Raw genomic sequence first — 56,232 nt, 5'->3', positions numbered from 1 at the left:
GCCTTCGGTCAGCACCATGACCGAGAGATTTTGTGGAATTTCTGGCATCGCCCAGTTCTTTCCCGTTTCCGGATTGATCTGCCGATCGGGGCTGGTGGTGTTGTACTTGTTGTAAAACAAGACAACTGTTCGAAGGTCTTCAAACACGCCGTTGTGCATATACGGCCCCGTCACCGCGACGTTGCGCAGTGTGGGCACTTTGTACCGCCCTGCGGCTTTTGGGCTGTCTACGCTTGGGTTTGCCTGCAGCCCAAGATCCGGACTTTTGACACCGTTTGCTTCGCGGACGACCAAATTCTTTGGAACACCGATGTTGTGATATTCGTAGTTTGTAAATGTCTCGTCCTGCGCAATCGGTGACGTGCGCAGCTGGTGGCACAAATTACAGTTGGTGAATTGCTGTGACGTGAACAAAACCCGGCCGAGCTCTTCCTCCGCCGTCAGCCGAACTTCCCCCCGTAAGAAGCGATCATATTTGCTGTCGAAAGGCGCGAAAAGAGACGTGCTTTCAAACGCCGCAATCGCTTGGGTCATTGCGTCATAGGCTGCGTCGTCCGAGGCCCAGATGTCGTCCCCGAATTGCGTGCTAAACGCATCCACATAATCTTGGTTTTCCTTCAGCCGAACGACAACAGACGCTTTGTCTGGCATACCCATCTCGATCGGGTTCAAGGGCGGGCCACCCGCCTGCCCTGCCAAGCCAGCAGACCGACCATCCCAGAACATGCCCCCGCGCCATGCAGCTTCGTCCAGCTGCTCAAACCCCGGTGTGAACATTGCATAGGCTGCTGTGGGGGCTGATCGATCCCCAAGGCTTTCTCCGTCATCACCCAACGACACGGCGGATCCAACTTCAGTTTCTCGTGGATCGACGAAGGCGAAATCCGGATCGTGGCAGGTTGCGCAGGACTGTGTGCGGTTCTTTGACAAATTAACATCAAAGAACAGTGCTTCGCCCAACTGCTCCAAGCTATCAAAAGCCATTGCGGGAGAGGACATAGCCAGAAGGGCAACTATCGAAATGAATGGGCGCACGTCTGATTTCCTTTTTTCGGCACTCATAGCGCGTTTTTGTGGTCACGCAATTTGATTCCGATCAAATTAGTCAGATTTATTGCATTTCCGAGAATACACCGCAAATGCAACAGTCACGTGACGTAGCTATCCACCAGCACGACCCGTTTCTGTCAGATCGTAAACACCACGCTCGACCCGCTTGAACCAGCCATAGTGATTGATCGCCATGATATTGGTCGCGCGTGTCACTCCGGTGGTCTTCGCAACTTCAGCCCCCTTACAGGGACCATGCTGCGCCAGATGATTCCTAAGCTTCTCGGCGTCCTGTCGATAGGCTGTCACAAGCTTGCCCCGGGTTCCCCCGGTATTCGGATCCCCCTCGCGTCGAGCAAATTCGGAAAGCAACCGGCGGGATTTGACCTTAGATTTTCTTGGCCGAAATGGGATCGGATCAGAGTGAACTTGCACAAACCCATCTTTTAGCCGCACAGACACTACGCCCAAGCCCAAACGCTTGCACAATCCGACATTTCCCTTGAACGCTCGCCAACCGGGTTTGCCCTTCCAACGCGGTACAGCCACATAGACCAGATCGGTAATGGATTGTCGCGCCACCGCCTGCTGCAACAGCGTCAGCGAAAACCCCGCCTTCAGCTCGACAATCACAGGCTCTTCATCATTCCGAAGCGCAACAACATCAGCCGGTCCGATCTCGGACTTCACTTCGTAGCCCAAATCTTCAAGCCACGATTTGACAGGCGCATACAGCTCGGTTTCGGCGGGTTTGCTCACTTAGTGGCTTTCCTGAACAGATTTCCCTCAGTTTCGCGTCCGGACCAGCGATCCGCAAGGGGTCGCGCCTTACCCCAAACGCATAGCGGGGTTTCTGCATCTGCACAAATGTTGGCCCTATCAGGGATGACAAGGCGCAAGCGCCTACTTATAAGGCGCGTAACCTCGATCACACAAAGACGGATGATGCTTATGACAACCCTCGTATTTGGCCACAAATCGCCTGACACCGACTCGACCGGTTCGCCCATCATTTGGGCCTGGTACCTCAACGAAGTGAAGGGCGGTAATGCCGAAGCTGTTTTGTTGGGCGAACCCAATACCGAAGCTGCTTGGATGCTCGAACGCTGGGACCTGCCCAAACCGCGCATCATCGACGATGTAGCCGACGACCAAACCTGCGTGATCGTTGACACCAACAATCCCGCCGAGCTGCCAGCCAACATCAATGGCGCCGACGTTCAGGCCATCATCGACCACCACAAACTGGTCGGCGGTCTGGAAACCAAAGGGCCCATCGACATCACAATTCGTCCGCTGGCCTGCACCGCGACCATCATGTACGACCTGATGGGTGACGATGTTGCAAAGATGCCCGATTGGGTCAAAGGCGCGGCCCTGACCTGTATCCTGTCGGACACGCTGGAATTCCGCTCGCCCACCACCACCGACCGCGACCGCGAAGTCGTGGCCGCGCTGGCCGCTGATCTGGGCATCAATGTCACCGAATACGCAGCCGAGATGTTCGCCGCCAAGTCGGATGTGTCCGAGTTCTCGGACGCCGAACTGATCCGCATGGATTCGAAAGAGTACGAAGTGTCGGGCACCAAATTCCGCGTTTCGGTTCTTGAAACCACCGCACCGGAAATCCCACTAGGCCGTAAAGCAAGCCTGATGGAAACCTTCAAAACCGTTGCAGCCGAAGACGGTGTGGATCAGGTTCTGCTCTTCGTCGTGGACATCCTGAAGGAAGAAGCCACCCTGCTGATCCCGAACGACGTGGTCAAAAGCGTAGCTGAAAAGAGCTTTGGCGCCACTGTCGAGGGCGACGCCGTTGTCCTGCCCGGCATCATGAGCCGCAAAAAACAGATCATTCCGAACTTGGCTGTGTAAGCCAGTTTGGCCAATAGAACCGAAGAAGCCCGCATGTACATGCGGGCTTTTTTTGTTGTGTGGCTCTTCACAGGAAGTTCATTCATTCGACATTCCGAATGTGATAAATGATCCTGCATACATCACTGAAAGAACTTAGATGCGTCACCCCTCAACCAATTTCCCCTTTTCCTCAAAAATGAAATCAATCGTGCTAAGCGCATTGGTCTGCGTGGCAACCGGTTTTGGCGCCAATGCCCAAATGAGCCACGGTCATGGTCATGGCGCAGATGGCACCGGACATGACGAAATGCGCATGCCGGGGTTGCGCGGCGAAAATGCAACGCCAGAGGAAAGCCAGGAATTGGCGATCCTGTTTCGCAACTTCACTACACTTGAACGGACGGTTGAAAATCTACCAAACGGCATTCGCACGGTGACACTATCAAGCGACCCCGCGGTTATGGAGGTGCTTGTCAGTCATGTCGTCGGCATGATCGATCGGGTGGAGCGTCAGGACGATCCGAAAATCATCATTCAAAGCCCGACATTGGACATCTTCTTTGACCGCGCCGAGACGATTTCAAACACCATCGAGGTGACGGACGAGGGCATTGTGGTGACCCAGACGTCAGACGATCCAGAGGTCGTTGCCGCCTTGCAGCTTCATGCGCAGGAAGTTTCAGCCATGGCGTCCCAAGGGATGCATGCGGTGCACATGATGATGATGCAACGCTCTGGGAACTGAAGCGGTACTTCGTGAGCCGCAAAACGCAGGTCAATACGTACTTAGCTGTGCCCGCCACATCGGACATGCGTACACGATTACCGGGGAAAGTGCCTGTAATGCCTATTTGAAAGTTACCAAATACACGCCGGCAATAACGAGCAACGCCCCTAAAACCTTTCCCGTTGTCATTGCGCTTGCGGGCACGCCGAACATGCCGAAATAGCCGAACACCATTCCTGCCAAAACCTGACCAGAAACCAGAAGCACAAAAAACGCGCCGATGCCGATTCTTGGGATGAGATAGCTTGATCCGATGATCATTCCTGCACTCATCACACCCGCGGTTAGGAGCCCAAGTGGCAAAGCGCCAATTTTCTGGAACTCTCCTCCCCGACTTCCCGTGCTGATCGCAATAACAATCGACGAAACCAGAGCGACTGCGAAAAAGGGTATGTTGGCCATCGGCCCCGAACCCAGAATTTTAGCGGTTTGCGAAATCATCGGAAGATAAATAGAAATTATTGCGCCCATTAGCAGCGCCAAACCGATCAAGTGAATTGCCATGGTTCCCTCCCACACCATCAAATAACCGCCACACTAGCACTAATCTTGATGAACAACGAACGACGAGCCCGTCCCAATGGCTTCCAAACCTTCGAACTCCCCCTAGTCACCCCGCCTCCCCTCTGCCATATCTCCCATGACACCCAAGGAGACCGCGCCATGACCCGTATCATCACCAGCCTGTCTGAGATTTCCGCGAACTACGGCGCGCTGTTCGTCGACCTCTGGGGCTGTGTGCACAACGGGATCACAGCGTTTGACGAGGCTGTGGCAGCCCTGCAAGCCTACCGCGCAAATGGAGGCTATGTCGTGCTGGTCACGAATTCTCCCAAACCCCGCGCGGGTGTGGTGGAGCAGTTGCCGGACTTCGGTGTGCCCTCGGATTGCTATGACACCATCGCAACCTCGGGCGACAGCGCCCGCGCAGCGATGTTCACCGGAGCCATTGGCAACAAGGTCTATTTCATGGGTGAATGGGAACGTGACGAGGGGTTCTTTGAGCCTTTGCACGTCATCGACAATCCGGTCGAAATCACCCGCGTTCCCGTCGATCAGGCCGAAGGCATCGCCTGTTGCGGCCCCTTCGATCCTATGGCTGATCTGGAAGAGCTGCGCCCTGCCCTGCTGATGGCCAAACAGATGGGGCAAAAGCTTCTTTGCGCCAACCCGGACATCATCGTTGACCGAGGTGAAGAGCGGGAATGGTGCGCCGGCGCGATCGCCAAGATGTATACCGAAATGGGGGGCGAGAGCCTGTATTTCGGCAAACCGCACCCCCCGATCTATGATCTGGCGCGACGTCGGATGATTGCGGACGGACGCGCCACCCAAGACAACCGGATCCTCGCCATTGGTGACGGGATCGCCACGGACATCAAAGGCGCATTGGGCGAGGATATCGATTCCCTCTTCATCACTGGCGGCTTGGCCCGGGAAGAGACAAATACCCGCACGCAGCCGGATCCAGACGCGCTGGATCAGTATATCCAGTCGCAGATGATCACTCCGACCTTTGCAATCGGCTATCTGCGTTAGCGCATCCCTTTGATAATAAATTATCTTTTAGATCACCGTGCCGACACGAGCAGGGTTTGATGCGGCCTTGTTTCGCACGCTTGCTGCCATCAACTGCACCAATTTCCCCTTGATTTTCTGCGGTTGCAAAGTAATGTTATTACCGATACGAACGGCTAAGTAATCCATTTGTTACCCGGAGGACAAAATGTTGGACAACTTCCCACGCGGAACGATCTGCATTGAAGAGCTGGAAATCGGCATGTCACGGCACGTCATCAAAGAGGTGACAGACCGCGATATCGAGCTGTTCGCCGAGGTCTCGACCGACCGCAATCCGGTGCATTTGGATGATGACTACGCGAAAGACACGATTTTTCAGGGCCGCATTGCCCATGGCATGCTGACCGCCGGGTTGATCTCAGCCGTGATTGGCGAGCAGCTTCCGGGTCACGGCACCATCTATATGGGTCAGCAACTGACGTTTCTTGCCCCTGTGCGCCCCGGCGATGTCGTGCGTGCAGAAGTGACCGTGCTGGACATTGACCATTCCAAACGCCGCGTGACCCTGAAAACCGAGTGTCTGGTGGATGGAAAACCCGTTTTGAAGGGTGAAGCGAAGGTTCTGGCACCGTCCGCGAAATTGGACTGATCACGCCGTTTTCTGTTGCGATCGAAGCCTGTTCCAAAGCGCAGACTTGCACCCTGTTGCCCCGCACGATAATGCCAGCATATGCGGATTATTCGTGACTATCAGTTTGTTGATCCATCCGACCGGGGCGCCACAGCCGTCATCGGTAATTTCGATGGTGTGCATCTGGGCCATCAATATGTGATCGACATTGCCCGTGCAAAAGCAAGCGAGCTTGGCGCGCCTTTGGGCATCATGACGTTTGAGCCGCATCCACGCGAATACTTCGCCCCGAAGGCCCCGCCTTTTCGCCTGATGAACACCGACACCCGTGCGCACCGGCTAGAGAAGCTGGGGATCGAAGCACTGTTCGAGCTGAGCTTTAACGATACGCTGTCTGCATTGACCCCAGAGGAATTTGCCCGAGAAGTTATCGTGGACGGCCTCGGCCTGACCCATGTTTTCATCGGCGCTGATTTTCATTTCGGCAAAGGTCGTGCTGGAACGCCCGCCGACCTAGAGGCACTTGGCAAGAAGCTGGGATTTGGCGTCACCGTCGCACCCCTTATGTCTGACGACGTGGGCGAAGTGAGCTCAACCGCCATTCGCACTGCTTTGACTGAAGGCCGCCCGCGCGACGCTGCCCGCATGTTGGGCCACTGGCACCGCATCGACGGTGAAGTGATCCGGGGTGACCAGCGTGGGCGCGATCTGGGCTATCCCACCGCCAATATGTCCATCGCTGGGCTACACCCGCCGAAATTCGGTGTCTACGTGGTGGAAGTCGACATACTGACCGGCCCGCACAAAGGCAGCTACGGCGGTGCAGCTTCGATGGGCACGCGCCCGATGTTTGGCGAAAACCTTCCGAACCTCGAAAGCTTCATTTTTGATTTCAAGGGCGACATTTATGGCGAACAGATCTCGGTCGCATTGATCGACTATCTGCGCCCGGAAGAGGTCTTTGACGGTCTAGACGCGCTGATCAACCAGATGGACGCAGACTGCGCCCGCGCCCGTGACATCCTATCAAACCTAAAGAGCGCCCCATGATCCGTCACATCGTCTTTTTCACTGCGAAGAACCCGAATGACCGCAGCGCTGTCCGCGAAGGATTGGAGCTTCTGAAAGGTATCCCTGATTGCATCCGACTTGAGATTGCAGAAAACCGGTTCGAAGACCCGATCCCCGGCCCCTCGCCTGACGTCATTGTCTATGGTGAGTTCGAGGACGAAGCGCAGCTCGCCGCCTACAAAGCACATCCGCTTTACCAGCAATCCATCACCCGCGTGCGGCCCTTGCGTGAGATGCGCATTGCAGCAGATTTCGAAGCCGACTGATGGCCGCCGCTCTGCGCAAACGCTTTTGGGAACGTCCTTTGGGCGAACTAACCCCGGCTGAGTGGGAAGCGCTGTGTGATGGCTGTGGGAAATGCTGTCTGAACAAGCTTGAAGATGAAGACACTGGTGATGTGGTCTTTACCCGCGTGGCCTGCCGTCTTCTGGATGGCGACACGTGCCAGTGTTCGCAATATGATATCCGGCTACAATTCGTTCCCGAATGCATCCACCTGACGCCAGAAAACATCGGCGAGACCGCATATTTCATGCCAGCCTCTTGCGCCTATCGACTGCGCCACGAAGGCAAGCCGCTTCATGACTGGCATCCGCTGGTGTCGGGTGATCCCGACAGCGTACACAAAGCCGGGCGCAGCGTGCAGGGGTGGACCGTGCCAGAATTTGAAGTCCCAGAAGACGAATGGGAAGACCACCTGATCGAGGAGCCTCACTAATGTATCTTGCCTCTGACAATACTGGCCCCGTGCACCCCAAGATCATGGACGCGCTTATGCGTGAGAATGAGGGCTATGCCATGCCCTATGGTGCAGACAGTGTGATGGAGCAGGTCACAGCCAGCATTCGTGAAATTTTTGAAACGCCTGAAGCCGCGGTTTATCTTGTGGCCACCGGCACGGCAGCGAACTCGATTTCACTGGCGACGCTGACGCAGCCCTTTGACACCATCTTCTGCTCACCCGAGGCGCATATCCACGAAGACGAATGCAATGCGCCAGAGTTCTATACGGGCGGCGCCAAGCTGACGCTGGTGCCTGCGGTGGACGCGAAGATATCGGCAGAAGCTTTGGCGGCCAGCATCGGCGGGGAAGAGTCCCGTGGCGTGCATGGACCTCAACGCGGGGCAGTTTCGATCACCAATGTGACCGAGCGCGGCACGGTTTACTCCGTCGCTGAACTGAAAACGCTTTGCGACGTGGCAAAAGGGTTCAACCTTCCCGTTCACCTGGATGGTGCACGTTTTGCAAATGCTTTGGTTTCGCTTGGCTGCACTCCGGCCGAGATGACGTGGAAAGCTGGCGTGGATGTGGTCAGTTTTGGTGGCACAAAGAACGGCTGTATGGGTGTTGAGGCAGTTATTTTCTTTGACCCGAAACACGCATGGGAATTCGAACTGCGTCGCAAACGGGGCGGGCACCTCTTTTCGAAGAACCGCTACCTAGCCGCGCAGATGCTGGCCTATCTGGAAGGCAATCTTTGGCTGGACCTCGCCGCCCGCGCCAATAATGCCAATGCGCGCCTTGTCCGCGGATTGAAGCAGATTGAGGGCATCACCTTCCTGTATGAGCCGCAGGCCAATATCAGCTTTGCCGGGTGGTCCCGCGCGGGTCACCGACGCCTGCACGACGCTGGGGCCGCATACTACGTTTGGGATGACAACCTTGAAGGGGATGACCCGAACGAGATTCTGACCGCGCGCATGGTTGCAGATTGGTCGATGACCGACGAGAATATCGACCAGTTTATCGCATTGATCCGCGGCTGATCATCGGTGCTTGTCTAGAAATGCACGGATCCTTTCGGCCACCACTTTCGAGTGGCTGATAGGGCCCATATGACCAGCGCCGGCAATGATACTGCGGCTGACATTTGGAAAGCGTGCCTGCATCCGGTCATGTACGGCACGCACCAAATCGGGTGAGTGTTCCCCTTCCATGAGCAGCACCGGTATCTGCACCTTCTCCAAGGCCCTCGGTGCCACTTGCCCATGCACATCCTCATGCGTGACGCTTCGGCCTGCGGGGATCAGGTGAATGCGGTCCGCCATGTCTGCTTTTAATCGATCTGGCAGGGCTTCCCACGCAGTGTCGCTTCCCCACTGACAATTGAACAACCGCGCAGCCTCCATCCGGTCGCCCGCACGCATTGCATCAGCAAAGACACCGTTCATGTAGCGGTGGTTTTCTTCATACGAGGGATCGGATTTTGCTGTCGTGAACAATACCGGCTCATAAAGGGTCAGGCTGCGCACCAAATCAGGCGCGATCTGCGCCACGCGCAACGCAATTGTTCCCCCAAAGCTGTGACCGATCAGGTCAGCTTGGCCGGACGCGAAGCGCTTCATGAGATCCAGCGCCACTTGCGTCGCGGCGTCTTGATAGTCGCCCTGCCCGTCCCAATCTGCGCTGCGACCATGTCCCGGCAGATCAAAAGCGAGCGACGATAGGACATCCTCAAGCTCTTTGCGCACACCGCGCCACGCACCTGAATGGGCCAAAGAGCAATGAATGAACAGCGTATCGCGCGTGCCTTGTCCCAAGCGATCCCAGTAGGTCGCATGCCCTGCGAAGTCTTCCAACATACTTACCCTTACGCAGACAAATGCGCGTCGAGCAGATCAAGCCGATCCTGCCCCCAGAATTTCTCGCCATCATCGCAAACATAGAATGGCGATCCAAAGACGCCCGCATTGACGGCATCATCTGTGTTGGTGGCGTAGGTTTCCGCCCCCATCAACAGCCCACTGTCCGCCAGCGATGGATCAAATCCAGCCTCACTTAGACACGCCTTGATCACCGCATCATCTGCGATGTCCTTTTCATCAACCCAGATCGAGCGCATCAGCGCGTTCACCAGCGCGCCGACATCTCCTGTCCCTGCACTTTGTGCTGCGATGACGGCATAAGATGCGGGCGCACCGTTCGTCGGCCAATGCGCCGGGGTGAAGTTGATCGGCATATCCAACGCCTTCGACCAGCGCTTCAGCTCCTGCATGCGGTATTCCATGCGGGATGGGTGGCGATCTTTCGGCAATTGACCACCCGTGCGGCCAAACAACTGCCCGATATCAACAGGCTTGTAGGTGACTGAAACGCCGTGCTTACCAGCAATTTCCGTAAAACGGTGCCCACCAAAGTAGGCCCATGGCGACAGCACTGTGAAATAATAGTCGATATGGCTCATTTTTCTTCCCTGTGACACCTGAACTGTTTCAAGGAATCTATCCCGATGCTATGGGGTGTCAACGTCACGATTCTGTCATACAGAGCAACTCTGGGGTCTGCTGCCATGCCTTCCATCACCGAACCGAAACTTATCTCGGGCAATGCCAACCGTCCGTTGGCCGAAGCCGTCGCAAAACGCATGTCTATGCATCGCGGCTCTAACGTCGGGCTGGTAGATGCCCGGGTCGAGCGCTTCAACGACCAAGAGGTCTTTGTCGAGATCTACGAGAACGTGCGCGGCGAGGATATGTTCATCATCCAGCCCACCTCGAACCCGGCTAATGACAACCTGATGGAACTGCTGATCATGGCCGACACCTTGCGCCGTTCGTCGGCGCGCACAACCACCGCAGTAATCCCATACTTCGGCTATGCCCGACAGGATCGTCGCACCAAGGCCCGAACGCCGATCTCGGCCAAACTGGTGGCCAACTTGATTGCACAATCCGGCATCGAGCGCGTTCTGACCATGGACCTTCACGCCGCCCAGATTCAGGGCTTTTTCGATATGCCCGTGGACAACCTGTATGCCAGCCCCATCTTCGCACTGGACCTGAAACATCACTTTAAAGATTGCATGGACGAAGTGATGGTGATTTCGCCTGACGTTGGCGGGGTTGCGCGAGCCCGTGAGCTTGCAAAGCGGATTAATGCACCGCTGGCCATCGTCGACAAACGCCGCGAAAAGCCGGGCGAGATTGCCGAAATGACCGTGATCGGGAATGTTGAAGGCAAACGCTGCATCATCATCGACGACATCTGCGACACAGCCGGCACACTTTGCAAAGCCGCCGAGGTGCTGATGGAGAATGGTGCGCAGGAAGTGCATTCCTATATCACCCACGGCGTCATGTCTGGCCCTGCGGTTGAGCGTGTCCAGAACTCGGTCATGAAATCTCTGGTTATCACGGATTCGATTGAACCAACCCAGCCCGTACTCGACGCCAAGAACATTCGCGTGGTTCCCACCGCCCCCATGTTCGCACAAGCGATCCTGAACATCTGGGGCGGCACTTCTGTCTCGTCCCTGTTTGATCACGACACGCTCGAGCCCTTGTACGAAGGCATGTATTCTTAATCACTGCTTTCAAACACACGAAAGGGCCCCGCGGGGCCCTTTTTTAGTTGCGCAGATCGAGATCTAGACGTCCCAGATTTCATCATCTGCGACTTCGCCCATCGCAAACCAATCTGTGCGCACGCGGGCAACCCGGGTATCGCCCCAGGTTCGAAACACGATGTCAAATCCTTCGATCGTCACGTTGTCGGTGGTCACATCTGCCCGTTGATTGCTTTCCCCTGCAATGTCCCACATGGACATCGACACGGTTACGATGGGTGGGGACAGAAAAGGTTCTGAGAATTTGATTGGGCAGCGCAGCTTGCGCGGGCCGGTTCCGGTCCACATTTCTCCGTCGTGCTCAAAATCCGAAAACAGCACTTTGCTGCCGCGGTCTACACCCAGCATTTGGGGTCGAATTCGTCTCATAACTTATCTTATTCTAAAAAATTCAATCAGTTAATGCCCAACAATTATGGCCAAATCAAGTTAGGGTTGCGTCTTCAGTCTCAAAAAAAGTGGTAGTAGTGCCAATATGATAACGCCTGAAATCAGGAATGGCGCGCCAGGAAGGTAAAAACTCGCGTCAGAATCGGCAAAAACTTGGAAGATCCCAGTGACAGCCATCGGCGCAATAACCGCAGCAATTGAACCAAGGCTGGCGATCACGCCTTGTAGCAATCCCTGACGATCTTCAGACACCATATTTGCCATCATGGCAGTCATTGTCGGGGGCGCCATGTCTGCCAATGCCGCCACAGCGATCCCAATAAACAAAACATAGACGCTTGCTGTAACTCCAAAGGCAATCAGCGCCGCGATTGCGCATATGACCGAGAAGATGAGGGTTTTATACTCACCCCAATTCGGGATCAGAAAACGCATAACCACGCCTTGCGTGAAAGCGACCCCAATACCATAGGAGGCGAGTGTTAAGCCGATCAGAGCCGTCCCCCAGCCAAAGACCTCGCGTGTCCAGAAGGCCCAAAGGGTTGGATAAACCATGTTCGCGAATTCAAAGGCGAAGATCAGAAGCAATGGCAGCCCCAACCCTGGCAGGCGGAATGCGTCCAGGATGGAGCCAAAAGGGTTCAGATCGCGACGCGAAAAACGCCTGCGTTTTTCCGCGGAAAGGCTTTCTGGCAGCAGGAATAGGCCAAACGCGACATTTGCTGCGGCCAGTCCTGCGGCAAGCCAGAAGGGTGCCGTGATATGCACACTGGCGATCAACCCGCCGATTGCAGGTCCCATAACAAAACCGATGCCGAAGGTGGCCCCGATTAGGCCGAAATTGGTTGCCCGGTCCTCGGGCTTCGAGATGTCAGCCAGGTAAGCAGTCGCCGTGATATAGGTCGCCCCAGCTATCCCAGCGAGCACGCGTCCCAGCAACAACCACCAGAAAGTCGTGGCCAGTGCCATGATCACGTAATCCACCGCAAGGGTAACCAATGCCAAAAGCAACACCGGTCGACGCCCAAGGCTGTCCGAGATCCCGCCGATGATAGGAGCAAACAGGAACTGCATCGCAGCATAGGAGGCCATCAAAATACCGCCCCAGAACGCACCGTCAGCCGTGTTGGCCGCGCCCACGCGCTCCATCAGGTCTGGCATGATCGGGAAGACAATGCCGATCCCCACTGCATCCAGAAGGATGGTGGCCAAGATGAACCAGATCGCTCCGCGCTTTTGCATGTTTTGCTCCTCTGCTCACATCTGTGACCTGTGGCGGACCAAAGCGCAAATGCAAAAAGCCCCGCCGATTGGGCGGGGCTTTCTAATTCTCATGTACCGTGGGCTTAGCCCTTCACGGACAGACCCAGTTCGCTTGCCATGGCAGCGATATCCACCGTGCGTTTGGCCAGCTCGTCCAGATTTTCAGCGGTTGCGTTTTCGGATGCGGCAGCCGCATCGGAAACGAACCCGTCCAGAACGTCCTGTGTCACTTCCGAAACAGGCAGGGCACGTTCAGCCAGAACCGAGGTGCCAGCCGCGGTCACTTCGGCGAAACCGCCAGTGACTGCAAATTCGGCGTTGCCTTCCGGAGACTCGACGCGAACGATACCGGGGCGCAACGTCGTGATCGTCGGTGCGTGGTTCGGCATCGCCGTCAGGTCGCCATCGGCACCCGGCAGCTGGACCGCGGTCGCTTGAAGCGAAGCCAAGCTCCGTTCCGGCGACACCAGGTCGAATTGCATCGTATCAGCCATCAGAGGCCCTCCTTCAGCGGTTCAGCTTAAGCAGCGTCTGCCGCCATCTTTTCGGCTTTGGCGATCACTTCGTCGATGCCGCCAACCATGTAGAAGGCGCCTTCGGGCAGGTGGTCGTATTCGCCGGCCACAACTGCTTTGAACGAAGCAATGGTGTCTTCCAGCGGAACCTGAACACCGTCCGAGCCGGTGAACACTTTTGCCACGTCGAAGGGCTGCGACAGGAAGCGTTCGATCTTACGAGCGCGCGCAACAGTCAGCTTATCTTCTTCCGACAGTTCGTCCATGCCAAGGATGGCGATGATGTCCTGCAGCGACTTGTAGCGCTGAAGGATTTCTTGAACGTCGGTCGCAACTTTGTAGTGCTCTTCACCGATGACCAGCGGGTCAAGCAGACGCGAGGTCGAACCAAGCGGATCCACAGCCGGGTAGATGCCTTTTTCCGAGATCGCACGATCCAGAACGGTCGTAGCGTCAAGGTGAGCAAACGAGGTTGCAGGTGCAGGGTCGGTCAAGTCATCTGCGGGAACGTATACGGCCTGAACCGAAGTAATCGAACCCGATTTGGTCGATGAGATGCGTTCCTGCATGGCACCCATGTCGGTCGCCAGTGTCGGCTGATAACCAACCGCCGAAGGAATACGGCCCAGCAGAGCCGAAACTTCCGAACCAGCTTGGGTAAAGCGGAAGATGTTGTCGACGAAGAACAGAACGTCAGAACCGGTGTCATCACGGAACTGTTCCGCCAGGGTCAGACCCGACAGAGCAACTCGCATACGTGCTCCGGGAGGCTCGTTCATCTGGCCGTAAACCAGAGCAATTTTCGACTCTTCCAGGTTATCGGGAACAATAACGCCGGATTCGATCATCTCGTGGTACAGGTCGTTGCCTTCACGGGTCCGCTCACCAACACCAGCGAACACGGACACACCCGAGTGCACTTTTGCGATGTTGTTGATCAGCTCCATGATCAGAACGGTTTTACCCACGCCGGCACCGCCGAACAGACCAATTTTACCACCCTTGGTGTAGGGGGCCAGCAGGTCGATAACCTTAATACCCGTGGTCAGGATTTCGGTTTCAGTCGACTGGTCTTCGAACGCAGGCGCATCGCCGTGGATGGGGCGAGTTGCTTTCGATTTCACGGGGCCTTTTTCGTCAACGGGTTCGCCGATGACGTTCAGGATACGGCCCAGAGTTGCGTTGCCGATCGGAACAGCGATCGGAGCACCGGTGTCGGTGACTTCCTGGCCGCGGACCAGACCTTCGGATGCGTCCATAGCGATACAGCGAACGGTGTTTTCACCAAGGTGCTGTGCCACTTCGAGGACAAGTTTGTTGCCATTGTTGTCGGTGTTGAGCGCGTTCAGAATTTCGGGAAGGGCATCCTCGAATTGAACGTCGACAACGGCGCCAATCACCTGGGTGATCTTACCTTTAGCGTTAGCCATTGTTGTTTCTCCGGTTCCTTAGAGCGCCTCGGCGCCCGAAATGATTTCGATAAGTTCGTTGGTGATCACGGCCTGACGCGAACGGTTGAACTGAATGGTCAGTTTGTCGATCATGTCGCCTGCGTTGCGGGTTGCGTTGTCCATGGCGGACATCCGCGCGCCCTGCTCTGAGGCACCGTTTTCCAACAGCGCTGTGAAGACCTGCGTGGCCACACCCGAAGGCAGCAGCGTTGCAAGAATGCCTTCTTCCGACGGCTCATAGTCATAAACGGTCGAAGCTTCTTCAGCACCCTCTTCGGGGGCTTCAAAGCTGGCCGGGATGACCTGCTGTGCAGTCGGGATCTGGCTGATCACGCTTTCGAACTTGTTGTAGAAGATCGTCGCGACGTCGAACTCACCCTCGTTAAAACGATGGATAAGGTCGCTGGCGATGGACTGAGCGTTGTCGTAACCAACATTGCGCACGCCCGACAGATCAACATGATTAATCATCTGATCTTCGAATTCACGCTTCAGTTGCTCGCGACCCTTCTTGCCTACGGTCAGCATTTTGACCGTTTTGCCAGAAGCTGTCAGCTCTTCCGCTTTCGCACGCGCCAGTTTGGCGATCGACGAGTTGAAGCCACCGCACAGGCCGCGCTCGGCAGTCATGACCACAAGCAAGTGGACCTGATCCGAACCCGTACCCGAAAGCAGTTTCGGAGCGCTGTCGCCCCCCGACGAAGCTGCCAGCCCACCCAGAACGGCGTTGAACCGTTCTGCATAGGGACGACCTGCTTCGGCCGCTTCCTGTGCCCGCCGCAATTTTGCGGCGGCCACCATCTGCATGGCCTTCGTGATCTTCCGCGTCGACTTGACGCTTTCGATCCGATTTTTGAGGTCCTTAAGGTTGGGCATCTGTCTGAGCCCCCTTAAGCGAAGTCAGCGGCGAACGCGTCCAGCGCTGCTTTGACCTTGTCCTCAAGCTCACCTTTAACCTTGCGGTCATTGTCGGTGATATCGGCAAGAAGATCGGCGTGTTTCTGACGCAGGTGGTTCAGAAGACCAGCTTCAAAGCGGCCAACCTCGGATACGTCGATCTTGTCGAGATAGCCGTTGGTACCAGCGTAGATCACGCAGACGATTTCAGCATTGGTCAGCGGCGAATACTGTGCCTGCTTCATCAGTTCCGTCAGACGCGCACCACGGTTCAGCAGCTGCTGGGTCGAGGCGTCGAGGTCGGAACCAAACTGGGCGAATGCAGCCATCTCACGATACTGAGCCAGCGACAATTTAACCGGGCCAGCAACCGACGACATTGCTTTCGTCTGAGCGCTTGAGCCAACACGCGATACCGACAGACCGGTGTTCACAGCAGGGCGGATACCCTGATAGAACAGTTCGGTTTCCAGAAAGATCTGGCCGTCGGTGATCGAGATCACGTTGGTCGGAATAAACGCGGAAACGTCGCCACCTTGGGTTTCAATAACCGGCAGAGCAGTCAGCGAACCTGCACCATAGTCTTCGTTCAGCTTGGCCGAACGTTCCAGCAGGCGCGAGTGTAGATAGAAAACGTCACCCGGATAAGCTTCACGGCCCGGCGGGCGGCGCAGCAGAAGCGACATCTGACGATAGGACACAGCCTGTTTCGACAGGTCATCATAGATGATCAGGGCGTGGCGGCCGTTGTCACGGAAGTGCTCGGCCATCGCGGTTGCTGCATAGGGTGCCAGGAACTGCATCGGAGCGGGGTCCGAAGCGGTTGCAGCAACAACGATCGAGTATTCAATCGCGCCGGTTTCTTCCAGCTTTTTCACCAGCTGCGCAACAGTCGAGCGCTTCTGGCCAACAGCTACGTAGACGCAGTAGAGCTTCTTGCTCTCGTCGTCGCCAGCGGCTTCGTTGTAGGACTTCTGGTTCAGGATCGCGTCCAGAGCAACGGCAGTTTTACCGGTCTGACGGTCACCAATGATCAGCTCACGCTGGCCACGGCCAATTGGAATCATCGCATCAACCGACTTCAGGCCGGTTGCCATCGGTTCGTGAACCGATTTACGCGGGATGATGCCCGGTGCTTTAACGTCAGCAACGTTGCGCTTTTTGGTTTTGATCGGGCCTTTGCCGTCGATCGGGTTACCCAGACCGTCAACAACGCGACCAAGCAGTTCGTCACCAGCAGGAACGTCCACAATGGAGTTCGTACGCTTAACAGTGTCGCCTTCTTTAATGTCGCGGTCCGAACCGAAGATAACAACACCAACGTTGTCGGCTTCAAGGTTCAGAGCCATCCCGCGGATACCACCGGGGAATTCAACCATCTCACCTGCCTGAACATTGTCCAGACCGTATACACGGGCGATACCGTCACCGACCGACAGAACGCGGCCAACTTCGGCCACTTCGGCATCTTGGCCGAAGTTCTTGATCTGGTCTTTCAGTATCGCAGAAATTTCTGCTGCTTGGATACCCATTATCCGACCTCTTTCATGGAATTCTGAAGTGCATCGAGCTTGGCTTTGACCGACGTATCGATCATCCGCGAGCCCACTTTGACCACCAAGCCACCGATGAGCGATTCATCGACAGCCAGGTTGATGTTCACATCCTTGCCAATCGAGGCTTTCAAAGCCTTGGCAAGTTTGTCTTGCTGTGCCTTGGTCATGGCTTTGGCTGCGGTGACATCTGCTGTCACCTCACCTTTGTCCTCGGCGATCAAGGCGCGCATAGCACCCAGAAGCTGAGGCAGTACGAACAAGCGACGTTTCTGGGCCATCAGCCCCAACGCGTTCGCGACCATTGGCGAAAGTTTCATTTTCTTGGCGACAGCTGCGATCACGGCGGCCTGTTCATCGCGGGTGTGAACCGGCGAATTGATCAGGTCAACAAGATCAGAGCTATCGGCGAGAGCAGCGTCAAGAGCGGTAACATCCGCCTCAACTGCTTTCAGTTTCTTACCCTCTTTGGCCAACTCAAAGATGGCCGTGGCATAACGTTGGGCAATGCCAGTTGAGATCGAGACTGGTTCGGACACGTCCACCCTTCCGATGTACTAAGCCCCATTATGGTCTGCTGGACAAACCGGGGCGGCCTACAGAAGCCGCGTTTTCGCGCGTGCTATCTAAATCGTCGTCGCATGTAGCAGGGAATACCCCACCCCGCAACAGGCTTGAGTGGGTTTAACGCCAACATTCTGGACGTAGGTTTCGTAAGATTCCAGCCTCATTTCGTCCATACCCCTTAACCCTAGGGACAAATTCGTGATCGAGGTGTGAATTTCCGGGCTCTCAATTCGGAATACCATCGCATACCGAATTGCCCATCAATCGCGATTCCTTTGTGCCAGTAACGTTTTTGGCGCTGAACGGTCCCTGACAAACACAACTGATTCTGTTGGTTACAACCCACCATGTCGTGGCGTGCTTGGCTCCGGCACAGCCAATCCCTCCAGCACTTTCAGAGGGCGGCGAACGGCTTGTGCCAGACCCGGTCGTTTGGGTGCAGGAACCTGCTTGGTGACCTCCACCATCAACACCCCCCCAGCAAGGATCACCGGCACTTGATGCCCTGCCCTTTCCCAAAACGCTCCGGTCTTGCGCCAGAAGCGTTTTGCCGATGGGGGTTGATAGAGCGACGACAGATGCCGTTCGACTTGGAAGCCATGCTCACGCAATTGCGCCTCGAGCTGTCCAAGGGAATACGGACGGCCATATCCAAACGGTGTCGCATCTGAACGCGCCCACAATCCCGCCCGGTTAGGTGCGATGAACAAAGCGCTCCCCCCGGGACCAAGCACGCGATAGCATTCATCAAGCAGCTGGCTGGGCGTCTCGGATGTCTCGAGCCCATGCATCACAACCAGCCGGTCCACGATTCCGGTATCCAGAGGCCAAAGCGTGTCTTCAACCAGCACCGAGACATTCGGAAGCCCCGCGGGCCAAGGCATTACCCCTTGCGGGGCGGGCATCAACCCAACGACACGGCGCGCTGTTTTTAGATAGGGGCGCAACAGGGGGACGGCGAAGCCAAATCCAGCGACGGTTTGCCCCTTGCACTGAGTTTCAGGCCACAACGCAACGACTTTGTCGCGGATCGCCTTTTGGGCCGCACGCCCCAGCATGCTGCGGTAATAGAAATTTCTGAGATCTTGCACATCAAGATGCATGAAACGTCACTCGACCCAGGTCTGTTGAGGGCCGAGACTACCTGAACACCTGCAAATTGGAATGCCCGATCTGCATGCCAAGTGTCCTATGAGTCGCCCCCGGTTTTACGCAACACGATCGCCAAGTTATTGGCGGGCATTTCGATCAAATCAGCCTGACGCAAACCAACTTCTGCACTCCACGCTTCAATTTTCTCGAGATCCTTATAGCCGATCTGCGCATCATGAGCTGTAAGGGATGCGTGAAACGCCTCGTCCCCTTCGCTGCGAAAGGCTCCACCCGTCCGAAACGGGCCGTATAGGAACCAACTGGCACCGGGGGCAAGATTGCGCGACACGCCAGCAATCACGGCGCGTGCCGTCTGTGTATCAATCAAATGCATCAAATTTACGGTCACGATCATCGACATCGGTCCCGTACGCCATGACGGTGCACTTGCATCCAGAAACTGCGCCATCCGCATATTTTGGACACCTTTCTCAGCCCTCCAAGCATCAATGCTGTTTAAACGGGTCGGTTCGATGTCTGTTGGTTGCCAAATCACATCTGGAAAAGCGCGGGCATATTCCACGATATGCTCACCCGTTCCCGAAGCCAGCTCTAACGCAACACCCTGTTTGGGAACAAACGGCCCCATGGCTTCAAGGATCGGTGATAGGTTGCGCGCGGCAGAGGGCGCAGACAAGCGGCTATCAGAATGCTGATGCGCTGTTGAATGGGGCTTCTCTCCTGCCATTTTTATCCCTCGGGCGCATAACCAGTATTGAGGCTCGGGATAGTTTGAGCAAGACTGATTAACCAATACGGAGGACCAGAATGCTCGAACTCGTCACAATTCCCTGCCTTTCGGATAATTATGCATTTTTACTGCACGACGCCAAGACAGGAAAAACGGCGCTTATCGACACCCCAGACCCACTGCCGATTGAGGATGAACTTGAAACGCGCGGTTGGACCTTGTCGGAAATCTGGTTAACGCACCATCACTGGGACCATATTGATGGGGTTGCAGATCTGGTCGCCTCGACCGGGGCGCGCGTCGTCGGGGCGGAAGTGGATCAGCATCGCCTGCCGCCGCTTGATCAAGCTGTCACGGCTGGGCAGAGCTTCGGTTTTTCAGGTCACGATGTACTGGTCTCGGACGTATCAGGTCATACCATCGGGCACATCGCGTACTACGTGCCAGATGCAAAAGCCGCCTTCACCGGCGATAGCTTGATGGCTATGGGATGCGGTCGTCTGTTCGAAGGCCGCCCAGAGCAGATGTGGGACAGTTTGCAGCGCCTTTCTAAGTTGCCACCAGATACGCAAATCTGTTCGGGCCACGAATACACCGGCGGAAATGCATCCTTCGCGATCACCATTGAACCGGACAATCAGGCCCTGCGCGCCCGTCGGGAACGCATTGAAGCTGCCCGCGCGCAGGGATTGCCAACCGTCCCGTCTTTGCTATCGGAAGAGCTGGAAACCAATCCTTTTTTGCGGGCGCACTTGCCCTCGGTCAAAGCATCCCTACATATGGAAACCGCAACAGACGCTGAAGTCTTTGCCGAAATTCGGGCTCGGAAAGACAATTTCTAAGCAAAAATCCGCAAAATCACGCTTGTGCGAGCAAAAATTGACCAAAAGGGTCTTGATAGCGACGCAAGGACAACCGAACCTTAACACTATGAGGCAACGGTAAAAGGCGAAGCAATCGCCGGCGGGAAATCCGCAGAACTTACGAGGAGTGCGCAACATGCCATCTTTTTCAAAACCCCTCGAAGAAGCCATTCATCAGGCTTTGGCGATAGCCAATGACCGCAAGCACGAACTGGCAACGCTTGAACATCTGCTTCTGGCGCTTCTGGACGAACCTGATGCGGCGCGCGTGATGAAAGCGTGTTCCGTTGATGTTGAGGTGTTGCGCAAAGTTCTGATCGAATTCATCGATGAAGAACTGACAACGCTGATCACCGACATCGAAGGCAATGAAGCGGTGCCAACTGCCGCCTTTCAGCGCGTGATTCAACGTGCAGCAATCCATGTTCAAAGCTCAGGCCGGACCGAAGTCACTGGCGCCAATGTGCTTGTCGCAATCTTTGCCGAACGCGAATCGAACGCGGCCTTCTTCCTGCAAGAACAGGATATGACCCGCTATGATGCCGTGAACTACATTGCCCATGGCGTGGCGAAAGAACCCGGCTTTGGCGAAGCTCGGCAGGTTTCCGGTTCTCCTGAATTTGACGATGAGGATGTTCAAGACGCCCAGCCCGCTGAAGAAAATGACAGCGCGCTCGCAAAATACTGTGTCGACCTGAACGCAAAAGCTCGCGAAGGGGATATCGACCCGCTGATCGGGCGCGCCCACGAGGTTGAGCGCTGCATTCAGGTGCTGTGCCGCCGCCGCAAGAACAATCCCCTACTGGTGGGCGATCCCGGCGTTGGTAAAACCGCAATCGCGGAAGGTCTGGCAACGAAGATCGTTGCTGGCGATACACCTGATATCCTTTCAGAAACCACAATTTACTCGCTCGACATGGGCGCCCTTCTGGCTGGCACACGCTATCGCGGTGACTTCGAAGAGCGTCTGAAAGCCGTCATGAAAGAGCTTGAGGATCACCCGGACGCCGTCTTGTTCATCGACGAAATCCACACGGTCATCGGCGCTGGTGCGACATCTGGTGGGGCGATGGACGCCTCGAACTTGCTGAAGCCTGCCCTTCAAGGCGGCAAACTGCGCTGCATGGGGTCGACCACCTATAAAGAGTTCCGCCAGCATTTCGAAAAAGACCGTGCGCTCAGCCGCCGGTTCCAAAAAATCGACGTGAATGAGCCGACAGTCGATGACGCGGTGAAGATCCTTCAGGGACTGAAACCGTATTTCGAAGAGCATCACGGCGTAAAGTACACGGCCGATGCCATCAAATCAGCCGTTGAACTGTCTGATCGCTACGTGAATGACCGCAAACTGCCAGACAAGGCGATCGACGTGATCGATGAGGCGGGCGCAGCCCAACATCTGCTGATTGCTTCGAAACGACGCAAAACCATCGGCACGAAAGAAATCGAGGCCGTGGTTGCCAAGATCGCTCGCATTCCGCCAAAGAGCGTTTCGAAGGACGATGCAGAAACCCTGCGTGATCTGGAGAAATCCCTGAAGCGCGTCGTGTTCGGTCAGGACAATGCGATCGACGCATTGTCATCAGCCATCAAACTGGCGCGCGCAGGTCTGCGCGAACCCGAAAAACCCATCGGCAACTATCTGTTCGCCGGGCCGACAGGTGTGGGTAAAACCGAGGTCGCCAAACAACTGGCCGACAATCTTGGTGTAGAGCTTTTGCGTTTCGACATGTCCGAATACATGGAAAAACACGCCGTTTCGCGCCTGATCGGGGCCCCTCCGGGCTATGTTGGATTTGATCAGGGTGGGCTTCTGACCGATGGCGTCGATCAGCATCCGCATTGCGTGTTGCTGCTGGACGAGATCGAAAAAGCACATCCGGATGTCTACAACATCCTGCTGCAGGTCATGGATAATGGCGAGCTGACGGACCACAACGGTCGCACAGTAAGCTTCCGCAACGTGGTCTTGATCATGACCTCAAACGCGGGTGCCGCTGAGCAAGCTAAATCTGCCATCGGCTTTGGTCGTGACCGTCGCGAAGGCGAAGACACTGCCGCCATCGAACGCACCTTTACGCCGGAATTCCGCAACCGCTTGGATGCGGTGATCAGTTTCGCGCCTCTTGGCAAAGAAGTAATCCTGCAAGTGGTCGAGAAGTTTGTGTTGCAGCTGGAAGCTCAGCTGATGGACCGTGGCGTTCACATTGAACTGACACGCGCTGCAGCCGAATGGATTGCAGACAAGGGCTATGATGATCGCATGGGGGCACGTCCGCTGGGTCGTGTCATTCAAGAGCACATCAAGAAACCATTGGCCGAAGAACTGTTGTTCGGCAAGCTGGCCAAGGGCGGACTGGTTCAGGTGGGTGTCAAAGCAGGCAAGCTGGACATCCGTTACGAAGAGCCGAAAACCCCGCGTATTGGTCGCCGCAAGAAGCCCCCGCTTCTGCCTGCAGATTGATGCGCGCCCTTTGGGCGGCAATCACATTGATCAGCGCCGCAACCCAGGTTGCGGCGCGCGATCCAATCTTAAGCTTTCCGGTTGACTGCAAACTGGGCGACGACTGCTTCATTCAGAACTATGTAGATGCTGACCCAAGCGCAGGGGCTTCGGATTTTACCTGCGGATCACTTAGCTATGACGGCCATGACGGCACGGACATTGCGCTAATCTCGGACATGGCAGCCAAGGGCGGGGTAAACATTACACCCGTCGCACCCGGAGTTGTTCGGCACATCCGAAACGACGCTGACGATCATTTCTTCTCTGCCCCTTTGGACTATCCCGATGGCCAGGAATGCGGAAACGGTTTGATCGTGGATCATGGGGGTGGTTGGGAAAGCCAGTATTGCCACCTACGCAAAGGCAGCGTGCCGGTGTCCATCGGCCAGAAAGTCGGGCTTCAGTCGGCGTTAGGACAAATCGGCATGTCGGGACTGACCGAGTTCCCCCACCTTCATCTAACACTGCGCAAAAACGGCCGCGTGGTTGATCCGTTTAATGCGGACGCTTTGATCTATTGCGGTGACGATCAGACGACATCTCTCTGGGCCACAGAACCAGAATATCAGCCCAGCGGTTTCGTGAATGCGGGATTTCGTTTCAACGTCCCGGATTTCGAAGTCATCAAATGGGGGCAGGCGCATCGGCCGACAATCGAAATCTCGGAAGGTGGGCTGGTGTTTTGGGCACACCTGTTTGGGGCACAAGCAGGCGACATAATGCATCTTCTCATTCGCGGCCCGAATGGCGTTTTCGTTGATCACACCGAAACGCTGACATCCACACAAGCCCGCGCGATGCGCGCAGTTGGGCGAAAGCTGCACCAAGCAAACTCAACTCCCGGTTCCTATCACGGGACGGCCACGTTGCTACGCAACGGGAAAGTTGTCGATCGCGCCGCGTCCTCAACCACTCTGAAAAGCGCGCCTTAGCGTTCGGTCAATTTCAATTCGATCCGGCGGTTTTGCGCGCGGGCTTCAATGGTGTTGGCGGGATTGACCGGACGGTATTCCCCAAACCCGGTGGCGGCCAACCGTTCTGGTGGGAAGCCCAATTCGTCGATCATGTACTCCACAACCGACAATGCACGGGCTTGACTGAGCGCCCAGTTGTTGCGGAATTCACCCGTGCCGGACAATGGAACGTTGTCAGTGTGCCCATCAACGCGGATTACCCAATCCACTTCGTTTGGGATTTCACCAGCGACCTCTGACAAAAGCGTGGCAACCCGTGCGACTTGCGCTTTACCTTCTGGCTGCAGCTCCGCCCGGGCGCTGGCGAACAACACTTCCGACGAGAACACAAATCGGTCTCCGACAATCTGAACGCCTTCGCGATTTCCAAGAACAGAACGGAGCTTTCCAAAAAATTCAGACCGATAGGCCGAAAGCTCTTTGGCTTCTTCTTCCAGCCGTTTGCGTTCAGCCTCTTCCAGTTCGGCGCGTTTGCGTTCCTCGGCAGCGACACGCGCCAATGCGGCATTCAGCTCGGACCCGAGTTTCTGAATTTGCACCTGAGCTTGCTGATCGCGTGTTGAACCTTCGTCCAGAATGGCTTGCAGGCTGCCAAGTTGGGTCCGCAATGCCGCGACCTGTTCGTTTAACAGTGCGATCTTGCGCTGGCTTTCAGCGCTTTGCGCCTCTTCCTCGGCAAGTGCCAGGTTTGCGGCTGCCAACAAGCGTGCACGCTCCTCGGATTCGCTCAAGGCATCTGCTGAAATGCGTTCCGCTTCCAACCGTGCAGCCAATTCGTCTTCCAAACGGTCGCGCAAATTGGCCGTGTCCGCACCCGCTTCCGCCTGTTCTTCCAGTTGCAACAAGGCCACCGCCAACCGCTTGTCCATATCGACACCCGCAGCCTTTGCTGCTGCCAACAAAGTAAGCGTTTCTTCCGCCCGCTTGCGCTCTTCTTCCAGCGCAAGCGTCATGGCCGTCAGCTCTGTATCAGCGTTCTTCAATCGCTCACGCAACGCCTCGGCAGCTGCTGCTTCGGCGAGCTTTCCAGCCTCTTCATCGCTGAGGGCTTTCTGGCCATCTTCAACTTTGACTTCCAGATCTGCGACCAGCGCTTCCAACGCCTCGCGCTTCGCGGCGGCCAATCGTGCGGCCTCGGTGCCCGCATCGATCTCATCACGCGCTTTCGCAAGTGCCAGATTCAGCGCTTCCTGTTCCGTAATTAGCTTCGTACGGGCTTCCTCAAGCTCTGCAACTGAGGCACTTAGAGCTTCACCCTCTGCTAGGGCCCGATCACGTTCCGACAACAAGGTCGCAACCTGCGCCTCAAAGCTTGTGATCCGTGCTGCCTGTGCGGTCAGCTCTGCAGCCTGATCTTCCGTCTGCGTAGTCAGTTGCGCAATAAGCGCGGCCTGTGCATCCGAGATCGATCGCGCCTCGCTCAGCGTTGCATTCAACGTCCCAACTTCGCCCTGAAGCGCTTCGGTCCGGTTGCGCTCAAGCCCCAAGGCATCCGCAAGTTCGGACACCTGAGCGGAAAGTGAATCAAGTTCATCCGCCTGACCGGAAATGGTTTCACGCAAGATAAACTGAACGATCATGAAGATGGTCAGAACGAACATCAGCACCAACAGCAATGCCGTCATGGCATCCACAAAGCCGGGCCAGATTGACCCGCTTATGCGTTGGGTAGATCGGCGGCTCAACGCCATGGCTTAGTCCTGCTCCTGACCCGAAGCGACACGGATCGCGTGGGTCAAGGTTGCCAAATCGCCACGAAGATCGGACAGACTTTCCTGCCGTCCGGCCTGCATCTCTTCCAGGATGCGCAAAAGCTGCACATCGATCGAGCGCAGGCGCATTCGACTTTCCGCATCCACCTGCGTTTCTTCATCTTCTTGCGCATTCGCTTCAAGGATCCCGCGCACGGCCTCTTGGCTTTCGGCAATCTGCATCAGCGCCTGCGTCTGCCCATCATCCTGCGCAAGCTGTGTGGTCAAAGCTTCGATATTGGTCGCAAGCGACCGCAAACGTTCGTCCATCATCGTGCGCTGCGCGTCTGACTGGACGAACATGGTTTGCATGGTTTCAATCTGCTCAGCCAGAATGCCCAGATAGGCGCCAGCTTCGGCCGCGTCATCTCCATCTCCGCCCGCGTAACTTAGCTTGGTGATGGTCGACAGCCATTCTTCCAATTCGCGATAGAAGCGATTCTGGCCGTGTCCTGCGAAAAGCTCCATCAGCCCAACGACCAACGATCCTGCAAGCCCAAGAAGCGAAGACGAGAACGCCGTGCCCATGCCGCCAAGCTGTTCTTCCAATCCGGTCATCAGACGGTTGAACACCTCGACCCCGCCTTCCCCTTCGCCCGGAGCGAGGGATCGGATGGTTTCGACCACGGCTGGAACCGTGGTGGCCAGTCCAAAGAACGTGCCCAACAGGCCAAGGAAAATCAAAAGGTTGACGATATAGCGCGTGATGTCGCGCGCTTCATCAATTCGCGTGGCGATACTGTCCAAGATCGAGCGTGACGACGCGGAGCCGATCTGAAGCTGTGATCCGCGATTTGAACGCAGCAGCGCTGCCAAAGATGCCAGAAGGCGCGGTGCGCGTTCCGGATCGTGATGTTCGCGCTTTTGCACAAAGCCTTCGATCCAACCGACCGAAGCAAACACCTGCCAAACTTGCCAAAAACAAGCCAAAAGCCCGATCACGAAGACAAACAGGATAAACCCGTTCAGATAGAGATTTGCCATGAAGACAGGCAAAACATGCGGCAAGGCAACAAACGTGCCAAAGCCCACAAGCCCCAATGCAACCAGCATCAAGAAGATCTGGCGTACGGGATGAGTGAAAGACGGCTCGATGCCTTTTCTTTTGGGCGCAGTCAGCGTCCCGCGATCCGGTTGATCCATGCGGGGAAGGTCCTTGTCGCCATTGTTATTGGCGACAGGATAGGCAGGTTTTCAGCCCCTGCCAAGCTTTCTGTCTGCAGATATCAATTGCCCGTTAGCGCCCGGACCTTACGTGACAGCCAAGACAAATCTTCATCCTCGATACCAAGTTCGGTCAAGTGGCTGGCTGTGTTGTACAGATACTCTGTGTTTGGCCCTCGTCCACCAATAGCAGAGGCAATAATTCGGGCCTGCTCCACCAACTCAATCTGGCAGTATTGGACGTGATCTGGATCAATAACATAAGTCACTGCTTGCACCCGTCGCCCGTCTTGCAAATTAATCGTCAATTGCTTCTCAAGATAGGCAGACGAGACAAGCTCGCGTTCGCGCAGGTCCGCCATGGTCTTATCGTAGGTGCCGGCACGCGCCCGAAAAGCCAAGCCTTGGCAATGCGCACCAGCAAGCTCATCCAAGGCCAGAACCAGCCCCGGGTGTTCTTCCGTTCCCCGATGATGGATCGAGCGCATGCAAAAGCTTCGATGATATTCAGGCAATGTCGCGACAACAGCTTCGTCGTGATCGAAGCCGGGATTCCACATCAAGGAACCGTATCCGAACACCCACAAGTCATCATTGCTCATTTTGCTCGCCCTTCTGTTTCACGCAGATTAAACACGCCTATAAACACGTGTTGTGCAAAAGGGAAAGTGTCATGCGCAAGTTGGTTGTGATTGCGGTTGTTCTGGCCGGTCTTTGGGCTGGCTATTGGTCTATCGGTGCCAAGGGGGTCGAAACTGCATTCAACACATGGATCGACGATCGCCGCAGTGAAGGCTGGGTATCACAAACACAAGATATCTCGACCCAAGGATTCCCCAATCGCTTTGATACGATCTTCACGGGGCTAGAGCTTGCCGATCCCGAAACCGGTCTGGCGTGGCGCGCGGACGAGTTTCAGATCCTCGCGCTTTCCTATCAACCCAATCATGTGATTGCGGTGTGGCCGGGACAGCAAGTGCTGTCATCCCCTGAACAAAATATCACCTTCGAAGCAGACGAGTTCAAAGGCTCGTTGGTATTTGATGCCCATCCGGACCTTCCTTTGGATCGCAGCTCGATTGTGATTGAGAACCTGTCGATGCAATCCAGTGCGGGTTGGACCTCGGGACTTATGAGCGGGCAGATCGCCACGCGAAAGTCCTCGGTAGCTCCCAATCGGTATGACATTCATTTCGAAGCCTCCGACCTATTGCCCGCTTCTTCGTTCATCCAAAGTTTTGCGGATGGAGAGCTGCTGCCCCCGGTTTTTGAGAACGCGTTGCTGAAAGCCAGCGTTGATTTTACCAGCCCTTGGAATCGGCACGCAGTTGAAGATGCGCGGCCGCAGATCACACGGATTGATCTGCAAGAACTAGATGCAAAATGGGGAGAGCTAGGGCTGAAAGCCGTGGGAACGGTTGATGTTGATGAACGCGGCATCCCAACCGGCGAAGTTGCAATCAAAGCCAAGAATTGGCGCACGATGGTGCAAATCGCCGAAGCCTCGGGCAGCCTTGCACCTGAACTGGTCAGCACCGTGACGGGAGCGCTTCAGTTTGTGGCAGGACTATCAGGCAACTCGGAAACGCTGGACGTGACGCTGCGCCTGTCCGGCGGGGCCGTGTTCCTTGGGCCAATCCCCATCGGGACAGCTCCGATTATCAAAATTCGCTAAGGCACAACCTCAACGGCAATATGAACCACTGCGATAGCGGGCCGTATCAAAATGGAAATGGTCCTGATGATACCGGTCTGCATTGGGGCCCAATACGGTTCCAAATGGTCCGCATGCGGCTTTGTGCATCTTCTTCAGAACTTTGCTATGCACCGGATCGCGCCACCCGCGCAGAACAGATAACTCGGTGCCATTCTTCAGACGGATCCCCGCGATATCCACCGCGCGACCCTTGCCGTGTTCACTGATCCTCGCCCCGCGCTTGTTGTTGCGCGTGCGGCAGGCGTAATGCGCCACGACGCGAAGCGACGACGGCCCGCCCCCCAAACGACCAACCGACGGAAACACGCCATTGCGCACCCAGTTGTTCAACGCTTTGGCCGTCGTGCAGTCCATCAACGCTGCCTGACTTAGCTTCACGCCTGAGACCTCGGTCACGCGGACGGGGGAAGCAATGCCACAACCCTTGATCTTTCCCGGAACCGACGAAACCGCCTGCCCCTTGATTTCGTTCACACCACAAATTCTGCCACGCTTGCCTGAGGTTGCGGGTTTGGGCGTTGAAGATGCGATTTTCCGTGCAAAACCCTTGGGGCGTTTGGCTGGCCGCAACGAACGTGCGACGGCAAGTTTCGTTGGCGCAATAGACACCACGGGCACGATCACAGCGTCAGCTTGGGTTGGGCGCGCTTGCGGGCGTTGAAGCGTTAACGCCTCGGGTTCTTCCTGCGTTTCCGGGCGCGGCTCAGGCCGCGTGGTCTCGGCTGCTGCGACACCAGCGTTGAACACCATCCAAAACGCAATCGCCCCGATCCGCATGGGATACTTGCAGCCAATCAAACTCGTCATCATACCCTCGTGTATGGCTTAGTCGTGTTTTGCAGAGCGCCCAAAATCTGGTGCATCCGTGTCCTGTCCGGCTTCAATGATACCACGCCGGATCGCGCGGGTTCGAGTGAAATAGTCAAACAGGTGGTCACCATCCCCCTGGCGAATGGCGCGTTGCAAGGCAAACAGCTCTTCTGTGAAGCGGCCAAGGATCTCTAAGGTTGCGTCTTTGTTGGACAAAAACACATCTCGCCACATGGTAGGGTCCGATGCGGCGATGCGCGTAAAGTCGCGGAAACCCGCCGCTGAATAGTTGATCACTTCGGTATCGGTCACACGACCAAGATCGTCTGCGACCCCGACCATCGTGTAGGCAATCAGGTGCGGCGCGTGGCTGGTTACGGCAAGAACGAGGTCGTGATGGTCCGCATCCATCATTTCGACATTTGCGCCCATGCCGCGCCACAAATCTGAAAGTCGCTGAGTTGCTGTTTCATCAGCACCGTTGGGCACAAGAATGCACCAGCGATTGTCATAAAGCTCGGCAAAGCCAGATCGCGGTCCGCTATGCTCGGTCCCTGCAAGGGGGTGGCCCGGGATGAAATGAACACCTTCGGGCAGATGCGGGGATACGGCGTCAATGACGGCACCCTTCACAGATCCCACATCCGTCACGGTCGCGCCTTTGGCGAGAACCGGACCTATTTCCTGCGCAACAGCCCCCATCGCACCGACGGGAACCGCCAGGACGACAAGGTCAGCACCTTCGGCGGCTTCGGCAGCCGTATCCACAATGCGGTCACAGAACCCCAGCTCTTTGGCCGTTTCGCGCGTTTCCGCAGATCGCGCGGTCCCTACGATTTCGCCAGCCAAACCGCCACGGCGCATAGCATGTGCCATCGACGAGGCGATCAGACCCAGCCCAATCAAGGCCACACGTTGATATATCACACTCATAATGCGCCCCCGTTCTTTGGGTTGCCCTCGGCTTTCGGAGGTACGCCCTTGAACCGCCCAATCATATGCGCCACCCGGCGGCAGGAGGCCTCATCGCCAACCGTGATGCGCAAGCAGTTCGGTAAACCATAGCCCGCAACCCGGCGCACGATAATGCCTTCACTTTGAAGAAACTCATCACAAGCGTTTGCTTCATCCTCATCCGCGAAGCGTGCGAGTATAAAGTTGGCACATGACGTGTCCGACGGAACGCCCAGTTCCGCCAACGATTCAGCCAGCCAAGCCCTGAGACGAGTGTTTTCTTGCAGGCAACGTGCAACATGTTCGCGGTCGCCCAGCGCAGTTTCTGCGGCATCGAGCTGAGGCATCGACAAATTGAACGGTCCCCTCACGCGGTTCAGAACTCCGATTATCTCGGCCGAACCATAGCCCCAACCAATGCGCAGACCGCCCAACCCATACATCTTCGAGAACGTGCGCGTCATGACCACATTTTGATGCTTTTCAACAAGCGAAGCGCCGCCATCAAACCCATCAACATATTCAGCATAAGCGCCATCAATGACCAACAGAACGTCATCTGGCAGCTCGCGGGCAAGGCGTGAAAGATCAGCGCGGCTGACCATAGTGCCCGTTGGGTTGCCCGGGTTCGTGACAAAAACCAGCGACGTCTTAGGGGTCACGGCCTGCAAGATCTCATTCACATCGACCATACGTTCACGTTCGGGCACTTTGACAGGGGTCGCACCCGCCGCTAAAGCCGAAATCTTGTACATCGAAAACCCGTGCTCGGTGTAAATCACTTCCGTTTCCGGACCGCTGTAGCACTGACACAGAAACGTAATGATCTCGTCCGAACCGACGCCACAGATGATGCGTTCAGGATCAAGTCCGTGCAGCGACCCGATGGCCGCACGAAGGCTGGCGTGATCCGTGTTCGGATAGCGATGCAACTCATGACCGGCTTTTTGGAACGCCTCGACAGCCAGCGGGCTTGGCCCGAATGGGTTTTCGTTCGAGCTGAGCTTGATGACGTTCGTCACCCCCTCGATCCCCGAGGCACCACCTACATAGGGCTTGATCTTCATGATCCCCGGCTGGGGCACAGGTTTTGTCATGACGTCGCCTTTCCTTCGTAAGCGCGGTTTTAGACCTACTCCAAATTCAAGACCAGCGATGTTTGGGCCGTTCCGAGATTTTGAAGCAGGATTGTATTTTGGCCGCATATCCAAAGTCGCAGTGACCCAGAAAAGCAGAAAGGGCCGCGACTGGCGCGACCCTTTCCAAATTCGAATGATCCGTAAAGATCAGTTCTTGGCGTAGAATTCGACGACCAGGTTGGGTTCCATCATCACCGGATAAGGCACGTCCGACAGGCCGGGAGTGCGGGTGAATGTGGCGGTCATTTTCGAATGGTCAGCTTCGATATAGTCAGGAACATCACGTTCAGCCAGACCAACAGCTTCCAGAACCAAGGCCATCTGCTTGGACTTGTCACGCACTTCGATCACGTCGCCTTCTTGGACGCGGTACGAAGGAATGTTCACTTTCTTGCCGTTCACTTTCACGTGGCCGTGGTTCACGAACTGACGCGCAGCAAACACGGTCGGAACGAACTTGGCACGGTAAACAACAGCGTCCAGACGGCGCTCCAGCAGACCGATCAGGTTTTCACCGGTATCGCCTTTAACACGCTCGGCTTCGCCATAGATGCGACGGAACTGTTTCTCGGTCAGGTCGCCGTAGTAGCCTTTCAGCTTTTGCTTGGCGCGCAGCTGCAGACCGAAGTCCGACAGTTTGCCCTTGCGGCGCTGGCCGTGCTGGCCGGGGCCGTATTCACGACGGTTAACTGGCGACTTCGGACGTCCCCAGATGTTTTCGCCCATACGGCGGTCAATTTTGTACTTGGCAGCAGTTCTTTTGGTCATCTGCTGATCTCCTTCTAAAAGTTTCGAAGGGCGTTGTCCTCTGGCTTGCGCCTGACAGGGATCCCCTTGCGGGGGCCACCAACACCAATGAAAACCGGCCCCTCGCGGGACCGGATTTGGGGCTTATAGCGCCATGAACAGCGGAGTCAATGACTAGGCGACACCGATTTGCCCTTTGGCACCATGGATTTCATGAACATTATCGTCGGATTGCGCTGTGAACCCACCAAGTCCCGGGAAAAGGCTGGTCAGCCTGCTTTGATGGTCGGACTGTGTGGAGCCCAAATCGGAAAAGGCCGGATGCTGGCTTTCCAATGGAACACCATTGGCCCAAATCACCTCGTGCCGCCCCAACAGGACCTGATAGTAGCTGGTTTCTTCCGCGATACGATCCGTTGAAATCAGGCTGCCATCAACAAGATCCGCAGCACTGGCAAGAACTTCATCCTGACCAATCAGTTTTTGCGCCCGCATGCCCGAGACTAAAATCTGCTGATGGGGTGAAACCAATAGATCCGCATCTGGCTGGCCAGATCGGATCGCACCGGCACGTAAGCGGACCGGCTTGGTTTCTGGATTAACCAACATGCGCGCAGCCGAAACCTGACGACGCCCAACCCACAAAACGGGCTGGCCGCCATGTTCGCGGGTCAGCACGATGCTGCCCTCGCGCAGTTTTTCAACAGGGCACTCACCAGACGGTGTGCGCACCCGTGTGCCTTGCGTCAGAACCGCCATGCCTGATGGTTGTTCGGTCAGCACATCATTGAATGTCGCAACCATATTGGCGCGCACAACACGCAAGGTTGTTTCTGACGGCGGAACAGCGCCCGCGAATACCAACAAGGGACATCCGCCATTTGGTGAAACCACCAACGAAACCAGATAGCTTTCATAACCATCGGTAACTTCGAACCCGACATTCAGTCGCGGATCGTCTTCTGCCAACATATCGAGGCCATCTGCCCCAATCGTTGCGGCGCCAACCAGCTGATGCACAAACACCGCTGCGCGTTTTCGTATGTCTGATTGCTCACCTACATTCTGAAGCAATTCGAGCTCTCGTGATCGATCAACTCTCAGTGCTTTGCCACTCCATTGCCAATCTGAACCCGCAACCAAAGCCCTAAGCGGAGCATTGTCCGCCATGTCGACCTTCGTCTGCGCCCAAGAGATGACAAAAGTGCCCTCGTAGCCCTTCTTCATGCCTATATACCTGCCATTATATTTGTTTTTCCAAAACGGTAGCACGCGCGAATCACCTTGGTAAAGGTTTTGTGGCGCGCGGATCGCACCTGTCGCAGATGGGTAACAAGTCGGGTCTCAGGCGTTGAAATCATGGCCACATCAGAGCCCTTGCACAGACGCCCCACGATTGGTAATATTTTCTTACCAATTCTCAGGAGCGTTTTATGCCCGTCATCACCGAAATCGAAGACCTTCGCCGCATCTATAAACGACGTGTGCCGAAAATGTTCTATGACTACGCCGAGAGCGGCAGCTGGACTGAACAAACCTTTCGCGAGAACAGCACGGACTTCGAAAAGATCTATCTTAGGCAGCGTGTCGCTGTGGATATGGACAACCGCTCGACCAAAACCACGATGTTGGGGCAAGACGTTTCGATGCCAGTGGCGCTGGCACCGGTTGGTCTGACAGGCATGCAAAACGCTGATGGAGAGATTAAAGCGGCACGTGCGGCCGAGGCATTTGGCGTTCCCTACACGCTGTCGACAATGTCCATTTGCTCGATCGAAGATGTCGCCGAAAACACCAGCGCTCCTTTCTGGTTTCAGGTTTACACCTTGAAGGACGATGACTTCATGCGTCGTTTGTTCGATCGTGCGCGGGCCGCCAATTGCCCCGCCATCGTTGTCACCGTAGATTTACAGGTCCTTGGTCAGCGTCATAAGGACCTGAAAAACGGGCTTTCGGCCCCACCCAAATTGACCGTCAAATCTGTCGCCGACATGATGACAAAGGTTCAGTGGGGGCTTGGCATGCTGGGCACCAAGCGCCGCTTCTTTGGCAACATTGTCGGGCATGCCGAAGGCGTCGAGGATCCATCGTCTCTGCACACCTGGACCGCGCAGGCATTTGATCCGTCCTTGGACTGGGATCGGATCAGGCAATTCAAAAAGATGTGGAATGGCCCCATGATCGTTAAAGGCATCATGGAACCTGAAGATGCCATCGCCGCCGTGAATGCAGGGGCAGATGCGATCATCGTGTCCAATCATGGTGGGCGACAGTTAGATGGAGCACTCAGTTCCATTCGGGCGCTACCCGCCATTCTGGACGCCGTGGGCGACAAGGTTGAGGTCCATCTGGACAGCGGCATCCGGTCCGGTCAGGACGTCCTAAAAGCAATCGCGATGGGCGCCAAAGGCACCTATATCGGCCGCGCCTACACATATGGGCTGGGTGCAATGGGACAAGCGGGAGTCACTCGCGCGCTAGAGGTGCTTCACAAGGAGCTCGATATCTCGATGGCTTTCTGTGGCCATACGGACATTGAAAAAGTCAACAGAAGCATTCTTCGGATTCCCAAAGGGTTTTCCGGCGATTGGCAAGACTGATCTGTTTTCCCGTTCTGGAATCGAGGTTGGCCGATTTCGAATTGGCCAACCCTCAAAAATAGCTGCGCACCAACGCACCTGATATCAACACCCACCCATCAGCAACTACGAAAAACGCCAGTTTAAACGGTAGCGATACGATTGCCGGTGGAACCATCATCATCCCCATGGACATCAGGATCGCTGCGACAACCAGATCAATGACCAGGAACGGTAGAAAGATCAGAAAACCGATCTGAAAGGCGCGTTCGACTTCGGACAGAAGGAAAGACGGCACTAAAAGTGACAGAGGCGACGAACCAGCAAGATCAGCCCCTGCCGTTTCCTCGCGCAACGTGGCCAGATGGGTGAAGGTTTCCGGATCAATGCGGTTGGCCATGAAAAAACGAAAGGGTTCTATTGCGGCATTGAATGCGGGTTCAAGCTCCATCGCCCCTTCCGAGAATGGTTTGGCACCTGCGGTCCAAGCCTCCATGAACACCGGTTCCATGATGAAATACGTCAGAAACAACGCGAGGCAAATGATCAACATATTCGGAGGTGATTGCTGCAGGCCAATTGCTTGCCTGAGGATGGACAGAACAGTTACGATGAATGGAAAGCACGTGATCATGATCGCCAAACCGGGAACCAAGCTAAGCACTGTAACCAGCAAGAAAATCTGAATGGTTCGGGTGGCAAGCGATCCGTCTTCCCCCAGCGAGATCGAGATTTCTTGTGCCATCAGCTCGGATCCGGACCCAACCCAAATCGATCCGGCGACCAGCAAACACAACCCAAACATCCGCCCCGGCATTGCGTTCACAACCCCGACTTCAGGTCAACGATCTTGGTCAAACGCACAGCGATCTGCCCGGCTGGGTCGCCCTCGACCTCCTCGAGCTCGCCATGGGCAATCAGTCGATCGCCGACGTATAGCTCGACGGGATCTTCTATCCGTTTGTCCAGCGGCAGAACGTCGTCTTGCTTCAGGCGCAAAAGCTCTTTCACTGTTGGTCGCGCCACGCCGACCGAAATCGTCACCGCGATGGGAACACGAGCAAACGGGCTGCCGTCGGTTTCAAGGTCTGGATGGAGTGAGGGTTCAGCCATGTTGAAATGCCTTCTCGTTCACGTGGTATAACGTTTCGACGGCTTGTGTGATCCGCGAAACAGCCTCTGAAAGATCGACGCAGCATTCGCTTTTACCGGACCGCAAATAGATCTGCCCATCTGGCAACGTATCTTTCTCTATAATCTCGAAAGGTACCGAAACGGCTTTTTCCAGAAACACTTCCAATGAAGCCCTATTGATGGGTGAGATAAGAACCTGAATGGGCCCATCAGCCAATTCTTCGGCCATGGGCATCATGGCCTCAGAAACGATGGGGCCGATGGCTGTTTCAAGCGCCTTAGGCAAAACCACCGTAAGCAACTGGGTCAACAGAGGCTCAAGTGTAGACAACACATGGCTGCGCGCCTCTTGATAGGTAAAACCCAAATCCTCGAGATTGCGCGCGAATTCTGCTTTCACACGGTCGCTGCCTTCCTCCATCGATGCCGCGGCGTCATCCCAACCCGTTTTATATCCCGCCTCGTAGCCCTCAAGCTTGCGAGCCTCGAACTGAGCGTTCAGGTCCGATTGTTTTAGTGTCAGCGCGGCATCTTCTGCCGAATGTCCAACAACAGATGTTGCGTCGCCAAAATCTTCTAAGGAGTATCGAAGGCTCATCCTGCCGCCTCCTCATCTTCTTCCATCCAGCCGCGCAGGATCTCAACCGTTTCGGTTTGACGCTCGGAAATGAGGTCACGGAGCCGTTGCACTGGGTCAGCTGCCGCTTCCACCGCGACCACGGCGTCTGCGGCATTCTGAATGGGCTGAACCTCCGAAACCAAAGCTGGTGTTGCAGACTGCGCTGGCATCTCGTCGAAGTTGGGTTGGTTAACTCCGCTCGGCCGATCGATAGATGCATTAGGCAACCCAAGTGCGGGCCCAGCACCTGACGCCTCGGATTCGGTCGCCTGAGCGGTCAACATCGGCCGCAGAACAAAAAGCCCCAAACCAAGTGTGACGATCGCCAACACGACAAGCTTGATCAGCGACATAACATCAATATTGAGCGAGCTTAGAAGCCCCGGCGAAGCATCACTTCCCACATCAGCGATGGCCTCAAACTCCATAGTCTTGATGGTGATGATGTCACCACGCTGTTCATTGAACCCTACAGCCCCAGCAACAAGCTCGCGTAAGCCTTCAAGCTCCGCCTCTGTACGAGGCGCCCATTCGATTGAGCCATCTTCCTGCAGCGTTCGAATTCCATCCACCAACACTGCAACGGTCAGCCTTTTCACCGCACCCGGTGTTTTCAACACTTCGCGCGTCGTTTCGGACACTTCATAGTTCACGCGTTCGCGTGTCTCTGAAGTGTTGGAGGATGACGATCCGCTGCCACCTGCGGCATCCCCGTCTGGTAGGTTTGAAGCCACGCTGACGCCACCCGCTTCACTGTCATTGGCGGCGTTGGAGCTTTCAGACGTATCCGTCGAAATCGCCACACGGCTTTCAGGATCAAACCGTCGTTCACGGATGGATTCTTGCTCGGTCGCCGTTTCCAGGTTCAACTCAACAACGGCATTTCCAAAGCCCACGCGGGCTTCCAGAAGCCGTTCAACATTTTGCTTTAGGCGTTCGGCACGGTCCTGCGCGCCGAAAAGCCCGTCCGCCGTTACCTCGTCGCCCCCCATCAATCCAGCACGGCTATCGATCACCGAGACCTTCTCTGGCGACAATCCAGGAACTGCGGATGCAACCAGAAACTTGAACGCCTTGATCTGGTGGGTTGGCAGTGTGCCGCTTGCGGTTGTGATCGTGACAGACGCCGTGGGATCGTTGCGTTGCCTAAACTGTCGGGACGACGCGTTTGCAATGTGTACTCGTGCATTTCGCACCATGGGGCTGGCAACAATAGTGCGGGCAATCTCTCCTTCTTTCGCCCGCCAATAGGCGGCATCGAACATTTGAGACGTGGTGCCAAAACCGCTGAGTCCATCAAGCAGTTCGTACCCTTTGCCGGAGTTCGCAGGCAGCCCTTCGCTGGCCAAAGTCATGCGCAGCGAATCTCGCTGGGTTGCGTCGACAAATATGGAATCCCCGCGAATTTCAAAGGCCACGTTTCGACCCTCAAGCGCCTGAACCACGTCACCCGCTGCACTGCTTTCCAGTCCCGCATATAAAAGCGTCATCTGCGTGCTTGTGGCCATGCGGGACAGGCCAATCACGGCCATAAACATGGCCAAAGTTGCCGCAACGACGATACCCCTTTTACGTAGGTCCATCGCCCCCCAAACCGAGATCAAGTGCTGCAAGACGTAACTCCTTTTCCGAGCGGGCTTCTACCCCCGTCATGTCAACCTGTTTCCCCCATCGCCCTTAATAATTGGTTAGTGCCCATCAGTTTATATCGACCCAATACAAATGGATTCGGGGATCGCATGTCTGACGACGAAACCACTCAGGGCTCCGAGGATGAACAAACCTCGGGAAAGAAATCGAAGAAGGGTCTGGCGATCGGACTCGTTGGCGCATTGTTGCTTGGCGGCGGCGCGTTCTATGCGACCTACGCAGGCCTTGTCGGCTCCAAGCCCTCACCTGAAACGGTAGGGGAAGAAACGCCGGACGTTCAGGAGTTGCCTGCGGTCAGCTTCGTGGATCTTGACCCGCTTGTCGTATCGCTCGGGCCAAACACCAGCAATCGCCATCTAAGGTTTCGAGCGTCGCTTGAGGTCGAGCCGACCTATGAAGAGGATGTCGTGAAGCTGAAGCCGCGCGTCGTGGACATTCTGAATTCGTATTTGCGGGCCGTAGACACTGCGATGCTGGAAGACCCTCAGGCCTTGGTGAAGCTGCGCGCACAAATGCTGCGCCGCATACAGCTGGTGACCGGCGAAGGCCGCGTACGCAACTTGTTAATTCTCGAATTCGTGCTCAACTAAACTGGAGTAGGACATGGACTACATCGCCGATATTATCCTTGGTCTGGGTGCCTTTGGTGCAGGCATCTATTGCCTGATCCTTTCGCGCCGTCTGAAACGGTTCAACAACTTGCAAGACGGTATGGGCGGCGCAGTTGCCGTCCTGAGCGCGCAAGTTGACGACATGACAAAGTCCCTCAATCAGGCACAATCGGCCGCGGGTCACAGCGCTTCTGTTCTGACGGAGCTCACCGAGCGCGCCGAAGTTTCCGCGCGCAAGTTGGAATTGATGATGGCAAGCCTTCATGACTTGCCGGACCCATCTTTCTCCGCCCCTGAAAGCGTTCCGGATCCGACCACAGATGAGGTTGGCTTCACATCGTCGCGCCACGCAAATTCCCCGCTCTTTCTCAGCAATCGCATTGTGGAGGCCGCGGAATGACGGACGCACCCCAGATCACCCGCAAGCCCAAAAGAATACCCCGGATTCGCAAACGTAGCATTCTGGTGCTGCTTGCCGTGACCTTGGTAGCGTCTGGTGTGCTCAGGCTCGGACCTGTTACAGCGGCATTCGCAGAAGATTTGTCCGAACTGCTGTCTGGAACATCTGCGGATACGAGTTCAACCACGTCACAGCCGGCGCAACCGGACGTGGCTGTCGTACTGGCTGCCCTGCAAGAAAGAGAGGCGCTGCTGGAGGAAAGAGAGCAAAAACTTTCGCAACGGCTTACCGCTCTTAGCATTGCAGAAGTTCGGGTCACAGAGAAGCTCCAAGAACTCACCAAGGCGGAAGAGGTGCTGGCTTCCACCATGGCCATGGCCAAAACCGCCGCAGCAGACGATCTGGATCGGTTGACCACTCTTTACGAAAATATGAAACCAAAGCAGGCGATCCCACTCTTCGCAGCAATGGAACCAGATTTCGCGGCAGGTTTTATCGCCAAGATGAAGCCTGCGGCGGCGGCCCAAATCATGGCCGGGCTCGACCCCCAATCCTCTTATGCAATCAGCGTGGTTCTGGCAGGTCGGAATGCTTCAGCCCCGACCAAATAAGCGACTAATCAAGTTTTAACCCAGCCATGCGATGAAAGTTGGGGACAGGCTTAGAATAGCAGAGGTTTTTTTATGATTGGTTTCGTTGGCATCGCTCTGATTTTCGTAATGGTTTTTGGTGGCTATCTGGCTGCTGGCGGAAAAATGGGGATCATTCTGAAATCCCTACCTTTTGAATTCACAATGATTGGTGGCGCTGCGGCCGGCGCTTTCGTGATCTCGAATGACATGTCGGCCATCAAGCATACACTCAAAGACATCAAAAAGGTGTTCAAGGGACCAAAATGGCACCCCGATGACTACCGCGACCTGCTCTGCCTTTTGTTCGAATTGATCCGCCAAGCGCGCCTGAACGCAGTTGCGCTTGAGGAACATATTGAGGCGCCAGAGGATAGCCCGATTTTCCAGCGATACCCCAATATTCTAGCGGACAAAGAAGCGATTGAGCTCATCTGTGACACGCTCCGCTCTGCCTCAATGAACTATGATGATCCCCATCAAGTGGAAGAGGTGCTTGAAAAACGAATGGAAGCGAACCTCCATCACGCCCTGCATTCCAGCCACGCCTTGCAAGCCGTTGCCGATGGCCTACCTGCACTTGGAATTGTGGCCGCTGTTCTTGGTGTGATCAAAACCATGGGTTCGATTGATCAGCCGCCTGAAATCCTCGGGAAAATGATTGGTGGTGCTCTCGTGGGCACATTCTTGGGTGTTTTCCTGGCCTACGGGTTGGTTGGCCCGTTTTCCGCGAAGGTGAAAACCGTGACCGAGGAAGAAGCACATTTCTATCAACTCATCCGAGAGGTTCTGGTGGCCAATCTCTACAACCACTCGGTCAACATCTGCATTGAAGTTGGCCGCCAAAACACCCCCGGCTCGCACCGGCCCAGCTTCACCGATCTAGAAGAGGCGCTGAAAGAGATCAAGAAAGCTGCCGCATGAGGAATTGGCTTGTCCTGACAACAGCGATCCTTTTGCTTGTGACGCCTGCTGCAGCGCGTGACATCACGATCCGATCGGGCGAGCATCCGAATTTCTCGCGCTTGGTTTTTTATACCGCGCCGACTGACACATATATCTTATCCCGGGTCGATGATGGGTATCGGCTTACGTTTCCCACTGATGTTTCAGGATTTGATGCGACCCGGGTTTTCAACCTGATCCCCCGCACACGCGTTGGGGATTTGATATCCGGCGGGGAGGGAGAGATCCTCATACTCAGATCCTGCGACTGCCACATTAAAGAACTTCGTCTTCCCTCCGGAGAATTGGTTATCGACTTGGTAGATGGCGCTGGTCCAAGTGTCGAAACTGAGCAGCACTCCCCACTCACAAATGAAGAGGGTTTTGTTCAATCCGCTGAGAACAGAAGTCTCTTGCCTCTTTTTGGCTCAGGGCACGAACACAAAAGCTCTGAAAAACAAAACAACCCTAAGGACTATACACCGCAATCGAATCCGACACCGGCTGGGACTGAACAGTCTTTGGTAGATAAACAACGGCTCCTTGTTCAGCTCTCAAAAGCCGTGGCCGAGGGCTTGATCGAAGCGGATATCGATCAACCTGAACCACCAAACGCAACATCTGACCCAGACCCAAAGCCTGAAGACCCCGCGTATCAACCGCTGCCACATTCCCCAAATGATCACGTTAAAATGCAAACAGCGCATGATATCGCGCGCTCTGTGGGTCCAGGTCAGACAATTGCGACACAAGCATGCCTGCCCGATGATCAGTTTGATATTGCAACCTGGGGTCAAATAGCCCCCACAACCACCCAACCAATCGGTTACTCGCAAGGCTATTTGGAGGAGTTCGATCGCCCAAATAAAAACCTACTTCTCGCACACATCAGACAGACAATTTTTATGACATTCGGACATGAAGCGCTACAACTCATCGAAAGCTATGATGGGGTACTGCCGGACATTTCCAGTCTAAGTATGATGGCGCAAGTTATGGAATTCGGGCACTCAGAAAATGCTGACCAATGGCTTGCTCAAATCGGGTGCAATACCAGAAGCGCCCTGTGGGCGGCACTTGCGCAAAAAACGCTACCTGAAGGAGTTAACACGTCTGCCCTATTAAGGTCCTACTCGGAGCTGCCCTCACACCTGAGAAATCACTTGGGAACCATATTGGCACGTAAATTCTTGGATGCTGGCGAAACAAATACCGCGATCGAAATCCGAAACATCGCGGCAAGGTCCGGACGTGAACGCCCCCTGAAAGAAGCGCAACTTGAAGCAGATATCAAAATCGCAACGGGAATACCGAATGAAGCGGAAAACGATCTTGCCGCCGCAGTTCAGGATGACCTTTCACAAACCCAACCCGCGGTAACAGCGTTGATTGAAAGCAAGATAGAAAATGATCGCGGAATATCAGATCAGGACCTTACGTTGCTCCAGTCCATTGCGTTTGAACACGGGAAAAGCCCAGTTGGACTCGAGCTGCAGACACTACACATCCGCGCCCTATTTCACATGGGGCGATTTGCACAAGGGTATGCGCAATTTGACGATATCAGGAGCGACCTGAAACAAGTTCAATTACAAACTACACTTGAAAAAGCGAGCTCGAATTTACTGCATATCAGTGCAGACGCCGAGTTTTTAACCTTCATCATGACGCGCAACGATTGGGACGCTGTCTCCGATGAAACCAGATTAAAACTCGCTAAGCGCCTTATGCGGTTAGGGTTTGCGGAAAAAGCGCGGAGCTTTGTACTGGCAAGCCCAAACACCCCAACTAGGGCAACGCGCGAATTCTTAGCAGAGTTGGCCTTGCAGCAACAGAAACCTGATGTGGCGCTGGGTTATCTGGCTGGCTTAAATACGAAATCTGCAATTGCTTTACGGCAGCAGGCCTTAAAACGGCGCCCTAAACCCAATCTAGAGCAGCAGGAAAGCTACGGCCCCGCTATTTCATCTGCCCAAACATCAGATTTAGTAACGGCCTCACAAATGCGCGACGGCCCCACGGGAGCAATCTCGGACAAGGTTTCAGCGATCCTAAGCGGTTTAAACGACCCTCCCCAGCCTGATCCGCAATCAGATCTACAAACGTATCAAGCGGTATTGGATAGCAGCCAATCCACACGAAGTGCCTTGAACACCCTTCTTGATCTTTATCCGTCACTCGTAGACGGCAAGTAACTGATCATTAAGCATGATCTTCTAGGCTCGTTTCGAAATCAGCAGCAAGAAATGCGCGTCAATGAAGATCCAATGCAAAACACCTCTCTATTCTGAGCACGATAGCAGCACCCGCAACGTAAGCATTACACTCAAAATTTGGGTTTCCCCACTCGTGCTCCAGCAACAATTGAGCAACGTCGCTCGGATTGAATTGCCGCCAATTGCGAACACGCCAAGATGATCTTGCGTGCGGCCAAGGACATATTCCGCCCGACAATCCTGCTTGCATTGGCGCTGATGGCGATCATCGTGATGATGATTTTGCCCATGCCCGCATGGGTTTTGGATCTGGGATTGGCCGCGTCTTTTGCACTGGCCATCCTGATGTTCACGGTCACTTTGTTTATTGAGCGACCTTTGGATTTCTCGGCATTCCCAACGGTGCTGCTCGCGTCGCTCATGCTGAGATTGTCGCTGAATGTTTCTTCAACAAAACTCATTATTGGAAATGGGCATACTGGAACCTCCGCCGCTGGAAGCGTCATCGAGGGCTTTGCCAGCTTTGTCATGGGCGGCAGCATCCTTCTGGGGCTTGTCGTCTTTTGTGTGCTGTTGATCGTGAACTTCATCGTTATCACAAAGGGTGCCACACGTATGGCTGAGGTCGGCGCTCGGTTCGCGTTGGACGGCATGCCTGGTAAGCAACTCGCCATCGACAGCGACATGTCCGCTGGTGCTATTGATCACGCGGAGGCGAAAGCGCGGCGCGAACGTGAACAAGCTGAAACAACATTTTTTGGGTCGCTTGATGGTGCTTCAAAATTCGTGAAGGGGGATGCCGTCGCGGGGCTTCTGATAACTTTCCTGAACCTTGTGATGGGCCTAATCATCGGTGTTGTCATTCACGGGATGGACCTGTCCCTTGCGTTTCAAACCTATGCAATTCTGACGGTAGGAGATGGGCTTGTTACGCAAATTCCCGCGGTAATCATCTCGATCGCCTCCGCCTTGTTGCTTGCGCGGGGTGGCACGTCGGGATCAACCGATCTGGCACTGTTCTCACAGTTCGCCAAACACCCGTCTGCACTCGCAACCGTTGCCTTTCTAATGGGGCTGTTTGGCTTGGTCCCCGGTCTGCCATTCATACCATTTGTTCTTGGATCAGCGGCGCTTGGTTTTGCGGCTTGGTCAGCGGCCAAACAGAGCGCTGCTTCTGCGGAGCAGGCGCAAGACCATGACGATGTCGAGGCTGATACTCCTCAGGAAAGTATCGGTGACATTCTAGATCTAGATGATATCCACGTGGAGTTTGCCGCCGATTTGGTCGCGATGGTTCTAGACCCGGCCACGGGCTTGGATGCGCGTATATCCAGCATCCGAAATCACACCGCCAGCGCATTTGGGTTGATCCTGCCTGAGATCCGTTTGACGGATAATGGATCACTTCCGCCCGGAACTTACACGATCAAGATACAAGGCGTGGAACAAGCTCGAAATCGGCTTCACCCTGATCGGGCCTTGGTCATTCTCAGCGGAGATGAAGCCTTGCTGCCTGACGGGGAAGACGTGCAAGAGCCCGTTTACCAAGCACCGGCGCGCTGGATATCAAACGACGACCAGGAACAGGCCGCATTGGCAGGCTGTGCTGTTGTTTCACCTACTGAAGTCCTTGCGACCCACTTGCTTGAGATCATGAAGCAGAACTTCCCACGGTTACTGGGACTAAAGGCCCTACGCAGGCTTTTGGACGAATTCGTGAACCTCTCGGACCCGGCGCGGGCCGAAGCCAATAGGCGGCTATTGGACGAACTGGTTCCCGACAAGGTTCCTCTGGACTTGCTGCACTCAGTGTTGCGTCTGCTTTTGGAAGAACGGGTATCCATTCGAAATCTGCCCGTCATTCTGGAAAGTGTCGCCGAAGCCCGTCCCGTATTCGGAACCCCCGAGGCCATTTGCGACCACGTTAGACAGCGGTTGAACTTTCAACTCCTCTCAGAATTGAAGCGAGAGGATGGAACCGTCCCACTGATCCAGTTGGCCCCGGAATGGGAAGCCTGTTTTCAGTCGTATCAACTGGACCCGGAACGTGGAGAAGTGGCCTTGCCACCAGAGGAGTTCAACCGTCTTGCAAACGCTGTCGCAGACAAGATTGCGCGCGCTGGTGAAACCGGCATTTACCCGGCTGTTGTCACCTCCTCACGCAGGAGGCGCTTTCTCCGAACCGTCCTTTCTGCAAAAGGGATCGCAAACCCGGTCCTGTCATTCGAAGAAATCGGGACCGAGGCGCGACCGTCACTTGTCGGATTGGTGCCCGCATGAACGCGCAATATGCCCAGCTTCTCGAACAGTCTCAGGCGTTTTTCATGTTGGGCTTTGTTGTGTTTCTTCGCGTGGGCGCAGCCATGGCGTTTCTTCCGGCCTTTGGCGAAACCATGGTTCCAGTACGGGTACGTTTGTTCATGGGGTTGGCCTTTACTGCGATCGTCACACCCACCGTCGCGTCCAATGTTGAGCTTTCACTTAGCCAATTGACCTCGCCGATATATTTACTGAGCGAGCCGATCATCGGGCTTGGGTTTGGATTTGTCTTACGCCTTGCGATCGTCTCCCTTCAGGTGGCAGGCAGCATTGCGGCTCAATCAACCTCTCTTGCCCAGCTCATGGGGGGCAACAATTCTGACCCACAACCCGCCATTGGGCATGTCCTTATGATCTCGGGTTTGGCCCTTGCGGTTATGTTGGACCTGCATGTGCGGATCGTCGAAGGCTTCATACTGTCCTATCAGGCATTCCCCATTGGGCAGCTTCCCACTCCCAAGGGCTTTTCAGACTGGGGCGTCATGCATATTGCGCGCAGCTTCGGGTTTGCGTTCACGCTGGCGGCCCCCTTCGTCATCGTTTCACTGCTCTACAACGTGGCGCTGGGGATCATTAACCGTGCTATGCCCCAGTTAATGGTGGCCTTTGTGGGCGCCCCGGCCATTACAGCGGGGGGACTTATTCTGCTAGCACTGACAACGCCCGTGTTATTGCCGATCTGGCAAAATGCACTCGAAGCTTTGCTGCTTGATCCGTTCGGGGGATGGTAGATGGCCGACGAAGAAGATGACAGCAAACAACACGAGCCGACGCAGAAGAAGCTGGACGATGCCCGGAAACGAGGTGAAATCGCGCGGTCGACAGACCTGAATACTGCGATGTCCTACATGGTCCTACTTCTGCTCGCGACGACGATTGGCGCATCAACGATGAGCGGCTTGGGCAGTGTGTTTTCCAGTATCCTTGAGCAATCGGATCAACTTGCAAAAACCGCCTTTCAAGGCCGGGGTGGGCCCGTTCTGGCAAATGCTATGACGTTGATCGCTTGGCATCTGGCGCCTTGGCTTTTGGTGCCGATGGTTGGCGTTCTGGGTTTAACAGTAGCCACGCGCAGCTTCGTCGTTTCCCCAGAAAAACTGATGCCCAAGCTTAACCGCGTGTCCCCTCTCTCCAATGCCAAAAACAAATTCGGACGCTCGGGGCTGTTTGAGTTCTTTAAAAGCTTTGTGAAGCTTTCAATCTACGGCGTGATTTTGGGGATCTTCATTTGGATCAAGCTCCCACTCATGCTGGCGGCGCTTGCCCTGAACCCCGGCATGGTCTCGGTCTTACTGTTGGATCTATCGATCGAATTCTTCGCCATCGTCCTTCTGGTCGCAGTGATCATCGGGGGCATAGACTTCATGTGGCAGAAGCAAGAGCACCTGCGCAAGAACCGCATGTCGCACAAAGAGCTCATGGACGAGATCAAGCAAAATGAAGGCGATCCGCACATGAAAAACCAAAGGCGGCAAAAGGGGTATGACATTGCCACAAACCAGATGTTTCAGGATGTTCCTGATGCTGATGTTATTGTTGTCAACCCGACCCACTACGCGGTGGCTTTGAAATGGTCGCGTTCGCCCGGGGATGCTCCGATCTGTGTGGCGAAAGGCGTGGACGAAATCGCAGCCCGTATCCGCGAGGTCGCATCCGAAAACGGTGTGCCGATTCATCGCGACCCGCCAACCGCGCGCGCACTTTACGCCACGGTCGAAATTGGCAGCGAAGTGCCACCAGACCAATACCAAGCTGTCGCAGCGGCCATTCGCTTTGCTGAAAACATGCGTCAACGCGCCAAAAAATCCTTGAGGAACCCTGATGGCTGAACCTATCGCGCAACTTGCGGATCTGACCGCGATGAAACTTGATCACGCCATGGCAGAACTTTCTGCCAGCGCGGCGACAATTGTGCATCTTGAAGGGCTGATTGCAGACCTTCGGGATCGCCTACTACACCTACCGGGACTTGATGCCGAAACGGGGCAGAATCCAGCCCTCTCGTGCGGGCATTTTGACCGATGGCAAAAACAGGCCGAGGGGCAGTTGCGTCACCTAAATATCCAACTTGCTCTGGCGCGGGCCAAGCATGAAGAGATGACTTCGAGCGCTCGATTGGCCTTTGGGCGCGATTCTGCGGCCAAAGCTATCCAAGATAAAACACTGCGCGCGCAGCAAGACATGCAGCGAAGACGGGTGGAACACCAATGAAACCACGCGTCAGACGCGTTTCTCCTCTTTTCATTGGAACCAATCCGGTCTATAGGCACGGCTTCACTGCGGGGCTTACACCCTTGGAGGATTCCCGCACCTAATTGTTAATGGAGAAAACCAATGGCACGTGAGATTCCGAATCTTGACGCCACGGTACGTACGGGGACAGGCAAGGGGGCCGCTCGTCAAGCTCGCCGCGAAGGCCAGGTACCGGGTATCGTATACGGCGGTGGCGAAGAGCCGCTCGCTATCAACATCCCCTTCAACGAGCTGTTCAAAAAGCTGAAGGCCGGTCGTTTCCTTTCGACCCTGTGGAACCTGAAGGTTGACGGTCATGAAGACGTTCGTGTGATCTGCCGCAACGTACAGCGTGATGTTGTTAAAGATCTGCCGACCCATCTGGACCTGATGCGCCTACGCCGCACCAGCCGGATCAGCCTGTTCATCCACGTTGATTTCGAGAACGAAGAAGAAGCACCCGGCCTGAAACGCGGTGGCGTTCTGACCATCGTGCGTCCAGAAGTCGAGCTGAACGTTCTGGCCGGCGAAATTCCTGAGAAGATCGTTGTTGATCTGACCGGTCGTGAAGTTGGTGACGTAATCCACATCTCGGACGTGACGCTGCCTGAAGGCGCCAAAACGACTATTGACCGTGACTTCGTCATTGCCAACATTTCGGCACCAAGTTCGCTGCGCTCTGAAGATGACGGCGAAGCTGAAGGTGAAGCAGAAGAAACAGCTGCCGAAGAGGCACCCGCTGCAGAAGAATAAACAAGACCTGAAAAGGTATTTGGAAACGGGATCCTTCGGGGTCCCGTTTTTTTTGACCCGAAGTATGTCCCAATTTGGCAAATAAACGGCCACATGGGAGTATTTGCCACTCTGGATCAGGCCAAGTAGATTACCTAAAATGATAATTTCAGGTTCTCCCCCCCTGATGTCCAGAAGGAAAAACGCATATGAAACTGTTCGTCGGCCTTGGAAATCCAGGCGCGAAATATGCAGGCAATCGGCATAATATTGGCTTCATGGCAGTTGAACATATCGCCGAGGATCACGGGTTCGCCCCTTGGCGCGGCAAGTTCCAAGGAAGCGTCAGTGAAGGCAAGCTTAACGCCGAGAAGGTGATCTTGCTGCGCCCTGAGACCTTCATGAACCTGTCCGGCCAGTCGGTCGGGGAGGCCATGCGGTTCTACAAGCTCACCCCTGACGACGTGTATGTCTTCCACGATGAGCTGGACCTTGCACCGGGCAAATGCCGCGTGAAAACCGGGGGAGGACATGCCGGGCACAATGGCTTGCGGTCGATTCACGCCCATATTGGTGCTGAATATCACCGCGTGCGGATGGGGATTGGTCATCCGGGTAACAAAAATGCCGTCGCCGGATATGTGCTGCGGGACTTCGCGAAGTCGGAACAGGATTGGCTGGATGATGTTTTACGCGGGTGTTCAGATGGGGCTGCCGATTTGGCCGCAGGTGACAGCGGTAAGTTCATGAATGCCATTGGCCGGCGCGTGAACCCTCCCCGGTCTTCGGGCGGGAACGAAGTGCCGCCGAAGAAAGCACCGCCAGAGCCTCGACCCATAGCCAAAAATGAGCCTGCCGCTGAGGACACACGCAGCCCGCTGCAGAAGTTGATGGACAAGTTTTCTTGAGCTTGCGCGACGCATTCGAGGTTCAGGCAGGCAACAATGAACGTTTGGACAGCCCCTTCACGGCGCGCATATTGCGTGTTGCCGGGCGCATTCTGACCTCTGGATCCCCGATCGCTGATCGAATGCTGAAATGGGAAGGGAATGTCGGAGCATTTGGTCAGTCTTTGCCCCTTCGGTTTCTGGCCGGACTTCATGCGCTGGTGCTAACAGAAGACTGTCCAGAGCTGGTGGCCATTTACCCACCCCATCCTTATCCAAGTGACGCGCAAATTGAAGAGGCACTTCAAGTGGCCCTTACCGACCACACAGATACGCTGGATCGCTGGTTGGACATGCCCCCTCAGACAAACGAAGTCCGCCGCGCAGCCGTTATGATCGCAGCCGGCCACTGGTTGGCAGAGAGCTACGCGCTGCCAATGCGCGTGCTGGAACTTGGCGCGAGCGCGGGGCTAAACCTGATGTGGGATAGGTTCGCGCTTCAAGCAGGCAGTGTTCAGTTGGGGCCAGAAGATGCGCCTGTGGTGTTGTCCCCCGACTGGCGCGGGGATTTTCCGTCAGGGTCTGTCCCGACGGTTTTGTCACGCCGTGGTGTCGATCTGATGCCGATGGATGTCGAAGACCCAGATGATCTGTTGCGCATGTCATCATATCTTTGGGCTGATCAACCCGAACGCCTGGAACGCAGCAGAGCCGCCGCGTCCATTTTCGACGCGCATGTTGATCCGGGCGACGCGGCCGATTGGTTGGAAGCACAGCTAGAAGCTGTCGAGCCGGACCACCTGACCCTGATCTATCACACGATCGCGTGGCAGTATTTCCCAGCAGAAACTCAATCCCGCTGTTTGGCCGCTATGAAATCCGCTTCGCAAAACGGACCGGTCGCACATCTGTCAATGGAAGCAGATGAACGCAAAGGGGAAGGTGCGGCCATCACGCTTTTCTTGCTGCCAGAGGATCGCAAGTTGACGCTTGGTCGTGTCGATTTCCATGGACGATGGGTGGATTGGGCGGCACCTTAACCCAAAGGTAAATGAGGTCCAAAATGCGTCATATCTTGAAACGACTGTTGCAGATCTTGCTGGTTGTTGTTGTTCTGGCAGTGGTTGCTGCGATCTGGAAACGCGAAGAAATCTCGCGGCTGCTTGCTGTGAACTCATTGTTTTCAGAAGAGAAAATTGTCCAAAACTTCTCGCATATGGATGGTGCTTTTCTAACCCAAAGTTTGGCGCGCGGCGACGGCCCTGTCTCGGAACTTCCCATCGGTGATGCGATTACGCTGCCTGAAGGTAGCGACAATTGGATCAAGACGCGCAGCGTGACGTCATTGGTGGTGCTGAAGAACGGCAGGCTGCGGTTTGAAGACTATTATCTTGGCACCGGTGCAGAGGATCGCAGGATCAGCTGGTCCGTGGCGAAAAGCTTCCTTTCAGCGCTGACCGGTATTGTTCTGGCCGACGGCGCTATCGCATCGCTTGATGATCCGGTTGAGCTTTATGTACCGGCCCTAAATGGCAGTGCATATGAAGGTGCGACGATCCGAAACGTACTGAACATGTCTTCTGGTGTCGTGTTTGACGAGGACTATCTGGACTTCAATTCTGACATCAACCGCATGGGCCGTGTGCTGGCCCTTGGGCAATCCATGGATGAATTTGCCGCCGGACTGACCGAGACGTTCACAGGCCCCGGTGAAACTTGGCAATATGTCTCGATCGACACGCATATCATCGGCATGGTGATCCGGGGGGCCACTGGGAAATCCATCTCGGAGCTTCTGCAAACCCGGATAATCGAACCGATGGGGTTAGAAGACGCCCCGTATTATCTGACAGACGGATATGGAGTTGCCTTTGTGCTAGGCGGATTGAATTTGCGCACACGTGATTATGCCCGGTTCGGGCAGATGTTCCTTCAGGACGGGCAGTGGAATGGCCAACAAATCGTTCCGGCAGATTGGGTTGCAACCTCTACCACCCCCTCTGCCCCGACAGCCGCTGGAGAACAGAAATACGGCTATCAATGGTGGATGGCCTCCGATGCGCCCGAGGGTGAGTATTTCGGGCGCGGCATCTATGGTCAGTACATCTATATCGACACAAATCGCGACGTGGTGATCGCCACAAATGCCGCAGATCGCGGGTTCCGAGAAGACGGCGTGAATGACACCAACATCGCGATGTTTCGTAAGATCGCATCGTCGATGGACTGAACCCAGTTAGTCCACCGAACGTCCTTCAGTGTCGGACATGTCAAAGCCCAGATACTTGGCGACCGTAAAGATGTCCTTGTCACCACGTCCGCACATATTCATGCAGATTATGTGGTCCTTGGGCAGCTTCGGGGCGATCTTCGTTACATGAGCCAGCGCGTGGCAGGGCTCAAGCGCAGGGATGATCCCTTCGGTCGAACAGCAAAGCTGGAACGCATCCAGAGCTTCCTTGTCGGTGATAGCAACATATTCTGCGCGCCCAATCTCGTGCAGCCAGCTATGTTCGGGTCCGATGCCCGGATAGTCCAGCCCTGCTGAGATTGAATAGCCGTCAAGGATCTGCCCATCATCATCCTGCAACAGGAAGGTGCGGTTGCCATGCAGCACGCCGGGGCGACCACCGGTCAGCGATGCGCAGTGCTCCATGTCGTCATTCACACCTTTGCCGCCAGCCTCGACACCAATGATGTTTACGCTTTTGTCGTCGAGGAACGGATAGAACAGACCAATCGCGTTCGACCCGCCACCGATGGCCGCGATGATGGTGTCAGGCAGACGCCCTTCGGCCTTCTGCATCTGTTCTTTGGTTTCCTTACCGATGATCGACTGGAAATCGCGAACCATAGCTGGATAAGGATGGGGGCCAGCAGCGGTGCCGATGCAATAGAACGTGTCGGCCACGTTGGTTACCCAATCGCGCAACGCGTCGTTCATAGCATCTTTCAACGTTCCGCGACCGCTTTCAACGGCGATCACTTCAGCGCCCAAAAGACGCATGCGGAAAACATTCGGGGCCTGACGCTGCACGTCATGCGCACCCATATAGACGATACACTTAAGACCAAATTTCGCACAAACCGTGGCTGTCGCAACACCGTGTTGGCCTGCCCCGGTCTCGGCGATGATACGCGTTTTGCCCATACGGCGCGCCAACAGAATTTGGCCAAGTACATTGTTGATCTTATGCGCACCGGTGTGGTTCAGCTCGTCCCGCTTCATATAGACCTTTGCGCCGCCCAGATGCTTGGTCAGACCTTCTGCAAAGTAAAGCGGGCTGGGGCGGCCGACATAGTGGGTCCAAAGATCCTGCATTTCCGCCCAGAAACTGTCGTCAGTCTTGGCTTTTTCATACTCTGCTTCAAGATCAAGGATCAGCGGCATCAACGTTTCCGAGACGAAACGCCCGCCGAAATCACCAAACCGGCCCTTTTCATCAGGGCCATTCATGAAGCTGTTGAACAGATCGTTGGACATGGGCATACCCCCCTTTTGCCTTAACCGGCACCGTGTGCAGCGGCGCAGAAGGCCGCAATCAGTCCCTCATCCTTGATACCGGGCGCGGTTTCAACCCCTGACGATACATCGACCTGATTTGCACCCGTCAAACGGATGGCTTCAGCGACATTTTCAGGCGTCAGCCCCCCCGCCAGCATCCAAGGACACGGCCAGTATTTCCGCTGCACCAGTCTCCAGTCAAACGTGACACCATTGCCACCGGGCAGATCGGCCCCTTTGGGCGCTTTTGCATCAATCAGCAACTGATCGGCAACTCCGGCAAAGCGCTCAATTTGCGCCACGTCATCCGGGCCCGAAATCCCAATGGCCTTGATCACCGGCAGTCCAAAAATGGCCTTCACTTCGGCCACACGTTCAGGGCTTTCAGAGCCGTGCAACTGGATCATGTCAGTCGTCGTGTGTTTGACGATATCCTCAATCCCGGCGTTATCCATATCCACGACCAAAGAAACTTTGGCCACGCCCGTCGGCACGTCCAACATCAGCGCGGCTGCCTGATCTAAGGTAACCGAGCGCGGGCTTTTGGGAAAGAAATTGAACCCGATATAGCGCGCACCTGCGTCAACCGCAGCCGCTAGCTGTGCGGGGTCTTTCAGCCCACAGATCTTTACCGAAATGCTCATCTGTTTCAGCTGGTCTTATCCAGCAAAGCCAACACATCATCGCCGGTGCGGGCTTTGGGTTCACGCAGAGATTTCACTTCGCGCGCCAACTGGTCACGCTCGCGGCGATTGCGGGCGCTTTCAGCGCGCAGCTTATGCTCGCGAAGCCATTCCCAAACGAACCCAATCAAGATACCTGCCACGACGCCTCCGAAGATGACGACGAAAAGTGGAAGCGTGATGGACCAGCTCCACCCCAAAAAGCCAGAAAGCTCGCTGGGAAGGATGTTCAAAGTCACGCTGCCCCGATTGGCCAGCGCGACCGTGATCAGAACAACACCAAGTGCCGCCAAAAAGGCGTAACGGATATACCGCATGTAGAACCTCTTACTTGCCGTTTAGCCGGTCCCGCAAAAGCTTGCCGGTTTTGAAAAACGGCACATGTTTTTCTTCGACTTGCACCGACTCACCCGTGCGTGGATTGCGGCCGATACGAGCATCTCTTTTCTTGACTGAAAATGCGCCAAAGCCGCGCAGTTCGACCCGATCACCACGAGCCATAGCTTCAATGATCTCTTCGAAAATGCTGTTCACAATGCGTTCGACATCACGCTGATAGAGGTGCGGATTTTCATCCGCGATCTTCTGGATCAGTTCAGACCGGATCATCCTGGTCCCCCCAAATTGGTCTATCTAATGGATTTTGCATCCTTATTCTGTCCAAGTATAGGAGCAAACCAAGCCCTAGGATACAAGTCTTGGCAGGCAAGAAAGCCTGAATCTAACAAATTTTTGCCGTTTTCCGCGGGATTTCCAGCATGCTGCAAATGCACATGGCACCCACACTGCGGGTCAATGCTTTGCTCGGTCGCAAGCAACCCTTGTGATTCGAGGCATCCGAAAAGAAAACGGCCCCACGCATTGCGCAGGGCCGTTTCATCAATTTGGCAGAGGACTTAGTCGTCCTGCTTCAGAGCGGCGCCCAGGATATCACCCAGCGATGCACCCGAATCCGACGAACCATACTGTTCTACGGCTTCTTTCTCTTCCGCGATCTCGCGTGCCTTGATCGACAGACCCAGACGACGCGACTTCGCGTCAACATTGGTCACGCGAACGTCCATCTTGTCACCGACCTGGAAGCGCTCGGGGCGCTGCTCAGCACGGTCACGCGACAGGTCCGAACGACGGATGAAGGATTTCATGCCTTCATACTCGACTTCGATGCCGCCATCTTCAATCGCGGTCACTTCAACAGTCACGATCGAGCCGCGCTTCACGCCGCCAACAGCTTCTGCGAAGGGGTCGCCGTCCAGTGCTTTGATCGACAGAGAGATACGCTCTTTGTCGGTGTCAACTTCCGACACAACAGCTTTGACGATGTCGCCCTTTTTGAAGTCCTGAATGGCTTCTTCGCCACGCTGGTCCCACGAGATGTCCGACAGGTGAACCATGCCGTCGATTTCGCCGTCGAGACCAATGAACAGACCGAATTCGGTGATGTTCTTGACTTCGCCTTCGACCTCGGTGCCCTCGGGGTGTGTTTCTGCGAACACTTCCCATGGGTTACGCATGGTCTGCTTCAGGCCCAGAGATACGCGACGCTTGGCGCCGTCGATTTCCAGAACCATGACTTCGACTTCTTGCGAGGTCGACACGATCTTGCCTGGGTGAACGTTCTTCTTGGTCCACGACATTTCGGATACGTGCACCAGACCTTCAACACCCGGCTCCAGCTCAACAAATGCACCGTAGTCGGTGATGTTGGTCACGCGGCCAGTGTGCACCGATTCCAGCGGGTACTTGCCAGCAACCAGATCCCACGGATCGTCCTGCAGCTGCTTCATACCAAGCGAGATACGGTGGGTCTCTTTGTTGATCTTGATGACCTGAACCTTGATGGTTTCGCCGATCGTCAGGATCTCAGAAGGATGGTTCACACGGCGCCATGCCATGTCAGTGACGTGCAGCAGACCGTCTACGCCGCCCAGGTCAACAAACGCACCATATTCGGTGATGTTCTTGACGACGCCGTCAACAGCTTGGCCCTCGGACAGGTTGCCGATGACTTCAGCACGCTGTTCAGCACGCGACTCTTCCAGGATTGCGCGACGCGAAACAACGATGTTGCCACGGCGACGGTCCATTTTCAGGATCTGGAATGGTTGCTTCAGACCCATCAGCGGGCCAGCGTCGCGTACGGGGCGCACGTCAACCTGCGAGCCGGGCAGGAACGCAACAGCGCCGCCCAGATCGACGGTGAAGCCGCCTTTGACGCGACCGAAGATCGCGCCTTCGACGCGTGCATCGTCTGCGTATGCTTTTTCCAGGCGGTCCCATGCTTCTTCACGGCGGGCCATCTCGCGCGAGATAACAGCTTCGCCGCGGGCGTTTTCAGCCGCGCGCAGGTAGACTTCCACTTCGTCGCCTACAGCGATTTCAGGGGCTTCACCCGGGTTTGCGAATTCTTTTAAATCAACGCGGCCTTCCATTTTGTAGCCTACGTCGATGATGGCTTGGCCAGCTTCAATAGCGATGACTTTACCTTTGACAACAGAACCCTCATCGGGCGTGTCCATTTCGAAGCTTTCATTAAGGAGGGCTTCGAATTCCTCCATAGTTGCGTTAGCCATGTGGCGTTTCATTCCTTTACAGTCATTTTCACGGGCCGAGCGGTTGTCTCCGCCGGTCTTGGATTTCCCAATTTGGTCAACAGGTTAGACGCAAAACAAAGAGGGCCGGAGCACCGACCCTGCCTGTCTTTCCCTGAGTCGCGGCATTTACACC

Annotated in this window: 58 protein-coding genes (1 of these 58 cut by a window edge); 27 read left to right on the top strand and 31 right to left on the bottom strand. The window is 55.4% G+C overall.

Translation table 11 applies throughout. From position 1 onward, the window contains the following. Positions 1–984: the 5' portion of a cytochrome c peroxidase gene (locus MWU55_RS05065; protein ID WP_246934670.1), read on the bottom strand. Its footprint begins 90 nt before the window's first position; the window shows 984 of its 1,074 coding nt (coding positions 1–984); its start codon is at positions 982–984; its stop codon lies beyond the left edge, outside the window. Between the two features lie 177 nt (positions 985–1,161). Beyond that, the gene (locus MWU55_RS05060) at positions 1,162–1,809 is read right to left on the bottom strand and encodes a DUF2161 family putative PD-(D/E)XK-type phosphodiesterase (RefSeq protein ID WP_246934669.1); all 648 of its coding nucleotides are present in this window, start codon (positions 1,807–1,809) and stop codon (positions 1,162–1,164) included. Between the two features lie 192 nt (positions 1,810–2,001). On the opposite strand from MWU55_RS05060, the gene MWU55_RS05055 reads away from it, so the two are divergent. Beyond that, positions 2,002–2,922, top strand: coding sequence for a manganese-dependent inorganic pyrophosphatase (locus MWU55_RS05055; RefSeq protein ID WP_246934668.1), 921 nt, complete (start codon positions 2,002–2,004; stop codon positions 2,920–2,922). A 178-nt stretch (positions 2,923–3,100) separates the two neighbouring features. Continuing rightward, entirely contained in the window at positions 3,101–3,649 is a 549-nt protein-coding gene (locus MWU55_RS05050; protein WP_246934667.1) for a hypothetical protein, read from the top strand. 102 nt (positions 3,650–3,751) lie between these two features. Here MWU55_RS05050 and MWU55_RS05045 read toward each other — a convergent pair whose 3' ends face one another. Next, on the bottom strand, positions 3,752–4,195 hold the full coding sequence (locus MWU55_RS05045; protein ID WP_246934666.1) for a DMT family transporter: 444 nt from the start codon (positions 4,193–4,195) through the stop codon (positions 3,752–3,754). Between the two features lie 159 nt (positions 4,196–4,354). Between MWU55_RS05045 and MWU55_RS05040 the strand changes: the two genes are divergently transcribed. The 6 genes from MWU55_RS05040 to MWU55_RS05015 all read left to right on the top strand — a co-directional run bounded on the left by MWU55_RS05040 (position 4,355) and on the right by MWU55_RS05015 (position 8,681). Further along, a complete protein-coding gene (locus MWU55_RS05040) occupies positions 4,355–5,230 on the top strand; it encodes a TIGR01459 family HAD-type hydrolase (RefSeq protein ID WP_246934665.1) in 876 nt (291 codons plus the stop codon). A gap of 187 nt (positions 5,231–5,417) precedes the next feature. Beyond that, positions 5,418–5,861 (top strand): MaoC family dehydratase, encoded by a 444-nt coding sequence (locus MWU55_RS05035; RefSeq protein WP_246934664.1) that lies wholly within the window; start codon positions 5,418–5,420, stop codon positions 5,859–5,861. A gap of 81 nt (positions 5,862–5,942) precedes the next feature. Then, a complete protein-coding gene (locus MWU55_RS05030; protein WP_246934663.1) occupies positions 5,943–6,893 on the top strand; it encodes a bifunctional riboflavin kinase/FAD synthetase in 951 nt (316 codons plus the stop codon). Beyond that, positions 6,890–7,180 carry a Dabb family protein gene (locus MWU55_RS05025; RefSeq protein WP_246934662.1) on the top strand — a complete coding sequence of 97 codons (291 nt, stop codon included), beginning with the start codon at positions 6,890–6,892 and terminating at the stop codon, positions 7,178–7,180. Before MWU55_RS05030 ends, MWU55_RS05025 begins: the two co-directional genes overlap by 4 nt. Continuing rightward, the gene (locus MWU55_RS05020) at positions 7,180–7,632 is read left to right on the top strand and encodes a YcgN family cysteine cluster protein (RefSeq protein ID WP_246934661.1); all 453 of its coding nucleotides are present in this window, start codon (positions 7,180–7,182) and stop codon (positions 7,630–7,632) included. Before MWU55_RS05025 ends, MWU55_RS05020 begins: the two co-directional genes overlap by 1 nt. After that, on the top strand, positions 7,632–8,681 hold the full coding sequence (locus MWU55_RS05015; protein ID WP_246934660.1) for a beta-eliminating lyase-related protein: 1,050 nt from the start codon (positions 7,632–7,634) through the stop codon (positions 8,679–8,681). The genes MWU55_RS05020 and MWU55_RS05015 overlap by 1 nt, the downstream gene beginning before the upstream one ends. Here MWU55_RS05015 and MWU55_RS05010 read toward each other — a convergent pair whose 3' ends face one another. Continuing rightward, a complete protein-coding gene (locus MWU55_RS05010; RefSeq protein WP_246934659.1) occupies positions 8,682–9,497 on the bottom strand; it encodes an alpha/beta hydrolase in 816 nt (271 codons plus the stop codon). An 8-nt stretch (positions 9,498–9,505) separates the two neighbouring features. After that, a complete protein-coding gene (locus MWU55_RS05005) occupies positions 9,506–10,099 on the bottom strand; it encodes a 2-hydroxychromene-2-carboxylate isomerase (protein WP_246934658.1) in 594 nt (197 codons plus the stop codon). A gap of 105 nt (positions 10,100–10,204) precedes the next feature. Here MWU55_RS05005 and MWU55_RS05000 point away from each other — a divergent pair, with 105 nt between their 5' ends. Then, positions 10,205–11,218, top strand: a complete 1,014-nt coding sequence (locus MWU55_RS05000; RefSeq protein WP_246934657.1) for a ribose-phosphate pyrophosphokinase — start codon at positions 10,205–10,207, stop codon at positions 11,216–11,218. 63 nt (positions 11,219–11,281) lie between these two features. On the opposite strand, the gene MWU55_RS04995 is transcribed toward MWU55_RS05000, so the two are convergent. The 9 genes from MWU55_RS04995 to MWU55_RS04955 form a co-directional block, all read right to left on the bottom strand. After that, on the bottom strand, positions 11,282–11,629 hold the full coding sequence (locus MWU55_RS04995) for an H-type lectin domain-containing protein (RefSeq protein ID WP_246934656.1): 348 nt from the start codon (positions 11,627–11,629) through the stop codon (positions 11,282–11,284). A gap of 60 nt (positions 11,630–11,689) precedes the next feature. Beyond that, on the bottom strand, positions 11,690–12,892 hold the full coding sequence (locus tag MWU55_RS04990) for an MFS transporter (RefSeq protein WP_246934655.1): 1,203 nt from the start codon (positions 12,890–12,892) through the stop codon (positions 11,690–11,692). A 104-nt stretch (positions 12,893–12,996) separates the two neighbouring features. After that, positions 12,997–13,407, bottom strand: coding sequence for a F0F1 ATP synthase subunit epsilon (locus tag MWU55_RS04985; RefSeq protein WP_246934654.1), 411 nt, complete (start codon positions 13,405–13,407; stop codon positions 12,997–12,999). Positions 13,408–13,433: 26 nt separating this feature from the next. Continuing rightward, positions 13,434–14,858 carry a F0F1 ATP synthase subunit beta gene (gene atpD / locus MWU55_RS04980; protein WP_246934653.1) on the bottom strand — a complete coding sequence of 475 codons (1,425 nt, stop codon included), beginning with the start codon at positions 14,856–14,858 and terminating at the stop codon, positions 13,434–13,436. Positions 14,859–14,876: 18 nt separating this feature from the next. Continuing rightward, positions 14,877–15,755: a F0F1 ATP synthase subunit gamma gene (locus tag MWU55_RS04975; RefSeq protein ID WP_246934652.1), complete on the bottom strand. Its 879-nt coding sequence runs from the start codon at positions 15,753–15,755 to the stop codon at positions 14,877–14,879. A gap of 14 nt (positions 15,756–15,769) precedes the next feature. After that, the gene (gene atpA, locus MWU55_RS04970) at positions 15,770–17,308 is read right to left on the bottom strand and encodes a F0F1 ATP synthase subunit alpha (protein ID WP_246934651.1); all 1,539 of its coding nucleotides are present in this window, start codon (positions 17,306–17,308) and stop codon (positions 15,770–15,772) included. After that, on the bottom strand, positions 17,308–17,868 hold the full coding sequence (locus tag MWU55_RS04965) for a F0F1 ATP synthase subunit delta (RefSeq protein ID WP_246934650.1): 561 nt from the start codon (positions 17,866–17,868) through the stop codon (positions 17,308–17,310). Before MWU55_RS04965 ends, atpA begins: the two co-directional genes overlap by 1 nt. A gap of 363 nt (positions 17,869–18,231) precedes the next feature. After that, positions 18,232–18,999 (bottom strand): methyltransferase domain-containing protein, encoded by a 768-nt coding sequence (locus tag MWU55_RS04960; RefSeq protein ID WP_246934649.1) that lies wholly within the window; start codon positions 18,997–18,999, stop codon positions 18,232–18,234. Positions 19,000–19,085: 86 nt separating this feature from the next. Further along, positions 19,086–19,736 (bottom strand): DUF938 domain-containing protein, encoded by a 651-nt coding sequence (locus tag MWU55_RS04955; protein WP_246934648.1) that lies wholly within the window; start codon positions 19,734–19,736, stop codon positions 19,086–19,088. A gap of 80 nt (positions 19,737–19,816) precedes the next feature. On the opposite strand from MWU55_RS04955, the gene gloB reads away from it, so the two are divergent. From gloB to MWU55_RS04940, 3 genes are all read left to right on the top strand, one after another. Beyond that, positions 19,817–20,581 carry a hydroxyacylglutathione hydrolase gene (gene gloB, locus MWU55_RS04950; protein ID WP_246934647.1) on the top strand — a complete coding sequence of 255 codons (765 nt, stop codon included), beginning with the start codon at positions 19,817–19,819 and terminating at the stop codon, positions 20,579–20,581. A 157-nt stretch (positions 20,582–20,738) separates the two neighbouring features. Further along, positions 20,739–23,066, top strand: coding sequence for an ATP-dependent Clp protease ATP-binding subunit ClpA (gene clpA, locus MWU55_RS04945; protein WP_246934646.1), 2,328 nt, complete (start codon positions 20,739–20,741; stop codon positions 23,064–23,066). Next, the gene (locus MWU55_RS04940) at positions 23,066–24,040 is read left to right on the top strand and encodes a M23 family metallopeptidase (RefSeq protein WP_246934645.1); all 975 of its coding nucleotides are present in this window, start codon (positions 23,066–23,068) and stop codon (positions 24,038–24,040) included. Before clpA ends, MWU55_RS04940 begins: the two co-directional genes overlap by 1 nt. On the opposite strand, the gene MWU55_RS04935 is transcribed toward MWU55_RS04940, so the two are convergent. The 3 genes from MWU55_RS04935 to MWU55_RS04925 all read right to left on the bottom strand — a co-directional run bounded on the left by MWU55_RS04935 (position 24,037) and on the right by MWU55_RS04925 (position 27,599). Next, positions 24,037–25,773 carry a peptidoglycan -binding protein gene (locus MWU55_RS04935; RefSeq protein ID WP_246934644.1) on the bottom strand — a complete coding sequence of 579 codons (1,737 nt, stop codon included), beginning with the start codon at positions 25,771–25,773 and terminating at the stop codon, positions 24,037–24,039. The genes MWU55_RS04940 and MWU55_RS04935 overlap by 4 nt on opposite strands. 3 nt (positions 25,774–25,776) lie before the next feature. After that, positions 25,777–26,976: a biopolymer transporter ExbB gene (locus MWU55_RS04930; RefSeq protein ID WP_246934643.1), complete on the bottom strand. Its 1,200-nt coding sequence runs from the start codon at positions 26,974–26,976 to the stop codon at positions 25,777–25,779. A gap of 83 nt (positions 26,977–27,059) precedes the next feature. Continuing rightward, positions 27,060–27,599, bottom strand: a complete 540-nt coding sequence (locus tag MWU55_RS04925) for a gamma-glutamylcyclotransferase (protein WP_246934642.1) — start codon at positions 27,597–27,599, stop codon at positions 27,060–27,062. A gap of 71 nt (positions 27,600–27,670) precedes the next feature. Between MWU55_RS04925 and MWU55_RS04920 the strand changes: the two genes are divergently transcribed. Continuing rightward, the gene (locus MWU55_RS04920) at positions 27,671–28,672 is read left to right on the top strand and encodes a DUF2125 domain-containing protein (RefSeq protein ID WP_246934641.1); all 1,002 of its coding nucleotides are present in this window, start codon (positions 27,671–27,673) and stop codon (positions 28,670–28,672) included. Positions 28,673–28,681: 9 nt separating this feature from the next. Here the strand turns inward: MWU55_RS04920 and MWU55_RS04915 are convergent, their stop codons facing one another. From MWU55_RS04915 to MWU55_RS04895, 5 genes are all read right to left on the bottom strand, one after another. After that, positions 28,682–29,521 (bottom strand): extensin family protein, encoded by an 840-nt coding sequence (locus MWU55_RS04915; protein WP_246934640.1) that lies wholly within the window; start codon positions 29,519–29,521, stop codon positions 28,682–28,684. Positions 29,522–29,539: 18 nt separating this feature from the next. Continuing rightward, positions 29,540–30,457, bottom strand: a complete 918-nt coding sequence (locus MWU55_RS04910; protein ID WP_246934639.1) for a prephenate/arogenate dehydrogenase family protein — start codon at positions 30,455–30,457, stop codon at positions 29,540–29,542. Beyond that, the gene (gene hisC / locus MWU55_RS04905; RefSeq protein WP_246934638.1) at positions 30,454–31,575 is read right to left on the bottom strand and encodes a histidinol-phosphate transaminase; all 1,122 of its coding nucleotides are present in this window, start codon (positions 31,573–31,575) and stop codon (positions 30,454–30,456) included. The genes MWU55_RS04910 and hisC overlap by 4 nt, the downstream gene beginning before the upstream one ends. 189 nt (positions 31,576–31,764) lie before the next feature. Then, positions 31,765–32,385, bottom strand: a complete 621-nt coding sequence (gene rpsD / locus MWU55_RS04900) for a 30S ribosomal protein S4 (protein WP_246934637.1) — start codon at positions 32,383–32,385, stop codon at positions 31,765–31,767. Positions 32,386–32,538: 153 nt separating this feature from the next. After that, complete coding sequence (locus MWU55_RS04895) at positions 32,539–33,591, bottom strand: Hint domain-containing protein (protein WP_246934636.1); 1,053 nt, start codon at positions 33,589–33,591, stop codon at positions 32,539–32,541. A gap of 206 nt (positions 33,592–33,797) precedes the next feature. Between MWU55_RS04895 and MWU55_RS04890 the strand changes: the two genes are divergently transcribed. Beyond that, positions 33,798–34,964 (top strand): alpha-hydroxy acid oxidase, encoded by a 1,167-nt coding sequence (locus tag MWU55_RS04890; RefSeq protein WP_246934635.1) that lies wholly within the window; start codon positions 33,798–33,800, stop codon positions 34,962–34,964. A gap of 52 nt (positions 34,965–35,016) precedes the next feature. Here MWU55_RS04890 and fliP read toward each other — a convergent pair whose 3' ends face one another. The 4 genes from fliP to fliF all read right to left on the bottom strand — a co-directional run bounded on the left by fliP (position 35,017) and on the right by fliF (position 38,309). Beyond that, on the bottom strand, positions 35,017–35,688 hold the full coding sequence (fliP, locus tag MWU55_RS04885; protein WP_246934794.1) for a flagellar type III secretion system pore protein FliP: 672 nt from the start codon (positions 35,686–35,688) through the stop codon (positions 35,017–35,019). A gap of 77 nt (positions 35,689–35,765) precedes the next feature. Next, complete coding sequence (locus tag MWU55_RS04880; RefSeq protein WP_246934634.1) at positions 35,766–36,056, bottom strand: FliM/FliN family flagellar motor C-terminal domain-containing protein; 291 nt, start codon at positions 36,054–36,056, stop codon at positions 35,766–35,768. Next, positions 36,049–36,675, bottom strand: coding sequence for a flagellar biosynthesis protein (locus MWU55_RS04875; RefSeq protein ID WP_246934633.1), 627 nt, complete (start codon positions 36,673–36,675; stop codon positions 36,049–36,051). The genes MWU55_RS04880 and MWU55_RS04875 overlap by 8 nt, the downstream gene beginning before the upstream one ends. Beyond that, on the bottom strand, positions 36,672–38,309 hold the full coding sequence (fliF, locus tag MWU55_RS04870; protein ID WP_246934632.1) for a flagellar basal-body MS-ring/collar protein FliF: 1,638 nt from the start codon (positions 38,307–38,309) through the stop codon (positions 36,672–36,674). The genes MWU55_RS04875 and fliF overlap by 4 nt, the downstream gene beginning before the upstream one ends. A 126-nt stretch (positions 38,310–38,435) precedes the next feature. On the opposite strand from fliF, the gene MWU55_RS04865 reads away from it, so the two are divergent. The 13 genes from MWU55_RS04865 to MWU55_RS04805 all read left to right on the top strand — a co-directional run bounded on the left by MWU55_RS04865 (position 38,436) and on the right by MWU55_RS04805 (position 51,547). Further along, the gene (locus tag MWU55_RS04865; RefSeq protein ID WP_246934631.1) at positions 38,436–38,936 is read left to right on the top strand and encodes a flagellar basal body-associated FliL family protein; all 501 of its coding nucleotides are present in this window, start codon (positions 38,436–38,438) and stop codon (positions 38,934–38,936) included. 13 nt (positions 38,937–38,949) lie between these two features. Beyond that, the gene (locus tag MWU55_RS04860) at positions 38,950–39,357 is read left to right on the top strand and encodes a hypothetical protein (protein WP_246934630.1); all 408 of its coding nucleotides are present in this window, start codon (positions 38,950–38,952) and stop codon (positions 39,355–39,357) included. Next, positions 39,354–39,968: a hypothetical protein gene (locus tag MWU55_RS04855; RefSeq protein ID WP_246934629.1), complete on the top strand. Its 615-nt coding sequence runs from the start codon at positions 39,354–39,356 to the stop codon at positions 39,966–39,968. Before MWU55_RS04860 ends, MWU55_RS04855 begins: the two co-directional genes overlap by 4 nt. A 72-nt stretch (positions 39,969–40,040) precedes the next feature. Further along, on the top strand, positions 40,041–40,910 hold the full coding sequence (gene motA / locus MWU55_RS04850) for a flagellar motor stator protein MotA (protein WP_246934628.1): 870 nt from the start codon (positions 40,041–40,043) through the stop codon (positions 40,908–40,910). Continuing rightward, positions 40,907–43,126 carry a hypothetical protein gene (locus MWU55_RS04845; RefSeq protein ID WP_246934627.1) on the top strand — a complete coding sequence of 740 codons (2,220 nt, stop codon included), beginning with the start codon at positions 40,907–40,909 and terminating at the stop codon, positions 43,124–43,126. The genes motA and MWU55_RS04845 overlap by 4 nt, the downstream gene beginning before the upstream one ends. Positions 43,127–43,345: 219 nt before the next feature. Further along, a complete protein-coding gene (flhA, locus tag MWU55_RS04840; RefSeq protein WP_246934626.1) occupies positions 43,346–45,427 on the top strand; it encodes a flagellar biosynthesis protein FlhA in 2,082 nt (693 codons plus the stop codon). Further along, on the top strand, positions 45,424–46,197 hold the full coding sequence (locus MWU55_RS04835) for a flagellar biosynthetic protein FliR (protein ID WP_246934625.1): 774 nt from the start codon (positions 45,424–45,426) through the stop codon (positions 46,195–46,197). Before flhA ends, MWU55_RS04835 begins: the two co-directional genes overlap by 4 nt. Next, positions 46,198–47,295 (top strand): flagellar type III secretion system protein FlhB, encoded by a 1,098-nt coding sequence (locus tag MWU55_RS04830; RefSeq protein WP_246934624.1) that lies wholly within the window; start codon positions 46,198–46,200, stop codon positions 47,293–47,295. After that, positions 47,288–47,677, top strand: coding sequence for a hypothetical protein (locus MWU55_RS04825; protein ID WP_246934623.1), 390 nt, complete (start codon positions 47,288–47,290; stop codon positions 47,675–47,677). The genes MWU55_RS04830 and MWU55_RS04825 overlap by 8 nt, the downstream gene beginning before the upstream one ends. A gap of 123 nt (positions 47,678–47,800) precedes the next feature. Continuing rightward, entirely contained in the window at positions 47,801–48,451 is a 651-nt protein-coding gene (locus tag MWU55_RS04820) for a 50S ribosomal protein L25/general stress protein Ctc (protein ID WP_246934622.1), read from the top strand. A gap of 188 nt (positions 48,452–48,639) precedes the next feature. Then, positions 48,640–49,338, top strand: a complete 699-nt coding sequence (gene pth / locus MWU55_RS04815; RefSeq protein ID WP_246934621.1) for an aminoacyl-tRNA hydrolase — start codon at positions 48,640–48,642, stop codon at positions 49,336–49,338. Beyond that, positions 49,335–50,357: a DUF2332 domain-containing protein gene (locus MWU55_RS04810; protein WP_246934620.1), complete on the top strand. Its 1,023-nt coding sequence runs from the start codon at positions 49,335–49,337 to the stop codon at positions 50,355–50,357. The genes pth and MWU55_RS04810 overlap by 4 nt, the downstream gene beginning before the upstream one ends. A gap of 23 nt (positions 50,358–50,380) precedes the next feature. Further along, a complete protein-coding gene (locus tag MWU55_RS04805) occupies positions 50,381–51,547 on the top strand; it encodes a serine hydrolase (protein ID WP_246934619.1) in 1,167 nt (388 codons plus the stop codon). A 6-nt stretch (positions 51,548–51,553) separates the two neighbouring features. On the opposite strand, the gene trpB is transcribed toward MWU55_RS04805, so the two are convergent. The 5 genes from trpB to rpsA all read right to left on the bottom strand — a co-directional run bounded on the left by trpB (position 51,554) and on the right by rpsA (position 56,090). Next, complete coding sequence (gene trpB, locus MWU55_RS04800; RefSeq protein ID WP_246934618.1) at positions 51,554–52,801, bottom strand: tryptophan synthase subunit beta; 1,248 nt, start codon at positions 52,799–52,801, stop codon at positions 51,554–51,556. A gap of 20 nt (positions 52,802–52,821) precedes the next feature. After that, positions 52,822–53,466, bottom strand: coding sequence for a phosphoribosylanthranilate isomerase (locus MWU55_RS04795; protein ID WP_246934617.1), 645 nt, complete (start codon positions 53,464–53,466; stop codon positions 52,822–52,824). Positions 53,467–53,471: 5 nt separating this feature from the next. Then, on the bottom strand, positions 53,472–53,822 hold the full coding sequence (locus MWU55_RS04790) for a LapA family protein (protein ID WP_246934616.1): 351 nt from the start codon (positions 53,820–53,822) through the stop codon (positions 53,472–53,474). Between the two features lie 10 nt (positions 53,823–53,832). Next, positions 53,833–54,114, bottom strand: a complete 282-nt coding sequence (gene ihfB, locus MWU55_RS04785; RefSeq protein WP_246934615.1) for an integration host factor subunit beta — start codon at positions 54,112–54,114, stop codon at positions 53,833–53,835. Between the two features lie 287 nt (positions 54,115–54,401). Further along, a complete protein-coding gene (gene rpsA / locus MWU55_RS04780) occupies positions 54,402–56,090 on the bottom strand; it encodes a 30S ribosomal protein S1 (RefSeq protein ID WP_281501804.1) in 1,689 nt (562 codons plus the stop codon). Between the last annotated feature and the right edge of the window lie 142 nt (positions 56,091–56,232).

It is taken from the genome of Aliiroseovarius sp. F20344 (assembly GCF_023016155.1).
In the GTDB taxonomy this organism is placed as follows: domain Bacteria; phylum Pseudomonadota; class Alphaproteobacteria; order Rhodobacterales; family Rhodobacteraceae; genus Aliiroseovarius.
Note: the sequence above shows the minus strand (reverse complement) of the source record. Positions and strands in the feature narration are given on the sequence as shown.

What these genes read in the sequence shown, in the direction of transcription:
- MWU55_RS04995 (WP_246934656.1), bottom strand. Translation starts at nt 11,629, where the DNA reads ATGAGACGAATTCGACCCCAAATGCTGGGTGTAGACCGCGGCAGCAAA.
- rpsD (WP_246934637.1), bottom strand. Translation starts at nt 32,385, where the DNA reads ATGACCAAAAGAACTGCTGCCAAGTACAAAATTGACCGCCGTATGGGC.
- MWU55_RS04940 (WP_246934645.1), top strand. Translation starts at nt 23,066, where the DNA reads ATGCGCGCCCTTTGGGCGGCAATCACATTGATCAGCGCCGCAACCCAG.
- gloB (WP_246934647.1), top strand. Translation starts at nt 19,817, where the DNA reads ATGCTCGAACTCGTCACAATTCCCTGCCTTTCGGATAATTATGCATTT.
- MWU55_RS05035 (WP_246934664.1), top strand. Translation starts at nt 5,418, where the DNA reads ATGTTGGACAACTTCCCACGCGGAACGATCTGCATTGAAGAGCTGGAA.
- MWU55_RS05015 (WP_246934660.1), top strand. Translation starts at nt 7,632, where the DNA reads ATGTATCTTGCCTCTGACAATACTGGCCCCGTGCACCCCAAGATCATG.
- MWU55_RS04895 (WP_246934636.1), bottom strand. Translation starts at nt 33,591, where the DNA reads ATGAAGAAGGGCTACGAGGGCACTTTTGTCATCTCTTGGGCGCAGACG.
- MWU55_RS04890 (WP_246934635.1), top strand. Translation starts at nt 33,798, where the DNA reads ATGCCCGTCATCACCGAAATCGAAGACCTTCGCCGCATCTATAAACGA.
- MWU55_RS05025 (WP_246934662.1), top strand. Translation starts at nt 6,890, where the DNA reads ATGATCCGTCACATCGTCTTTTTCACTGCGAAGAACCCGAATGACCGC.
- MWU55_RS04960 (WP_246934649.1), bottom strand. Translation starts at nt 18,999, where the DNA reads ATGCATCTTGATGTGCAAGATCTCAGAAATTTCTATTACCGCAGCATG.
- MWU55_RS04835 (WP_246934625.1), top strand. Translation starts at nt 45,424, where the DNA reads ATGAACGCGCAATATGCCCAGCTTCTCGAACAGTCTCAGGCGTTTTTC.
- MWU55_RS04985 (WP_246934654.1), bottom strand. Translation starts at nt 13,407, where the DNA reads ATGGCTGATACGATGCAATTCGACCTGGTGTCGCCGGAACGGAGCTTG.
- MWU55_RS04860 (WP_246934630.1), top strand. Translation starts at nt 38,950, where the DNA reads ATGGACTACATCGCCGATATTATCCTTGGTCTGGGTGCCTTTGGTGCA.
- MWU55_RS05005 (WP_246934658.1), bottom strand. Translation starts at nt 10,099, where the DNA reads ATGAGCCATATCGACTATTATTTCACAGTGCTGTCGCCATGGGCCTAC.
- atpD (WP_246934653.1), bottom strand. Translation starts at nt 14,858, where the DNA reads ATGGCTAACGCTAAAGGTAAGATCACCCAGGTGATTGGCGCCGTTGTC.
- hisC (WP_246934638.1), bottom strand. Translation starts at nt 31,575, where the DNA reads ATGACAAAACCTGTGCCCCAGCCGGGGATCATGAAGATCAAGCCCTAT.
- MWU55_RS05050 (WP_246934667.1), top strand. Translation starts at nt 3,101, where the DNA reads ATGAAATCAATCGTGCTAAGCGCATTGGTCTGCGTGGCAACCGGTTTT.
- MWU55_RS05030 (WP_246934663.1), top strand. Translation starts at nt 5,943, where the DNA reads ATGCGGATTATTCGTGACTATCAGTTTGTTGATCCATCCGACCGGGGC.
- MWU55_RS04830 (WP_246934624.1), top strand. Translation starts at nt 46,198, where the DNA reads ATGGCCGACGAAGAAGATGACAGCAAACAACACGAGCCGACGCAGAAG.
- MWU55_RS04955 (WP_246934648.1), bottom strand. Translation starts at nt 19,736, where the DNA reads ATGGCAGGAGAGAAGCCCCATTCAACAGCGCATCAGCATTCTGATAGC.
- MWU55_RS05000 (WP_246934657.1), top strand. Translation starts at nt 10,205, where the DNA reads ATGCCTTCCATCACCGAACCGAAACTTATCTCGGGCAATGCCAACCGT.
- MWU55_RS04845 (WP_246934627.1), top strand. Translation starts at nt 40,907, where the DNA reads ATGAGGAATTGGCTTGTCCTGACAACAGCGATCCTTTTGCTTGTGACG.
- ihfB (WP_246934615.1), bottom strand. Translation starts at nt 54,114, where the DNA reads ATGATCCGGTCTGAACTGATCCAGAAGATCGCGGATGAAAATCCGCAC.
- MWU55_RS04990 (WP_246934655.1), bottom strand. Translation starts at nt 12,892, where the DNA reads ATGCAAAAGCGCGGAGCGATCTGGTTCATCTTGGCCACCATCCTTCTG.
- MWU55_RS04915 (WP_246934640.1), bottom strand. Translation starts at nt 29,521, where the DNA reads ATGACGAGTTTGATTGGCTGCAAGTATCCCATGCGGATCGGGGCGATT.
- MWU55_RS04820 (WP_246934622.1), top strand. Translation starts at nt 47,801, where the DNA reads ATGGCACGTGAGATTCCGAATCTTGACGCCACGGTACGTACGGGGACA.
- MWU55_RS04930 (WP_246934643.1), bottom strand. Translation starts at nt 26,976, where the DNA reads ATGGATCAACCGGATCGCGGGACGCTGACTGCGCCCAAAAGAAAAGGC.
- MWU55_RS04920 (WP_246934641.1), top strand. Translation starts at nt 27,671, where the DNA reads ATGCGCAAGTTGGTTGTGATTGCGGTTGTTCTGGCCGGTCTTTGGGCT.
- MWU55_RS05020 (WP_246934661.1), top strand. Translation starts at nt 7,180, where the DNA reads ATGGCCGCCGCTCTGCGCAAACGCTTTTGGGAACGTCCTTTGGGCGAA.
- MWU55_RS04855 (WP_246934629.1), top strand. Translation starts at nt 39,354, where the DNA reads ATGACGGACGCACCCCAGATCACCCGCAAGCCCAAAAGAATACCCCGG.
- MWU55_RS04825 (WP_246934623.1), top strand. Translation starts at nt 47,288, where the DNA reads ATGGCTGAACCTATCGCGCAACTTGCGGATCTGACCGCGATGAAACTT.
- MWU55_RS04865 (WP_246934631.1), top strand. Translation starts at nt 38,436, where the DNA reads ATGTCTGACGACGAAACCACTCAGGGCTCCGAGGATGAACAAACCTCG.
- MWU55_RS04910 (WP_246934639.1), bottom strand. Translation starts at nt 30,457, where the DNA reads ATGAGTGTGATATATCAACGTGTGGCCTTGATTGGGCTGGGTCTGATC.
- MWU55_RS05055 (WP_246934668.1), top strand. Translation starts at nt 2,002, where the DNA reads ATGACAACCCTCGTATTTGGCCACAAATCGCCTGACACCGACTCGACC.
- clpA (WP_246934646.1), top strand. Translation starts at nt 20,739, where the DNA reads ATGCCATCTTTTTCAAAACCCCTCGAAGAAGCCATTCATCAGGCTTTG.
- MWU55_RS04790 (WP_246934616.1), bottom strand. Translation starts at nt 53,822, where the DNA reads ATGCGGTATATCCGTTACGCCTTTTTGGCGGCACTTGGTGTTGTTCTG.
- MWU55_RS04880 (WP_246934634.1), bottom strand. Translation starts at nt 36,056, where the DNA reads ATGGCTGAACCCTCACTCCATCCAGACCTTGAAACCGACGGCAGCCCG.
- flhA (WP_246934626.1), top strand. Translation starts at nt 43,346, where the DNA reads ATGATCTTGCGTGCGGCCAAGGACATATTCCGCCCGACAATCCTGCTT.
- MWU55_RS04805 (WP_246934619.1), top strand. Translation starts at nt 50,381, where the DNA reads ATGCGTCATATCTTGAAACGACTGTTGCAGATCTTGCTGGTTGTTGTT.
- trpB (WP_246934618.1), bottom strand. Translation starts at nt 52,801, where the DNA reads ATGTCCAACGATCTGTTCAACAGCTTCATGAATGGCCCTGATGAAAAG.
- MWU55_RS04975 (WP_246934652.1), bottom strand. Translation starts at nt 15,755, where the DNA reads ATGCCCAACCTTAAGGACCTCAAAAATCGGATCGAAAGCGTCAAGTCG.
- MWU55_RS04925 (WP_246934642.1), bottom strand. Translation starts at nt 27,599, where the DNA reads ATGAGCAATGATGACTTGTGGGTGTTCGGATACGGTTCCTTGATGTGG.
- MWU55_RS05045 (WP_246934666.1), bottom strand. Translation starts at nt 4,195, where the DNA reads ATGGCAATTCACTTGATCGGTTTGGCGCTGCTAATGGGCGCAATAATT.
- MWU55_RS04875 (WP_246934633.1), bottom strand. Translation starts at nt 36,675, where the DNA reads ATGAGCCTTCGATACTCCTTAGAAGATTTTGGCGACGCAACATCTGTT.
- MWU55_RS04935 (WP_246934644.1), bottom strand. Translation starts at nt 25,773, where the DNA reads ATGGCGTTGAGCCGCCGATCTACCCAACGCATAAGCGGGTCAATCTGG.
- MWU55_RS05010 (WP_246934659.1), bottom strand. Translation starts at nt 9,497, where the DNA reads ATGTTGGAAGACTTCGCAGGGCATGCGACCTACTGGGATCGCTTGGGA.
- pth (WP_246934621.1), top strand. Translation starts at nt 48,640, where the DNA reads ATGAAACTGTTCGTCGGCCTTGGAAATCCAGGCGCGAAATATGCAGGC.
- motA (WP_246934628.1), top strand. Translation starts at nt 40,041, where the DNA reads ATGATTGGTTTCGTTGGCATCGCTCTGATTTTCGTAATGGTTTTTGGT.
- rpsA (WP_281501804.1), bottom strand. Translation starts at nt 56,090, where the DNA reads ATGAAACGCCACATGGCTAACGCAACTATGGAGGAATTCGAAGCCCTC.
- MWU55_RS04795 (WP_246934617.1), bottom strand. Translation starts at nt 53,466, where the DNA reads ATGAGCATTTCGGTAAAGATCTGTGGGCTGAAAGACCCCGCACAGCTA.
- MWU55_RS05040 (WP_246934665.1), top strand. Translation starts at nt 4,355, where the DNA reads ATGACCCGTATCATCACCAGCCTGTCTGAGATTTCCGCGAACTACGGC.
- atpA (WP_246934651.1), bottom strand. Translation starts at nt 17,308, where the DNA reads ATGGGTATCCAAGCAGCAGAAATTTCTGCGATACTGAAAGACCAGATC.
- fliP (WP_246934794.1), bottom strand. Translation starts at nt 35,688, where the DNA reads ATGGCACAAGAAATCTCGATCTCGCTGGGGGAAGACGGATCGCTTGCC.